The organism is Streptomyces sp. NPDC050704 (assembly GCF_040654355.1).
Classification (GTDB): Bacteria; Actinomycetota; Actinomycetes; order Streptomycetales; family Streptomycetaceae; genus Streptomyces.
Genome location: NZ_JBFAHW010000045.1, coordinates 1 through 55,510 on the forward strand (window position 1 = coordinate 1; position 55,510 = coordinate 55,510).

A 55,510-nucleotide genomic window follows, 5' to 3' on the forward strand; every position below is an offset into this window, starting at 1 on the left:
CAAGGGCAAGTAAGGCCAACGCCGCCCGCGTCACGGGACGGCACACGGCAGAGCAGTACGCGAATGGGGCGGCCACCCGATCATCCGGGTGGCCGGGCCACCACGGCCTGCCAGCCCGGCACGCTCAGGCAGCCCTCGAAGAACGCGACGCGGTCCGGGCCGACGGGCTCGTACGCCGGGTTGACCAGGACACGGAAGGGCTGCGGCACCCGGCCGCGTGCCTCGCGGATCTCGTCCGGCACCGGCGCCGGGTCCTCGATGACCGCGAGGCGCAGCGGTACGCCGACCTGGGGTGCGGCGAGCCCGACGCCCGGCGCCGCGTGCATCGTGTCGCGCAGGGCCACGACGAAGCGGGCCAGGAGCGCCGGGTCCAGCTGGCCGTCGAAGGGCTCGGCCGCGCGGCGCAGCACCGGGTCACCGGCGGCGACGATCGGCAACGGGCCGGCGTGGGACAGAAGTTCCTCCACCTGTTCGCTGAGAGACGCGGGATCACTGGGGGCTGCCATCTCGCCAGGATGCCAAGCGGGAGTGCGGTGTGCGAGGCGGCTCTCTGACGGGGCGTGCCCGTCTCTCCCGCCCTCCGGATGACCGGAGCCCTCGCATGACGACTCGCGATGTGACCTACGCCACCCATGCGTCCGGGAACTCATCGCCCCTGTCAGCCGACTTCTGGACCGCAACGGCCCCGCACGGCCCGTCCCCTGCCCCACCGGAGAAGCCAGCCGATGTCCACCGCTCCCTCGACCACGACGGACGAGTCCCCGCAGTCCGTCACCCCCTCCCCGAAACGTGGCCTCTGGTCGCCGCTGCGCCCGCTGGTACTGCGGCTGCACTTCTACGCCGGAGTGCTCGTCGCCCCGTTCCTGCTGATCGCCGCCACGACCGGTCTGCTGTACGCGGCGTCGTTCCAGGCCGAGAAGATCGTGTACGCCCATGAGCTGACCGTCCCCGTCGGCGAACGCAAGCTGCCCGTCTCGGAGCAGGTGGCCGCAGCGCGCAAGGTCCACCCGGAGGGCACGGTCTCCGTGGTGCGCCCCTCACCGGAGGACGACGCGACCACCAGGGTGCTGCTGTCCGGGGTCCCGGGTGTCGGCGCCGACCACACCCTCGCCGTCTTCGTCGACCCCTACACGGGGAAGGTGCGCGGAGCCCTTGAGCAGTACGGCTCCACCGGTGCGCTCCCGCTGCGGACCTGGATCGACGAGCTGCACCGCGATCTGCACCTCGGCGAGACCGGGCGGCTCTACAGCGAACTCGCCGCGAGCTGGCTGTGGGTGATCGCGGCCGGCGGTCTGACGCTGTGGTTCAGCCGCCGCCGTACGCAGCGCAAGGTACGCGGCACCAACGGGCGCCGCCGCACGCTCGGCCTGCACGGCACGATCGGCGCCTGGGCGGCGGCCGGGTTCCTGTTCCTTTCGGCGACCGGCCTGACCTGGTCCGCGTACGCCGGAGCGAACATCGACGAACTGCGCACCTCGCTCGGCCAGGCCACTCCCTCGGTCTCGGCGGCCGCGGGCGGCGAGCACTCCGGCCACGGATCCGCCGGGGCCGACGCGGAGGCGGACACCGACGCCGAGCACGGAGTCGGCCTCGACAAGGTGCTGGCGGCCGCGCGAGCGGCGGACCTGGGCGATCCGGTGGAGATCGTCGTGCCCGCCGACGCCTCGTCCGCGTACGTCGTGCGGCAGGTCCAGCGCAGTTGGCCCACCAAGCAGGACGCCGCCGCCGTGGACCCGGCGACCGCCGAGGTGACCGACACGGTGCGCTTCGCCGACTACCCGGTGCTGGCGAAGCTGACCCGCTGGGGCATCGACGCCCACACCGGAGTGCTGTTCGGCATCGTCAACCAGATCGCGCTGATGGGCCTCGCCCTCAGCCTGATCCTGCTGATCCTGTGGGGCTACCGCATGTGGTGGCAGCGCGGCCGCGCCACCGCCTTCGGTCGCCCCGTCCCGCGCGGCGCCTGGCAGCAGGTCCCCGCACCCGTCCTCGTCCCGCTGATGGCGACCGTCGCCGTCGTCGGCTACTTCGTCCCGCTCCTCGGCATCTCGCTGGCCGCCTTCATCGTCGTGGACGTGGCCCTGGGCGAGATCGCGTACCGCCGCGGCAGGCGAACGTACGAAGCGGCGAAGTGACGTACGGGGCTCTGCGTCCGGCGGCCGGTCACGCGCGAGCCAGCTCGGCGTTCGCCCGTTCGGTGACGAGGGTCAGTACGCGGCCCGTCGTCGCCAGGTCCTCGGCCGGGATGCCCGCGTAGATCCGGGCGGACGCCTCGTCGGTCTCGGTGGTGATCCGTGCGTAGCGTTCCCGGCCGGCGTCCGTGAGTCGCAGGCCGGGCTTCGCCGACGGAACCTCTTCGATCAGCTGCGCCGTGGTGAGTTCGTCGATGGTGTCCTGCACGACCGACTCCTCGATCTTCAGTGAACCGGTCACGGCGGCGGCCAGCCGGTCACGCTCGATGGCGCCGGCGTCGTCGACCGCGACGAGCCTGAGGGTCACCAACTGGTGGAAGGTGTTGCCGGTCCGGGCGAGTACACGCTCCAGAACGGCGCGGCCCGCGTAGTGGGCCAGGCCTATGACCCGGCCGTTGGTGGTGGGTGCGATGGGTGCGGTGGATGTGCTGGTGGTCATGACTGCTCCGTCTCGTTCTCTGTCGGTGGATCGAGAGGTACGTCGAGCAGGGTCGCCAACTCGCGGCTGAAAGCCTTCGTGCGCTGACCGTCCAGGCCCCCCAAAGGGGCGAGCAGCTGCTCCAGAAGCCCTCGCACGGTCTTGATCGCGCGGCGTGCGACCTCGCGCCCCTCCTCCGTGAGTGACAGCTGCATCGCGCGCGGATCGGCGGGGTCCCTGGTGCGCTCGACGAGCCCGGCGGTCTCCAGGGCTCGGGCGAGCTTCGACACGTACAGCGGTTCGAGTCCCGTGTGGTCGGCGAGCTGTCGCTGGCTCGGGCGGCGTCCGGCCCTGTGCATGCCGTACAACGACGCCACCAGCGAGTACTGCGCGTGGGTGAGGCCCAAGGGCGCCACCGCCCGGTCCACGGCGACCCGCCACTTCATCGACAGGCGCCAGACCAGGAAGCCGGGCGTCGCACCCTCGGGGTTCGTACTCATGCCGGATACCGTACATGGCTATTATGTACATGGCTAGTATCTGCCGCGCATGCGCCGGTGCTGAGCCAAGTGGCCGTCGACGGGCCGGTGGATGGCCTGACGGAGCGTCCTCGGCGGGTCTAGGTTGTGGGCCATGAGCAATCTTGATCGCGAGGCAGTTCCCGCGCTGTGCGGCGGCCGGGGTTTCGTGGCGGCGGAGCCGGTGCGCGAACTCCTCAGCCCCCGCCGGGTCAAGTTCGGCGAGTCCAGTGAAGTCCGCCGTCTGCTGCCCAACCTCGGCCGGCGCATGGTGGGCGCCTGGTGCTTCATCGATCACTACGGGCCCGACGACATCGCCGACGAGCCCGGTATGCAGGTCCCGCCGCATCCGCACATGGGGCTGCAGACCGTCAGCTGGCTGCACGAGGGCGAGGTGCTGCACCGCGATTCCACGGGCAGCCTCCAGGCGATCCGCCCGCGTGAGCTGGGTCTGATGACGTCCGGCCGGGCCATCAGCCACTCGGAGGAGAGCCCCAAGTCGCACGCCCGCTTCCTCCATGGTGCGCAGCTGTGGGTCGCGCTGCCCGACAGTCACCGCCACACCGACCCGCGCTTCGAGCACCACGGCGACCTGCCCGTCGTCACCGCTCCCGGGCTCCGGGCCACGCTCATCCTGGGCGGCGTCGACGGCGCGGCCTCACCCGGTACGACGTACACCCCGATCGTCGGCGCCGACCTGACTCTTGATCACGGAGCCGACGTTCGCCTCCCGTTGGAGCCTGACTTCGAGTACGCGGTGCTCTCCATGTCCGGTGAGGCCCACGTGGACGGTGTGCCGCTGCTGCCCGGTTCCATTCTCTACCTCGGCTGCGGCCGCACCGAACTGCCCCTGCGTGCCGAGTCGGACGCGGGTCTCATGCTCCTCGGCGGTGAGCCGTTCGAGGAGGAGCTGATCATGTGGTGGAACTTCATCGGGCGGTCGCAGGCGGACATCGAACAGGCTCGTTCGGACTGGATGGCGGGCTCCCGGTTCGGCGAGGTGGTGGGCTACGACGGCGCCCCGCTGGCTGCCCCCGAACTCCCGCCCGTCCCGCTCAAACCGCGTGGCCGGGTGCGTTGAGCGTTCCCGCCCGGTCGGCCTAAATCGCGTGACAATGCCCTGTTTGTGGGTGGAGAAAACCATGAATCTGAGATTTCGCTGAACATCCGGCGCGCGCATCCGTATCAGAGAGCGCTTCGCCCACACCGGAAGTCCTGCCGGTTCAGAGGATGTTCAGAGAGGCCTCATGAGACACAACACGCGGAAGAGATCGAAGACCACCGTCCGGGCGGTGGGCGCGGCGGTCGCTCTGGCCCTGGGAGCCGGTGGACTTGTGGCGGCCAACATCTACGCCTCGGCCGACGAAACCGGCGCGTCGAAGAGTTCTGGCCAGAACCAGGCGCTGGCGGCGGGGTCCTCCACGATCGACTGTCCCGACGTCGGCCAGCAGCTGAAGGCGGTTCCCGCCCAGGCCAGGTCCCAGGTCGACAAGGAACTGGCGCTGCTCGACAAGCAGGTGTCCGAGGCCTATCAGCGCCTTTCCACTTCCCAGCGGGCGATCCAGCAGGACGCCAACTTCGCGCAGAACGCGATCGTGGGTCCGCTGAAGGACAAGCGGAAGGCGACGATCGACCGGATCGTCATCGCCATCGGCCGGGTGGCCGCCAAGCCGCAGGGACTTGAGGCTCTGGCGCCCTGTACGTTGCGCGCCACCGGTGGCCAGCCCGCCGCCGGCCAGCCCTCGGGCCAGCCCGCTTCGGGCCAGCCCACCGCCGGTCAGGGCGGCGGCAACGGCGACGCCGGACAAGCCGGCAACGGGCCCGTCGCCGCCGACTTCGTGGACATCACCAAGGTCCGTGCCAACGTGAGCACACCGCGCAGGTCGGCGAAGGCTTCAAAGGGTGTCTTCGCCACCAAGTGCGGGGTAAACGCCAACAAGCTGTACAACTCCGACAACGTCATCGTGGCGCCCGGTGTCACCAACGGCGCACACCACATGCACGATTACGTCGGCAACCAGGACAACGACGCCTTCACCAGCGACCAGGACTTCGCCAACGCCAAGACCAGCTGCCAGAACCAGGGCGACAAGTCCTCGTACTACTGGCCTGTGCTGCGACTGCAGGACGGCACCAAGGAGTTCGACGCCGCACTGCAGGGCGGCGGCGCCGAGGGCAACACCGGCCGGATCCTCACGGCCAAGAAGGCCACCCTGGACTTCGTGGGCAGCCCGCGCGGCAAGGTGGTGGCGATGCCCAAGTTCCTCCGCATCATCACCGGTGACGCCAAGGCGCTCACCAACGGCACGGCCAACGCCAACGCCTCCTGGAGCTGCACCGGCTTCGAGAACAAGGTGCAGCTGAAGGACAAGTACCCGCTCTGTCCGTCGGGCAGCGACGTGGTGCGCACCTTCAAGTTCCAGAGCTGCTGGGACGGCAAGAACATCGACAGCGCCAACCACCGCACGCACGTGGCCTTCGCCGACGCCAACGGCAACTGCGCGGCCGGCTTCAAGGCCATTCCGCAGCTGGTCCAGCGCCTCGTGTACGACGTGGACGCGCCGAGCCTGAAGGACAACGGCAAGACCCGTCCGTTCTTCTCCCTGGACGGCTTCCCCGAGCAGGAGCACAAGCCGGTCACCGACCACGGTGACTTCATCAACGTCTTCGACGGGCGAGTGACGAACAAGATGGTCCAGTGCATCAACACCGGACGCCGGTGCAGCTGATTCCGAGTTCGTGAGTGATGCGGCTCGTTGACCGCATCGCTCACTAATGACACACCAGGGGTGGACGTCGTTCCGTACGACGTCCACCCCTGGCGTGTACCCGGGAAACAGAGGTTACGAATTCGTTGAACACAGGCCGTAGCGCTCTGCGTACTTCAAGGAAGACGAGAGCACCGGTTCAGCAAGGGATGGCAATGGGCAACGCAGATGCCGCCGCACATGAGTTGGTCGCCGGGAGGTATCGCCTCCACGAGGTCGTCCACCGCGAAGTGAGCAGCGTCTGCTGGTACGGCGAGGACATCGGGTGTGCGCGTCCGCGGCTGCTGATCCAGACGCAGCTTCCGCCTGACGCCGCGGGGACCTCCGCGCAGCGGACCATCGCGCGGATCATGGGCACGGCCGAGGTGATGCGGGTGCTGTGCCCCGACGGGGTGGCGACCGTCGTCGACGTGGTGGAGGAGTCCGGCACGCTGTGGACGGTCGTCGAGTGGATCGACGGCGTACCCCTGGGCGAACTCCTCGGCCAGCACGGCACGTTGAACCCCGTCCTGGCCGCCCGCATCGGGCTCGACCTCCTCGACGTGCTGGAGCCCGCGCACGGGGAGGGCATCATCCATGGTGAACTCAGCCTCGGCCAGGTGTTCGTGCGCGACCACGGCGGCGTGGTCGTCACCGGCTTCGGCCTGGCGGACGTGGCTCCGTCGGAGCGGCTCGGCGTACCGGCGTACGCCTCGCCGGAACAGGCACGCGGTGAGCCGTGCGAGCCGTCGGCGGACCTGTGGACCCTGGGCGCGCTGCTCTACACGATGACCGAGGGGCGCCCGCCCTTCCGTGACCGCGGCCGGCCCGAGGCCACCCTCAAGGCGGTGGACCGGCTGCCGCCGCGCACCCCGCGGCGCGCCGGCCCGCTCGCCGGGACCGTGGAAGGGCTGCTCCGTAAGGACCCCCGGGAACGGCTCACCGGTCGGGTCGTCCGCGACGCCCTCATCCGCATCGTCGACGAGGACCCCGCGGCGGCACAGCAGGCGCTTCCGCAGTCGCGTGTGTCGGTTCGCCGCCTCGCGGGCCGGGGCCGGGGCGGACGGCACCTCGGCCGCGCCACGCTCATCGGCGTCGCGGTCGCCGCCGTCGCCGTGACGGTCACCGCCCTCGCCGCGACCGGCCAAGGCTCGGGGGACGATTCCTCCGCGTCCGGCGCGACGGCCTCCCGCGCCGCCCCGACCACGCCTACCTCTGCTCCCACTCCTACGGGCGAGGAGGGCGAGGGGGGCGAAAAGACCAAGGACCCGCCCCGCACCGCCGGCCCCACCGCGTCCCCGTCTGCCTCCGCCACACCGTCGTCCCCGGCCACCGCCACCGCGTCGCCCTCGGACCCCGCCCCCGGTGGCCTGCCGGCCGGTTTCCGCGTCTACACGGCGAAGGAAGGCTTCACCGTCGCCCTCCCCAAGGGCTGGAAGCGCCTCGGCACCGACGGCGACGACCTCTCCTACCGGGTCGTCTTCGGCGCCGACGGCGATCCACGGACCCTGGCGGTCACCTTCAGCGAGCGGGTCGGCTCGGACCCGGTCGCCGTGTGGCGGGACGTCGTCGAGCCCCCGCTGAAACGGCTGGACGGATACGACAGGCTGGGCGACATCCGGGCGACGACCTATCAAGGTCACAAGGCCGCCGACATGGAGTGGCTCGCCGAGTTCGACGGCACGCGTGTACGCACTTTCGGCCGGGGTTTCGTCATCGGAGACGGCCAGGGTTTCTCGCTCCGCTGGACGACCCCGGCCGCCGACTGGGACAGGCCGGGCAACCAGCAGGCGCTGAGGACCGTCCTGAAGACGTTCCACGAGTCGTCGGACTGATCAGGGGCCGGTAGCAGGTCTTACGAGAACCTGACGTGGTGGCCGAATCGCTACTGCCACACCAGCCCCACAGGTCATTCTGGTTCGGACGGCCCTCCTTCGCCGAGTCCGGCGGGGAGGGCGTCACCGCGGTGTAAGAAAGCGGCCACCGCGGCGCCGGCGCCCCGGACCATCCTCGTCCGGGGCGCCACACCCGGTCCGTATGCCCATGTCCATGCCGTGCCCAGGCGGATGCCGTACACCGGGATTCAGGCCTGCACGGCTGTGGTCTCCAGGAGTTCGGTGGCCATCCGGCGGGCGGCGGCCTCCGTCCGTTCCGCGATGCGGTGGAAGGTCGCCTGGGCCGGCCGGGCCGGCCAGTCGGAGGGCAGGTGCCGGGCGGGCAGCCGTGGGTCCGTACGGATGATGTCGAGCCATTCGCTGGTCATGCGCAGCCGGGTGCCCAGCGGGTCTCCGGAACCCGTGCCGAGCCACCCGGACCAGCGCTCGTCGAAGTCGGCGTAGCGGGCGCCGACGCCGTCCAGGTCCCAGGTGTCACGGATCATCAGACTGATGTCGGTGGCTTCGCCGGCCGTGGCGTGGAAGGTCTTGACGTGGGCCGCGAGGCCGAGTTCGGCGACGAGTCCGGAGACGTCGATGTCACCGGGGGCGATCCACAGTCCGCTGTACAGGGCGCCGAAGCCCGACCAGGTGAGCCGGGAGCGCAGATCGTGCCGCTGGCGCTGCCAGGACTCGGGCAGCGAGAAGCCGAGCAGTGTCCAGGTGCCGTCCCAGTCGTCGTTGACGGCACCGGTCTCCCAGAGGCGTTTCTTTCCGTCCCAGAGGATCTGTGTCGCCTGGGCGGTCAGGCCGAAGTACATCCTGCGTCCCTGGCGCTGACGCCGCAGCAGACCTCGGTTGACCATGCGCGTGAAGGTGGACCGGACGGCGTGCTCCCCGACTCCGGCACGGGCGAGGACATCGATGATGCTGCCCGAGTACACGTATCCGGGCCCCTCCTCCAGAACGTAACCGCCGAAGAGGGCGAACATCAGCGACTGCGGGCGCGTTTGAGGTCCCGAGTCGGTCCCGGTCCCGGTCGGAGGGATGGGCGAGGTCACAGACGGAACTCCCTCTCGGCGGGCCGTGGGCTTGCGGCGGGTGGACCGAAGCCGTCTGTCGGAGCCTCTCTTGTGCGGACTACTGACAGCGCGAAGATAGGTGTGTACATTGCGGCCGTCAAGAAAATGCACAACATTAGTTGCTTCCATCAGGAGGGGCCCATGCAAAGGCGCATTCTCGGGCTAGCCGCAGTAGTGATCACGGTCGTCGGCGCGGCCGGATGCGGGTCGTCGGACCCGGCGGAGAGTGGTTCGTCGCCCTCGGGCGGAAGCAAGACCACTCAGGTCAAGGTCGGCATCATTCCGATCGTCGATGTGGCCCCGCTCTACCTGGGCGAGAAGAAGGGGTTCTTCAGCAGCCGCGGCCTCGACCTGGAGATGGTGAGCGCCCAGGGCGGCGCGGCGATCATCCCCGGAGTGGTGTCCGATCAGTTCCAGTTCGGCTTCAGCAACACCACGTCGCTGATGATCGCCCAGGTCAAGGGTGTGCCGATCAAGTCCGTGGTCAACGGCGCGGCCTCCAACGGCAAGGCCGGGGCCGACGTCACCGGTGTGGCGGTCAAGAAGGACAGCCCGATCAAGTCGGCCAAGGACCTCGCCGGGCGCAAGGTGGCGGTGAACCTTCTGCAGAACATCGGGGACACCACGGTCCGTGAGTCGGTGCGCCAGGCCGGCGGCGACCCGTCCGAGGTCAAGTTCGTGGAGATACCGTTCGACCAGATGCCGGCCGCGGTGGCCGACGGCCGGGTGGACGCCGCCTGGATGGGCGAACCCGCGATGACGATCGCCAAGTCGCAGGGCGCCCGCGTCGTGGCTTGGCCGTTCGTCGAGACCGACCCCAAGCTCACCCTGGCGACGTACTTCACCTCGACCAAGCTCGCGCAGCAGAACCCCGAGCTGGTGAAGAAGTTCAGCGAGGCCATGACCGAGTCGCTGCAGTACGCCTCCGAGCACCCGGACGAGGCACGCCAGGTCCTCACCTCGTACACGAAGATCAGCGGTGATGTCCTGGAGAAGCTCACGCTGCCCGGCTGGCCGGCGGAGGTCGACATGGCCTCCCTGGAGAAGCTGGCCTCCCTCGGAGAGCAGGACGGCATCTTCGGCGACAAGAAGCCCGACCTGGACGCGCTGTTCTCATGACCCGAACCGTCCCCACCCCCGTGCCGGCGAAGACCGCCGGGACCGACACCGGTCCCGGCGGTCCCCCCGCCGCCCCCGCCGGTGTACGGCGCCTCCCGGACCGGGCCGTCACGCCACTGCGCGGCCTGGCCGGGCTCGCCGGACTCGTCGCAGTGCTCGAAGTGCTGCCGCACACCGGCCTGGTATCGGCCGACTACCTGCCGCCGGCCTCGGAGACCGTCCGCGCCCTGTGGCACCTGCTCGCCGAGCAGACGTTCTGGACCGCGCTCGGCGACACCCTCACCGGATGGGGCCTGGGCCTGGCCCTCTCCGTCGTGGCGGGCGTGCTGGCCGGACTGGTCATCGGCTCCGTACCCGCGCTGCGCGCGGTGACCGCCTCCACCATCGAGTTCCTGCGCCCCATCCCGTCCGTCGCCCTGATCCCCGTCGCGGTCCTGCTGTACGGCACCGACCTCCGGTCGAAGCTGCTCCTCGTGGTGTACGCCTCCTTCTGGCAGGTGCTCGTCCAGGTCCTGGCCGGCATCCAGGACGTCGACCCGGTCGCGGACGACACCGCCCGCAGCTATCTGCTCGGCACCTGGGGACGGCTGCGCCACGTCATGTGGCCCACCGCGCTGCCGTACGTGATGACGGGCGTACGGCTGGCCGCCACCGTGGCACTGATCCTCGCGGTCACCGCCGAACTCGTCATCGGCGCACCCGGACTCGGCCACGAGATCGCCGTCGCGCAGACGTCCGGAGCCGTACCGCAGGTCTACGCCCTGGTCCTGGTAACCGGACTGCTCGGCGTCGCCGTCAACCTGGTGACACGGGCCGTCGAGCGACGGGCGCTGCACTGGCACCAGTCCGTACGCGTGGAGGTGACCGCATGACGGTCCGCACCGTCCTCGGACGCGGCCTGCTCGTTCTGGGCCTGCCCGCGGTCCTCTTCGCCGTGTGGTGGTACACCACCGCCGACAGCACCGACTTCTACTTCCCGCCGCTGGCCACCATCCTGGAGAGCTTCGGGAACGTCTGGACGGCGGAGCGGCTCCTGTCCGACGTCGTGCCGAGCCTGCTGCGCCTCACGGCCGGCTACCTCCTCGCCGTGGTCGTCGGCGTGGGACTCGGCCTCCTCGTCGGCATGCGGCGGGCCGTACGCGACGTCCTGGAACCCGTCCTCGAACTCTTCCGGGCCATCCCGCCGCCCGTGCTCGTGCCGGTGATCATGCTGTTCGCGGGCATCGGCGACACCATGAAGGTGCTCGTCATCGTCAGCGGCTGCATGTGGCCGATCCTGCTCAACACCGTCGAGGGCGTCCGCGCCGTGGACGGTGTGCTCAGCGACACCTGCCGGTCCTACGGCATCACCGGCACCGCGCGTCTGCGGCATCTGGTGCTGCGTGCGGCGAGCCCGCAGATCGTCACGGGCATGCGCCAGGCCCTGTCGATCGGGATCATCCTCATGGTCATCAGCGAGATGTTCGCCGCCAGCAACGGCCTGGGCTTCACCATCGTGCAGTTCCAGCGTTCCTTCGCCATCCCCGAGATGTGGAGCGGCGTCCTGCTGCTCGGCATCCTCGGCTTCCTCCTGTCCCTGCTCTTCCGGTTCGCCGAGAACCGCGCCCTGGCCTGGTACCACGGCCTGCGCCGCGCCCAGCGCAACCCCTGACAGGCCGTTCCACCGGACCCGTGCACCAAGGAGGCGTCGATGCTCGACGTACGAGACCTGCAGAAGATCTACACCGGCCGGCACCGCAACGTGGAGGCGTTGCGGAGTCTGGACTTCCACATCGACGCCGGTGAACTGGTGTGCCTGGTCGGGCCGTCGGGCTGCGGCAAGACCACCCTGCTGAAGTGCATGGCCGGGCTGCTCGCTCCCACCCGCGGTGAGGTGCGCCTGGACGGACGGCCGGTCGCCGGGCCCCCGCCCGGTATGGCGGTCGTCTTCCAGGAGTACGGCCGCTCCCTGTTCGCCTGGATGAACGTCCGGGACAACGTCGCCCTGCCGCTGCGCCGCAAGAAGCTCGGCAAGGCACGGACACGGGAACTCGTGGACCACGCCCTGGAGGTGGTCGGCCTCGCCGACGCCCACCAGGCCTACCCCTGGCAGCTGTCCGGAGGTATGCAGCAGCGCGTCGCCATCGCCCGCGCCGTCGCGTACGAACCGAAGGTCCTGCTCATGGACGAGCCCTTCGCGGCCGTCGACGCGCAGACCCGCGCCGAACTCGAAGACCTCATCCGGCGCCTGTGGCACGAACTCGGCGTCACCGTCCTGTTCGTCACCCACGACATCGACGAGGCGGTCTACCTCAGTCAGCGCACGGTCATCCTGTCCAAGTCGCCCACCGTCGTCCTGGAGGACCTCACCATCGACCTCCCCGACGAACGCGACCAGCTGCACACCCGCTCCAGCGCCCGCTTCGCCGAACTGCGTGCCCATGTCTACGAGCAGATTCAGCGGGCCAAGCACCACAACGGCGACACCGACGGCCAAGTCATGGACCGGACACCCGAACCGGCTCTGCAGAAGACGGAACGCTGAGCCCGGGCGCTTCTACTGCCGGTCGTCGAAGGTGACGACCACCTTCTCGGCGGCGCCGGGGGTCAGGGCCAGTTCGAAGGCGTGCTGGACATCGGTGAAGGGCACGCGGTGGCTGATGAGCTTCGCGAAGCGCTCGTGGTGTTCGGCGATGTCGGGGGTGACTTCGAAGATCTCGGTGGGGTAGCCCTGGGAGGCGATGAGGGTGAGCTCGCTGCGGAGCATGCCGCCGAGGTCGATGGAGTCGGACTTCTTCTGGACGGCGACCATGACCATTTTGGCGCCCCATTTGGCGGCGGCGATGGTGGCGTCGAAGACGGCGGGGGCGCCGGCGGCGTCGATGTAGATGTCGGTGCCGGCGCGGGGCTGGCCCAGCGCGTTGGCGGCCGGGCCGTGCAGGTCGGTCAGCCGGGCGGTGATGTCCTCGGTGGCGGAGTTGATGACCGCGTCGGCACCGACGGCGAGGGCGGTGTCGAGGCGCTCGGGGATGACGTCGGCGACGGTGACGTGCTGTACGCCGCGCAGTTTGAGCCAGATGGTGACGCCCAGGCCGATGGGTCCGGCGCCGAAGACGACGACCTTGTCGGTGGGGTCCGCCTCGGAGCGGTTGACGCAGTGGCGGGCGACGGCCATGGGCTCGTTGAGGGCGGCGACGGCGTAGGGCACGGTGTCGGGGAGGACGGCGACGCTCCTGCCGACGACGGCGTCCTCGATGACGAGGTATTCGCTCATGCCGCCGTGGGCGCCGCCGCAGCCGATGATGCCGGAGGGCGCGCTCTGGGGGTTGACGACGACGCGGTCGCCGACCTTCAGGCCGGTGACGTCGGAGCCGAGTTCGATGATCTCGCCGGCGGGTTCGTGGCCCAGGGGCAGGGAGATCATGGAGCCGCCGGGGCCGAAGGGGATGCCGCCCAGGTGGAGGAAGTGGGTGTCGGTACCGCAGATGCCGCACGCACGGATGCGCATGAGGGCGTCCTTGGGGCCGGGGACGGGACGCTCGACATCGACGACATCGATCTTGCCTACGGCGCCGGTCCGGACGGACTTCATGGTGGCCGTGGAGAGCAGCGACTTCATGGGGCGTTTCCTTCTGGACGGGGGGCTGTGAACCTCTGTGATCAACAATGGCCCAGCCCGCTCGCCGTCACGAGGGAGTGCTCTCCCGAACGGATGGTGTAGCCCGCTACACCATCCGTTCGGGGCACGCTCTACCGCGTGTGTCGGCGGTTACGTGATCTTCAGGCGTCGCGCGGCTCGTACCGCCGCGAACCGCACGGCTCGTACCGCCAGGGTCACGGTCGTCATCGGCGCCGCCGCAGGGTGAACGCGGCGCCCGCCGTGATCAGGAGCCCGGCCGCACCGCCCGCGATGAGGGGCAGGGCCAGGGCCTGGCTGCCGTCGTCGGAGCTGGGGGAGGAGACCGCCTGGCCGGGTGCGCTGGTCACGTCGTCCGACGGTCGCACCGGCGTGCCGGTGACCTCGGCCGGGGATTCCGCGGGCGTGGGAGTGCCCGGGACCTCCGCCGGCGCGGGCTTCGTCGGTGACTCCGCGGGCTTCTGTGCCGGGGAATCTGCGGCCTCGTCCTCCGCACCGCCACCGCCACCGCCGCCGTCGCCGCTTTCGTCCGAACCCCCGCCGCTCTCCTCGGCCCCGGCGAAGACGACGTCCGAGCACGAGTAGTACGTGTCCGGCGTACTCGAGTTCTGCCAGATCGTGTAGATCAGCTGGCGCCCCGTCCGGTCGGCGGGCAGCTTCGCGTCGATCTGGTAGGCGCCGTTCACGAGCGAGGGGTCGGTGGCCGTAGCGAAGGGCTGGGACGGCAGATCGGACCAGGTGAGCGGCTTGGTCGGGTCGTAGCCGCTCTTGGTCAGATACAGCTTGAACGTGCCGGTGTGCGGAATCGTCGACCGGTACGTGAGCGTCAGGTCCGCCCCGGCCGTCAGCCGTGTCGCGGGCCAGTCGGCGCGGGCCAGGTCGAGGCCCCGGTAGGCGTCGAGGCCGCCGCTGCACAACTCGCCGTCCGGGACGACCTGCCGGTCCCGGCCGCCGACGCCCGCGAGGCGCAGGTTGTCGAAGGCGGCGACTCCGGAGGCGACGGCCGCCCGGCAGGCATCCGACTCCGCCTGCTGCCCTCCGCTGGGGGAGCAGGCCACCACCCGGCTGACCGGATCCGTCGGCGCCCCGTGCGCGGCGGCGGGTCCGGCGGCCCACATCGTGAGCAGGAGCGGGGTCATCGCGACGAGGGCGGCGGTGCGGGGTGCGGTCATGCGGCGGGTCTCCTCCTCGGCACGGCAGGCGGGGCGCTCCCGTTGTTCCGGTCCGACCCGCTGGCCCTGAAGTACGGGGGACACGCGAAGTCCGTTCAACGCCCGCCGTTCAGGGCCGGCTGTGCGGAAGTGACGGGTCCGTGACGTCGGTGACCGTATTGGTGCGGTGGGGTGCCTTCCCGGCGGGGAGCGGCGTCGGTACACGTGGTTCATGACGGACAACGGGGGAATCCGCCATGAGTCGTGGCGGCGATTACGTGAAACGGTCGAGGGAGCGGACACCGAGCTGAGCCCCGAGGGCCTGGTGGACATCGTGCCCGCCGGTTTCGAGAACGCCTATCTGCAGTTCGGCGACCTCTATCCCGAACAGCAGCTCCAGTTGCAGTTGCTCTACGGGGCCGCCCAGCGCGCTTTCGAGGACAGGACCAGGGTGGCGGCGCGGGTCACCGTGGTGCGGGTACTCCGCAACGCGCTGACCGATCCGAGACTCAGCGACCCGAAGCCCAACGAGCATCTCGTCGAGTATCTGGACCAGGAGATCGCCGACTTGAGAGGGCGGCTCGCGCAGGACAGCGCGACGGCCGTCAGCGGGGGCCTCAACTTCGGTCTGGGCCTCGGCTCCGCCACCAGTCTGGTGCTTCTCGCCGTGCCACTGCTCTGGGGTGTCGCTCTGCTCGGCGCGCTGGGCGTGACATTGAACTGCACCAACCGCTGGAGCCTGATGGGCGCCTTCGTCTGCGGAGGTGTCGGGGCGTTCGGGGCGGTGCTCAGTGTCCTCGTACGGCTGCGGGGCAGCGCCGACCAGCTGGCGCGAAGGCAGACCAACGGGCGTGAGGGCGTTGTCGTGCCCGGCCAGATGGCCCGCAGCATGCGCCACGAAGGCCTCTACCGGGTCTTCGTCGGCTGGGTGCTCGCGCTGGCGGTCTACTTCCTGCTCAGCGGCGGCATGGTGCCGGTCCTCGCCGTACCCGCCACCGCGGCCGACGTCTGCCAGGGGGCAGGACAGGCGGGATCCTCGGCCAAGGGCACCGAGTTCTGGGGCTTCTGGTGCGCTGTGGGCTTCATCGCGGGTTTCAACGAACGCTGGGCCTTCGGGCTGCTGCGCCGACAGCCGAGCACGAAGACCAGCCGCTAGGCATCACCGCTCACCAGCACCACCTCCAGGGTGCGCGGACCGTGCACCCCCTCGACCCGGTCCAGCTCGATGTCACTGGTCGCCGAAGGACCGGAGATCCAGGTCAGCGGGCGGGCCGGGTCGAGGCGTTCCATGGCCTGGGGTACCGAGGAGACGACCTGTTCCGGCACGCGTACGACACAGATGTGGTGGTCGGGAACCAGGGTGATCCGGCGTCTGCCCTGGTCCGGGCTGCCGTCAAGGACGATCGTGCCGGTCTCCGCGATCGCGAGCGCGCAACCCGTGACCACACTCTCGACCTTGTCCAGGTCGTGGGCCGTGCTCACGGCACGGTCGTGGATCCGGGTGGGATCGGCGGCCGACATCCACTCGGGCGGGAGCCCCGGGGGCACGAGCACGTACTGGGGCCCGCGTGCGGCGAGCAGCCGCATGATCAGATACGGCAGCTCGGCCGGGTCCGTGCGGTGCACGATCGCCCGATAGTCCGCCAGGTTCTCGGCCAGCAACTCGACCGTCTCCGCGACACTCCGGTCCCCGTGCTCGCGCAGATACCCGCGCTCGAACGCCTGGTCGTACGGCGTGTCGTCCCGTGGCACGTCGGCGAGCGCGCGCCGCACCCGGGCCAGGATCAGCTCCCTGCTGCTCACTTCTCGTCCTTCCCGCCGTGCGTGCGCTGCCACCAGTCGCGGAACGGTTCCGCGGGTACCTGCGGCAGATCACGGGTGCCGCTCCACGCCTTGCCGGGTCCGGGCAGCGTCCGCGGATGGAAGCGGCGCGTCCGGGACGCCAGCCGCTGGCCGGTGCGCAGCGCGCACGGGTGGCTGAAGGCCCACCGGGCCGCGCGCATCGCCGCCCGCTCGGCGGCGTGGCCCTTCGCGGGCTTCAGTACGACCTTGGCACCGTCCCGGGTCGCGGGCCCGCCCTCGACGACCCGTTCCCGCAGGTGCACCAGCACTTCCGGGATGTCGATGGCGACCGGGCACACGTCGTAGCAGGCTCCGCACAGCGACGACGCGTACGGGAGAGAGGCGTCGATCTCGCTTGCGGTGCCCCGGAGTTGGGGACTGAGGATGGCGCCGATCGGGCCCGGGTAGACCGAGCCGTACGCGTGGCCGCCGGCCCGCTCGTACACCGGGCAGACGTTGAGACACGCCGAGCAGCGGATGCAGCGCAGGGCCTGGCGGCCGACCTCGTCGGCCAGCGTGTCGGTGCGGCCGTTGTCGATCAGGACCAGGTGGAAGGTCTGCGGGCCGTCCTCGTCGGTCGTGCCCGTCCACGTGGAGGTGTACGGGTTCATGCGCTCGGCCGTCGAGGAGCGGGGGAGTGTCTGGAAGAAGACCTCCAGGTCCTGCCAGCTGGGCACGATCTTCTCGATGCCGACGACCGAGATCAGCGTCTCGGGGAGGGTGAGGCACATCCGGCCGTTGCCCTCGGACTCGACGACGACCATGGTGCCGGTCTCGGCGACCATGAAGTTGGCGCCGGAGACACCGACCTTGGCGCGCAGGAACTTCTCGCGCAGGTGCAGGCGTGCGGCTTCGGCCAGTTCCGCGGGAGTGTCGGTCAGGCCCTCGGGGGCCGGGCGGCCCCACTCGCTCATCTCGCGCGCGAAGATGTCCCGGATCTCGCCGCGGTTGCGGTGGATGGCCGGGACGAGGATGTGCGAGGGGCGGTCCTTGCCCAACTGCACGATGAGTTCGGCGAGATCGGTCTCGTAGGCGTTGATGCCCTCGGCTTCGAGCGCCTCGTTGAGGCCGATCTCCTGCGTGGCCATCGACTTGACCTTGACGACCTCCGTCTCACCGGTCGCCTTGACGAGATACGTGACGATCCGGTTGGCCTCGTCCGCGTCGGCGGCCCAGTGGACGGTGCCGCCGGCCGCCGTGACCGACTCCTCCAACTGCACCAGATACCGGTCCAGATGACGGAGTGTGTGCTCCTTGATCTGCTTGCCCGCCTCGCGCAGCTCGGCCCAGTCGGACACCTCCGCGACCGCGGCGGCCCGCTTGGCCCGGATGGTGTGCGTGGCGTGGCGGAGGTTGCCGCGCAGGGTCTGGTTGTGGACGGCTTCCCGCGCGGCCTTCGGGAAGGCCGGCATACCGACGAAAGTCCCACCGCTCATGCGCTCGGCTCCTCTCCGCTTCCGCTGTTCCCGCTCATACCAGCGGCTCCTCTTCCGTGCTCGCCAGGATCTCCGCGATGTGCACCGGGCGCAGGTCCGTCCTGAGACGGGTCATGGTGCCGCCGATGTGCATGAGGCAGGAGTTGTCGGCGGCGCACAGCACCTCGGCGCCGGTCGACTCCGCGTTGCGCACCTTGTCGGCGCCCATCGCCGCCGATACATCGGAGTTCTTGACGGCGAACGTGCCGCCGAAGCCGCAGCACTCGTCGGCGCGGGGCAGTTCCCTGAGCTCAAGTCCCTTGACGGACTGGAGAAGTCGGCGCGGCCGGTCGCCCAGGCCCAGACTGCGCAGGCCGTGGCAGGTGGGGTGGTAGGTGACGGTGTGCGGGTAGTACGCGCCCACGTCCGTCACGCCGAGCACGTCCACCAGGAACTCGGTGAGCTCGTACGTCTTCGGCACGACCGGTGCCAGCGTGGCCGCGAGGGTGTCCCCGCGGCCCTCGGCGCGGGCCCGCTCGCCCATCCGCGGATACAGCTCCCGGACCATCGCGCCGCACGACCCGGACGGGGTCACGATCGCTTCGTACTCACCGAATACATCGGAGAAATGCCGGGCCAGTGGCTCGGCCTCATGCCGGTACCCGGTGTTGTAGTGCGCCTGCCCGCAGCACGTCTGCGCCATCGGGAAGTCGACGTCTACGCCCAGCCTGGTCAGCAGTTTCACCACTGCGCGGCCGGTATCCGGATACAGCGTGTCGTTGACACAGGTCAGGAACAGAGCGACACGCATCGCAGCTCCTTGGGATCGATCATCGGATGAGTGCACATTACGCGGCGCTGGCTCAGCTGGAAATGCTGTTCGACATCTGCGGGCCGGCTGTGGCTGGTCGCGCAGTTCCCCGCGCCCCTTTGGGGCGCTGGTGTGCGGGCGGATTTTAGTGTCACCGGCCTGTGAGCCGGGCCTCGGCCGCCTGCCAAGCCGCGACAGTGCCCCGTGGCTCGTACCGCTCCAACGGCTGCGTGCGAACCAGCAGTTCGCGCATCGATGTGCGGTCGCCGACCAGGCCGTGGGTGCGGGCCTGGACGAGGACGTTGCCCAGGGCCGCCGCCTCCGCCGGGCCCGCCACGACCGGCAGGCCGCAGGCGTCGGCGGTGAGCTGGCACAGCAGGGCGTTGCGGGTGCCGCCGCCGACGATGTGCACGACATCTACCGGATGGTCGGCGAGTGACTCCGCCTCGCGGATCGCCCGGCGATGGGCGAGCGCGAGCGAGTCGAGGATGCAGCGCGTGATCTCGGCGGGGGACTCGGGCACGGGCTGCCCCGACTCCCGGCAGGCGTCGGCGATCCGGGACGGCATCCGGCCGGGGGCGAGGAACGCCGCGTCGCCCGCGTCCACCACGGACCGCAGCGGCGGCACCCCGGCGGCGGCGAGCAGCAGCTCGCCCAGATCCGGGTGCCCCCATTCCCGTACGCACTCCTGGAGCAGCCACAGTCCCATGATGTTCCGGAGATAGCGGACTGTCCCGTCCAGGCCCAGCTCGTTGGTGAAGTTGGCCGCGCGGCTGGCCTCGGTGAGGACGGGCGCCTCCAGCTCCAGGCCCGCGAGGGACCAGGTGCCGGTGCAGATGTAGGCGAAGCGTTCGTTGCCCACGGCCGGCACGGCAGCCACCGCGGAGGCGGTGTCGTGGGAGCCGACGGTCGTCACCGGGACCGGGCCGGTCAGCCCGGTCTCGTCGAGCACCCGGTGCTGGAGGAGCCCCGCCGGATCGCCGGGCCGCCGCAGGGGCGCGAACAGCTCCAGGTCGATGCCGAGGCGCGCCGCGACGTCGTACGACCAGTCGCGGGTTCGCGGGTCGATCAGCTGGGTGGTGGAGGCGTTGGTGAGCTCTGTGCCGACCTCGCCCGTGAGCCAGTACGTCAGCAGGTCGGGAATGAGCAACAGGCGGCTCGCATAAGACAGTTGGGCCGACGAGCGGGCCGCCACCAGCTGGTACAGCGTGTTGAAGGGCGCGTACTGGAGTCCGGTCGCCGCGTACAGCTCGGCGGCGGGCACGGTGGCCCACACCTTCTCCGCGACGCCCTGGGTGCGGGTGTCCCGGTAGTGCACCGGGTTGCCGAGCAGCGCCCCGTCCGCGTCGAGCAGGCCGTAGTCCACGGCCCAGCTGTCGATGCCGACCGAGTCGAGCCGTCCACCGCAGTGGGCACCGGCCGCCCGCAGCCCGTCGAGGACGCCCCCGTACAGAGAGAGGATGTCCCAGCGCAGGCCCTCGGGGACCCGGACCGGCCGGTTCGGGAAGCGGTGCGCCTCGGTCAGGTCCAGCGACTCGGGGCCCACGCGGCCGACCATGACGCGCCCGCTGGACGCGCCGAGGTCGACCGCGGCGTACGACTTCACAGCGGTCACCCGCGTCACCGGAGGAACGCGGCGGCGACGCCGGCGTCGACCGGGACGTGCAGACCGGTGGTGTGCGTCAGGTCGCCGCCCGTCAGGGCGAAGACGGCGTTGGCGACATGCTCCGGCAGCACCTCGCGCTTGAGGATGGTCCGCTGGGCGTAGAACTCGCCGAGCTTCTCCTCCTCGATGCCGTAGGTGGCCGCGCGCTGCGCGCCCCAGCCGCCCGCGAAGATCCCGGAGCCACGGACGACTCCGTCGGGGTTGACGCCGTTGACCCGGATACCGTGCTCGCCCAGTTCGGCGGCGAGCAGGCGGACCTGGTGGGCCTGGTCGGCCTTGGTCGCGGAGTACGCGATGTTGTTCGGACCAGCGAAGACGGCGTTCTTGGACGCGATGTAGATGACATCCCCGCCAAGACCCTGCTCGATCATCACCCGGGCCGCCTCGCGTGAGACGAGGAAGGAGCCGCGGGCCATGATGTCGTGCTGGAGGTCCCAGTCCTTGGCGGTGGTCTCCAGGAGCGGCTTGGAGATGGAGATGCCGGCGTTGTTCACGACGAGGTCGACGCCGCCGAAGGCGAGCAGCGCCGTCTTGAAGGCCTCGGTGATCTGCTCCTCGGAGGTCACGTCGACGGTGACGGCGACGGCCTTGTCGGGGCCGCCGAGCGACGTGGCGACGTCGGCCGCGTTCTCCCCGTTCAGGTCCGCGATCACGACACACGCGCCCTCGGCCACCAGCCGCTCGGCGATCGCCTTGCCGATACCGCTGCCCGCACCCGTCACCAGCGCCACCCGCGTGGCGAGCGGCTTGGGCTTCGGCATCCGCTGGAGCTTGGCCTCCTCAAGGGCCCAGTACTCGATGCGGAACTTCTCGGACTCCTCGATCGGCGCGTACGTGGAGACCGCCTCGGCCCCGCGCATCACGTTGATCGCGTTGACGTAGAACTCGCCGGCCACGCGCGCGGTCTGCTTGTCCTTGCCGAAGCTGAACATGCCGACACCGGGGATCAGCACGATCGCCGGGTCCGCGCCGCGCATCGCGGGGGAGTCCGCGTCGGCATGCCGCTGGTAGTAGGCCGCGTACTCCTCGCGGTACTCGGCGTGCAGCTCCTTGAGCCGGGCGATCGCCTCGTCGAGGGCGGCCGTCGGCGGCAGGTCGAGGACGAGCGGCCTGACCTTCGTACGGAGGAAGTGGTCCGGACAGGAGGTGCCGAGGGCGGCGAGGCGCGGGTGCTCGGCGCTCGCGAGGAAGTCGAGGACGACCCCGGAGTCGGTGAAGTGGCCGACCTGCGGGCGGTCCTGGGAGGCCAGCGACCGGATCAGGGGCGCGAGAGCGGCGGCCCGCTCCCGGCGCTCGGCGGCGCCGAGCGCCGCGTAGCCCTCGATCACCGGACCGAACGGCTCGGGCTTGCCGTGCTCGGCGAGGAAGGCCTCGGCGGTGCGGATGATGTGCAGCGAGTTGCGCTCGCACTCCTCCGACGTGTCGCCCCACGCCGTGATGCCGTGGCCGCCGAGGACGCAGCCGATCGCCTGCGGGTTGGCCGTCTTGACCGCCGCGATGTCCAGACCGAGCTGGAAACCGGGCCGGCGCCACGGCACCCACACCACGCTGTCGCCGAAGCACTCGGCCGTCAGCTTCTCCCCGTCGGCCGCGCAGGCCAGCGCGATACCGGAGTCGGGGTGCAGGTGATCGACATGGGCGGCGTCCACCAGACCGTGCATCGCCGTGTCGATCGACGGGGCCGCGCCACCCTTGCCGTGCAGGCAGTAGTCGAACGCGGCGACCATCTCGTCCTCGCGCTCCACCCCCGGGTACACGTCCGTCATCGCCCGCAGCCGGTCCAGCCGCAGCGCGGCCAGCCCCGACTCGGTCAGGGTGCCGAGATCCCCGCCCGACCCCTTGACCCACATCAACTCGACGTCCCCGCCGGTCACAGGATCGGTGTCGGTCCCCTTCGCGGACGTGTTGCCGCCCGCGTAGTTGGTGTTACGCGGATCAGTGCCAAGCCGGTGCGAGCGACCCAGCAGAGCAGCGGCTTCGGGATGGGGTGCCATGTTCCTAGTCCTTAACAAGAGTGTGTGTACGTGTTGGTCACGGGGCGACGGAGGGTGCGCCCCGATAGGGGCGCGGGGAACTGCGCGACCAGCCCAACTCAACCCGCAGACTGCTACCGGCCGGGCCAGGCAGACGAAACGCAGCTATCACGCACCCCAGCCCGCCTGCTGCCCACCAACCCGCTCCGCAGCGATCTTCTCCTGCCACCCGGAACGGCGATACGCCGCGATCGGGTCGCCATCCAGCCCCAGCTCCCCACGAACCTCCGCCACCAACGGCCGCACATCCGTGTTGTACGCGTCCATCACCACGGCGTTCGCCCCGAGCACGTCACCGGACCGCTGCGCGACGGTCAGCGCCTCCCGGTCGACGAGGAGAGCCTTCGCGGTGGCCTCCTGGACGTTCATCACGGAACGGATGATCGCCGGGATCTTCGCCTCGATGTTGTGGCACTGGTCCAGCATGAACGCGACGTCCGGCGTGAACCCACCCCCGCGAATCACCTCGTACATGATCCGGAACAGCTGGAAGGGGTCGGCGGAACCGACCATCAGGTCGTCGTCCGCGTAGAAGCGGGAGTTGAAGTCGAACGCCCCGAGCTTCCCCTCGCGCAGCAGCGTGGCCACGATGAACTCGATGTTGGTGCCCGGCGCGTGGTGCCCGGTGTCGACGACGACCTGCGCCTTGGGGCCGAGCTTGAGGCAGTGCGCGTACGCCGTGCCCCAGTCCGGCACATCGGTCGCGTAGAAGGCGGGCTCGAAGAACTTGTACTCCAGCAGCATCCGCTGGTCGTCCCCGAGCCGCTCGTAGACCCGCGCCAGACCCTCGGCGAGCCGGTCCTGGCGCTCACGGAGGTCGTCCTGACCGGGATAGTTCGTGCCGTCCGCGAACCACAGCTTCAGGTCCTGCGAACCCGTCGCGTCCATGATGTCGACGCACTCGAGCAGATGGTCGAGAGCCTTGCGGCGCACCGTGGCATCCGGGTGGCAGATGCTGCCGAGCTTGTAGTCGTCGTCCTGGAAGGTGTTGGAGTTGATCGCGCCCAGCTTCAGGCCGCGCTCCTCGGCGTACTTGGCCAGGGCCGCATAGTCGTCGACCTTGTCCCACGGGATGTGCAGCGCCACGGTCGGCGCCGCCCCGGTGTACTCGTGCACCTTCGCGGCGTCATCCAGCTTTTCGAAAGGATTGCGCGGGACTCCCGGCTGCGCGAACACCTTGAAGCGGGTGCCCGAGTTCCCGTACGCCCATGACGGCGTCTCGATTGCCTGGGTCTTGAGGGCGGACTTCACCGCGGCAAGCTCGGTCACTTCAGGGCTCCTGTGACTTCGGTGGTGGCATCGGGTCTGAACGACTTCAGTATGACTGCACTCTGAAACGATTCAGAAGGCTGAAGCTATGAGCAGCCCGAGGGGCTGTCAACCCCTCGGGCGAAGACCGTCGCCCGTGATTCGGTTGTGACCTTTGGCTATCGAAAATTTCGGTCTGTACCCATTGACGTGACCTGCGTGACCTGCCTAACGTCCCGGCAACCTAGTTGAAACCTTTCACGACGTCGTGAGGCCTCTGCCCGCGTCGTTGAGGAGCTCCCCATGACCCACCGGTCCGACGCGGGTCCGGCCCCCGTGCTGGCACTCAAGGACATCTCGAAGTCCTTCGGTGCAGTACGCGCCCTGCGGGACGTGTCCCTTGAACTGTTCCCCGGCGAAGTGCACGCACTCGCCGGTGAGAACGGCGCGGGCAAGTCGACCCTCATCAAGACGCTCGCCGGCGTGCACCGACCGGACGCCGGTCAGGTGCTGCTGGACGGCGAACCCACCGTCTTCCACGGTCCCGCCGATGCCCGGGACGCGGGCATCGCGGTGATCTACCAGGAGCCCACGCTCTTCCCCGACCTCTCGATCGCCGAGAACATCTTCATGGGGCGCCAGCCCCATCGCGCACTCGGCCGGATCGACCACAAGGCCACGTACGCGGCGACCCTGGCCCTGATGAAGCGCCTCGGCGTCGAACTCGACCCCGATCGCCCGGCGCGCGGCCTGTCCATCGCCGACCAGCAGATCGTCGAGATCGCCAAGGCGCTCTCCTTCGACGCCCGCGTCCTGATCATGGACGAGCCGACCGCCGCCCTCACCGGCAGCGAGGTGGCCCGCCTCTTCGGCGTCGTCCGCACCCTGCGTGAGCAGGGCTCGGCCGTGCTGTTCATCTCGCACCGGCTGGAGGAGATCTTCCAGATCAGCCAGCGCGTCACCACCCTGCGCGACGGCGCCCTGATCTCCAGCGAACCGCTGGACGGTATGACCGAGGACGACCTCGTACGCCGCATGGTCGGCCGCGATCTCGACGAGCTCTATCCCAAGCAGGACGTAGAGGCGGGTGACGTCGCCCTGAGTGTGCGGCGGCTGACCCGCGAGGGTGTCTTCACCGATGTCTCCTTCGACGTCCGGCGCGGTGAGATCGTCGGTCTCGCCGGGCTCGTCGGCGCCGGGCGCACGGAGGTCGCCCGGGCCGTCTTCGGTGTCGACCGCTGGGACGCCGGTGAGGTGGAGATCGACGGACGGGCGCTGACGAACGGCGCGCCCTCCACCGCGATGGCCGCCGGGCTCGCCCTCGTCCCCGAGGACCGGCGTGCCCAGGGCCTGGTGATGGACATGTCCATCGAGCGCAACATCGGCCTGACCGGACTCCGTAAGACGGTCAGGGCGGGCTTCATGGACCGCGGCGCCGAGCGCAGCCGTTCACTCGACTGGGCGGTCAAGCTCCAGGTGAAGTACGCGCGGATCGCCGACACCGTGTCGACGCTCTCCGGCGGCAACCAGCAGAAGGTCGTCCTCGCCAAGTGGCTGGCCACAGGACCGAAGGTGCTGATCGTCGACGAGCCGACCCGGGGCATCGACGTCGGTACGAAGGCCGAGGTGCACCGGCTGCTCAGCCAGCTGGCCGCCGACGGCGTGGCCGTCCTGATGATCTCCTCAGACCTGCCCGAGATCCTCGGCATGGCCGACCGGGTCCTCGTCATGCACGAGGGCCGGCTCACCGCCGAGATCCCACGCTCCGAAGCCACCGAGGAAACCGTGATGGCCGCAGCCACCGGGAGGACAGCCGCATGACGGTGACCGCCCCCAACCCCGCCCCCGCCGCCGAGGTGCCCAAGTCCAGCGGCACCCGGCTGGTGGACCGCGTCTTCAAGATGCGTGAACTCGCCATCCTGCTGGTCTTCCTGGTGATGATCGCCATCACCCAGATGGGCAACAGCGAGTTCCTGTCCGAGCAGGGCATCAAGGACCTGCTGCTGAACGCGACGATCCTCGTGCTGGTCGCCACCGGCCAGGCACTGGTCGTGATCACCCGGAACGTCGACCTGTCGGTCGGCTCCACGCTCGGCATCAGCGCCTTCGCGGCCGGCACGTATCTGCAGGGCGGCGGAAACCCCGTCGTCGCGGTGGTCCTCGCGGTCCTGATGGGGATCGGCTGGGGACTGGTGAACGGGCTGCTCGTCAGCCTCGGCCAGGTGCCCGCCCTCGTCGTCACCCTCGGCACGCTCTACATCATCCGCGGCATCGACTCCATCTGGGTCGGCTCCCGGCAGATCACCGCGGCGGGCCTCCCGGACGGGTTCATCGACTTCGGCTCCGGCGGCATCTCGGCCGTGCCGTGGCTGGCGATGATCGCGCTGGCGGTGCTGATCGCGACGGCGTACTACCTCAAGCACTTCGGCAGTGGGCGCGAGCTGTACGCACTCGGCTCCAACCCGGAGGCCGCCCGCCTCGCCGGTATCCCGGTACGCAAGCGGATCCTCGCCGCCTACACCTTCTGCGGAGCCCTCGCGGGACTCGCGGGCGCCCTGTACCTCGCCCGGTTCGGCAACGTCGACTCGGGCACGGGCAACGGCTACGAACTCACCGTCGTCAGCGCGGTCGTGGTCGGCGGCGTCGTCTTCACCGGCGGCTCAGGCAGCGTCTACGGCGCCGCTCTCGGCGCGCTGCTCCTCACCTCCATCAACAGCGTGCTGCCCGCCCTCGGCGTCAGCTCCGTGTGGGTGCTCGCCATCAACGGCATCCTGCTCATCCTCGCCATCGCGGTCGACCGGGTCGTCGCCCTGCGGGTGGCGTCCGCCCTGAAGAAGAGGAACGCCCGCCATGGCTGACTCCGCTCTCGCGCGCGCCGTCCGCTGGGACACGGTTGTCGGCGCTCTCCTCATCGTCGTTCTGCTGCTGTCCTTCGGGACCGTGGACGGCTTCGGCAACGCCCTCAACCTGTCCTTCCTGCTCGGCAACACGCTGCCCATCGCGCTGATCGCGCTGCCGATGACCCTGCTCGTGGTGTCCGGCGAGATCGACCTGTCGGTCGCTTCCACGGCCGGTCTGTCCGGCGCGGTGATGGGCGCGCTGTGGAACCAGGGCCTGACGATCGAGGTGATCATCCCGATCTGCCTGCTCCTCGGAGTGGTGTGCGGGCTGATCAACGGCCTGCTGGTGACGCGGCTCGGACTGCCGTCCCTCGCCGTCACCATCGGCACGCTCGCCGCCTACCGGGGCATCGCGCAGATCGTGCTCGGCTCCGACGCGGTGACCGACTTCCCCACCCAGTACCTGGACTTCGCGGCCGGACGCATCGGCGACACCTTCATCCCGTACGCGTTCCTGCCCTTCCTCGCGCTGCTGGCGATCGCCGTGGTCGTGCTGCACGCCACGCCGTTCGGGCGCTCCCTGTTTGCGGTGGGCGCCAACGAGGAGGCCGCGCGGTTCGCCGGCATCCGCGTCAAGCGGCAGAAGCTGATCCTGTTCACCATGACCGGGCTCATGGCGTCGCTCACCGGCATCTTCTGGGCGCTGCACTACGCCAGCGCCCGCTTCGACAACGCCACGGGACTCGAACTCTCCGTCGTGGCGGCCGTACTGCTCGGCGGCATCGACTTCGACGGCGGCAAGGGCACGCTCGGCGGCGCGATCGCGGGAGTCTTCCTGCTCGGCGCGCTGCAGAACGTGATGAGCCTCCAGGATGTCTCCGCCCAGTCGCAGATCGTCGTCACCGGCGTTCTGCTCGTTCTCTCCGTGCTCGGCCCGCGGGTCGCACGGCAGATCTCCATCGCGAGGGCCGGACGCAAAGCCGCCTCGACTCCGACCTCGTAACCGCTCACCCTCGTAAGGAGCTCCACCATGCGCAAGTCATCCATCCGCCGGGCCTGTGTGGCCCTGGCCGCCGTCACCTCCCTCTCGCTGGCCGCGACCGCCTGTGGCGGCACCTCCAAGGACGACGTCAAGGACGAGGGCGGCTCGAACGCCTCGGCCGGCAAGGCCGACCCGAACGCGGCCACCAAGAAGGGCCTGACCGTCGGCTTCCTGCCCAAGCAGGTCAACAACCCGTACTTCACCACCGCCGACAAGGGCGGCGAGAAGGCCCTCAAGGAGCTGGGCTCCAGCTACAAGGAGACCGGCCCCAGCAGCGCCACGGACACCTCCGGCCAGGTGAGCTACGTCAACACGCTCACCCAGCAGCAGGTCGACGCGATGGCCGTGTCCGCGCAGGACCCGGGCGCCCTGTGCACCGCGCTCAAGCAGGCCATGAAGAACGGCATCAAGGTCGTCACGTACGACTCCGACACCAAGGCCGACTGCCGCAACGTCTTCGTCTCGCAGGCCAGCGCCGAGGCCCTCGGCCGCACCGAGGTCCAGCTCCTCGCCGAACAGCTCGACTACAAGGGTGAGATCGCGATCCTGTCCGCCGCGCAGACCGCGACGAACCAGAACACGTGGATCGACTTCATGAAGGACGAGCTGAAGGACCCCAAGTACAAGGACATGAAGCTGGTCAAGGTCGCGTACGGCAACGACGACGCCCAGCAGTCCTTCCAGCAGACCCAGGGCCTCCTCCAGGAGTACCCGAAGCTGGCCGGCATCATCTCCCCGACCACCGTCGGCATCAAGGCGGCCGCCCAGTACCTGTCGGGTTCGAAGTACAAGGGCAAGGTCAAGCTGACCGGCCTGGGCACCCCGAACGACATGCGCAAGTACGTCAAGAACGGCACCGTCGACGCCTTCGAGCTGTGGGACCCGGCGAAGCTCGGCGAGCTGGCCGCGCGTACCGCCGTCGCCCTGTCGTCCGGCCAGATCACCGGCGCGGAGGGCGAGACCTTCAAGGCCGGTGACATGGGCACCTTCACCATCGGCAAGGACGGCGTGATCGACCTCGGCAAGCCGACCGTGTTCGACGCGAAGAACATCGACCAGTTCAACTTCTGATCACCAACTCACGTCAGAGGAGCGGTACTTCATGCAGCGCGTCTGTTTCCTGCTCAAGGTCCGTCAGGACAGGATCGCCGAGTACCGCGAACGCCACGCAGCCGTGTGGCCGGAGATGCTCGATGCACTCTCGGCCACCGGCTGGCACAACTACTCACTCTTCCTGCGCGACGACGGCCTGCTCGTCGGCTACCTGGAGACCGAGGACTTCGAGGCCGCCAAGGCAGGCATGGAGGCCACCGAGGTCAACGCCCGCTGGCAGGCCGAGATGGGCCCCTTCTTCGAATCCCTCGACGGGACCCGCCCCGACGAGGCCATGAAACCGCTCACCGAGGTGTTCCACCTCGCCTGACACCCCTTGCCCGAAACCCTCTGCCCGCCCCCCCTTCCGCCCCCGCACGACAACGGAGTCCCCTGCGATGAGAAGACGTACGCTCCTGACCGGCGCAGTACTGAGCGCCATAGTGACCCCGGCCCTCGGCGCCGGCACCGCACGCGCCGCCGATCCCGGCCCCTCGGTCACCCAGACCGGCAACACCACACTCGACAGCCAGGCGATCTTCTTCGTCTCGTACGACGGCCTGGTCAACAACAACTCGTTCCAGAAGAACGGGCTGCTGACCTACAAGGGCTACCAGTACGCCGTCTGGTACACCGCCGACCGCAACGCCGTCGTGGGCCGTCGCGTGCTCGGCGGCAGCACCTGGTCGACCGTGAAGGTCGGGCACACCCTCCGGTACAACGACTCGCACAACGTCATCTCCATGGGCGTCTCCAAGGTCGACGGCCGCCTCCACCTCAACATGGACTCCCACAGCGACGGATTCACCTACGTGAAGTCGGTGGCAGGGCTCATGGACAACCCGGCCGGGCTGAGCTGGACCACCAGCCGCTTCGGCGCCCCGCAGTCCACCCTCGACGGGCTCGCGCTCACCTCGCAGTTCACGTACCCGCAGTTCGTCTCGATGCCCGACGGCAAGCTGCAGCTCAGCTACCGGGTGGGGATCTCCGGCAACGGCCGCAACGCCATCGCCGAGTACAACGGCACGTCCTGGACCAACCTCGGCGAGTGGACCAGCTCCACCGGCACGTACACCAGCGAGCACGGCTCCAGCACCGTCCGCAACATGTACCTGCACGGCATCGACTACGACAGGAACGGGCGGCTGCACTCCTTCTTCACCTGGCGCGAGCAGAACGGCGCCGTGATGTGCAACGGCGGCGGCATCACCAACCACGACACGGGCTACGTCTACTCCGACGACCGCGGCCGCACCTGGCGCAACAACGCGGGCGCCGTGGTCGGCACCACCGGAGGCTCCGACAGGGTCGCCGTCACCGACAGCGGTTTGGTCGTCGACGCCCTCAACCCCGACCACTCCCTGATGAACCAGGAGAGCCAGGCCACCGACTCCGCGGGCCGTCCGCACGCGATCATCAGCTATGTGCCGGGCCGCTTCGGGCAGTGCACGACCAACTACGTCACCAACCGGACGGCCAACGGACGCGCCTTCCACGTCCGCAAGACCTCCGCCGGCACGTGGAGCAAGACCGAGATACCGGTTCCCCTGAACTCCAGCCAGCGCACCAGGCTGATCCTCGACAAGTACGACAACGCCTACGCGATCATGCCGTTCGGAAGGATCGTCGCCGCCTCCGCCGCCTCCGGTCACACGGACTGGGCGACCCTGTTCGACGCCAGCGGGCTGAACGCCTTCGGCGAGGTCGTCGTCGACGAGACCCGGATCGCGCAGGACGGCGTGCTGTCCATCCTGTACCAGGTGAAGTCCAGCGGTACGACGCCCTCGGCGCTCCGTGTCGTCGACTTCAGGCTGCCTGCGTGACGGTGTCCGTTCCGTGTGGGCACGCGGGTAATCTGACTGCGTGCCCACCACTCCCCGTTCTACCGGAGGTAACCGCCTGATGGCCCAGTCGGTGGGTATAAAGGACGTCGCCCGCGTCGCCGGAGTCTCGGTGGGCACGGTCTCGAACGTCATCAACCGCCCGGACACGGTCGCCTCCGAGACACGGGCCCGTGTCCTGTCCGCCATCGACCGGCTCGGCTACGTCCGCAGCGAGTCGGCGCGGCAGCTGCGCGCCGGACGCAGCCGGATCATGGGCCTGCTCGTGCTGGACATGGGCAACCCCTTCTTCGTGGACGTCGCGCGCGGCGCCGAGCGGGCCGCGCGGGAGGCCGGGGTCGGGGTGATGGTCTGCAACAGCGGCCAGAGCCCGAGCGAGGAGGCGGACTACCTGTCGCTCTTCGCCGAGCAGCGCGTACGGGGCGTCCTGCTGACGCCCGCCGACGCGACCGGGCGCAACATAGCGACGTTCCGCCGCCACGGCATCCCCTTCGTACTCGTCGACCGGGTCGCCGAGGGCACCACCGAGTGCTCGGTGTCGGTCGACGACGTGGCGGGCGGCGCACTCGCCGTACGGCACCTCATCGACGCCGGCCACCGCTCCATCGCGTACGTCAGCGGGCCGCCCGGGCTGAACCAGGTCAGGGACCGCCGCACCGGCGCCCTGAACGCGCTGGACGAGGCGGGACTCGGCCCGGAATCCCTGCGGGAGCTGCCCACCGAGCGGCTCGACGTGGCCGCGGGCCGCGACGCCGGCGCCCGTCTCCTGGGCCTAGCCGACCGCCCGACCGCCGTCTTCTGCGCCAACGACCTGCTCGCCCTCGGCGTCCTGCAGGCCATGTTCGCGGCAGGCGTGAGCGTCCCGGACGACCTCGCGATCGTCGGCTACGACGACATCGAGTTCGCCGCCGCCGCGGCCGTCCCGCTGACCTCCGTACGGCAGCCCGCCGTCACCATGGGCGCGCTCGCCGCCGAGCTCCTGCTGGAGGAGACCGAGGCCGAGACGGCACCCGTCCCGCACGAGCACCGGCGTGTGGTGCTCCAGCCGGAACTGGTGGTGCGGCGCTCCAGCCTCCCGCCGCGCTGAGCGGCCGTTCAGTACGCGATCCGCTCCCGGTCCGGGTGGCCGGCCGTACGGATTTTCTTGATCCAGGGCTCGGCTCGCCGGAGAACTTGTGCTGAACTGGGTTGCATCCTGCAATCCGTTCGTCTCGGGAGACCCCCTTGAGCGCCAGCTACCGTCAGCCCGGTGTCGTTCTCAGCGACCGCCACTTCACCGTGCCCCTCGATCACGACGACCCGTCGGGAGAGACGATCGAGCTGTACGCCCGTGAAGTGGTCGCGAGCGACAGGACGAGTCAGGACCAGCCCTGGCTGGTGTACCTCCAGGGCGGGCCCGGCTTCGGCGCCAACCGCTTCGTCGGCAAGCAGGCCTGGCTCGGCCGGGCCCTCAAGGACTACCGCGTCCTGCTCCTCGACCAGCGCGGCACCGGCAGCTCCACGCCCGCCAACCGCCAGACCCTCCCGCTGCGCGGCGGACCCCGCGAACAGGCCGACTACCTCGCGCTGTTCCGCGCCGACTCCATCGTCCGCGACTGCGAGGCGATCCGCCCGGCCGTCACCGGCGGCGCCCCCTGGACCGTCCTGGGCCAGAGCTTCGGCGGATTCTGCGCGACCCACTACCTGTCCACCGCACCGCAAGGCCTGAGCGCCGCCCTGATCACCGGCGGTCTGCCGACCCTCGACGGGCACGCGGACGACGTCTACCGGGCGGCGTACCCGCGCATCGAGCGCAAGGTCACCGCCCACTACGAGCGCTATCCCCAGGACGTCGAGCGGGCCCGGCGGATCGCCGAGTACCTGCTGCGGCACGAGCCCGTCCTGAACGGCGGCTACCGCCTCACCGTCGAGGCCTTCCAGTCCCTCGGCATCCTGCTCGGCGGCGGCGAGGGCAGCCACCGGTTGCACTACCTCCTGGAGAACGCCTTCGTCCGCACCGCCCAGGGCCCGGCCCTCTCCGACGCCTTCCAGGAGGAGGTCCTGTCCGTCCTCTCCTTCGCGGGCCACCCGCTGTACGCGCTGGTCCACGAGGCCTGCTACGCCCAGGGCGACCGCCCCACCGCCTGGTCCGCCGAGCGGGTCCGCGGCGAGTTCCCGCAGTTCGACGCGGCCAAGACCCTCGCGGGCGACGGTCCTGTCCTGTTCACCGGCGAGTCCGTGCACCCGTGGACCTTCGACTGCGACCCGGCCCTGCGCCCGCTGCGCGAGACCGCCGACCTCCTCGCCGAACGCACCGACTGGCCCTCGCTGTACGACCCGGCCCGCCTCGCGGCCAACGAGGTCCCCGTCGCCGCGGCGATCTACCACGACGACATGTACGTCGACACCGAGCACGCCCTGCACACGGCCCGGACGATCCGCGGCCTGCGGACGTACGTCACCGACGAGTTCGAGCACGACGGGGTGCGGGCGGGCGGCCCGCGCGTCCTGGACCGGCTGATCGCGCTGGCACGGGACGAGGCCTGACCGCGAAGACACCTAGGCGGGCACGGGCTCCGGGCGGCGCGCCGGTGTCGTGCGCAGGGGGTTCACGATCCGTCCGTCCGGCAGGAGTTCGCCGGTGTCGTCGAAGACGACCGTCCCGTTGCACAGCAGGTTCCAGCCCTGTTCCGGATGGGCGGACATGATCGCGGCGGCTTGGTGATCGGGACTGTCAGCGGTGGGGCAGGTGGGCCAGTGGGTGCACATGACGTCTCTCCGGGGTCTGCGAAGAAGCTCGTTCCTCTGTGGTAGCGGAGTTTGTTTTCAGTTGTATTAGGGACCTCTCCGGAACCGAAAACTCATCGGTGAGTTCGTTCTCCGCAAGGGAGTTGGATGGGTCGGACCCCGCCCCGGACCGGACGGCGACGGCAGTCGCCGGTGATCGGTGCGGGCACCCGCTGCGTACGCTGGGTGGCATGCAAGACGAACCCGGCACCGCAGCGCCCGCCCGTACCGAACTCCGGCTCCAGGCGGACTGTGCCCAGTGCTTCGGGCTGTGCTGCGTCGCGTTGCCTTTCTCCCGCTCGGCGGACTTCGCGATCGACAAGGCCGCCGGAACCCCGTGCTCGAACCTCCGGACGGACTCCCGCTGCGGCATCCATACGGAGCTGCGGCAGCGCGGCTTCAACGGCTGCACCGTCTACGACTGCTTCGGTGCGGGCCAGCAGGTCTCGCAGCTCACCTTCGGCGGCGCGGACTGGCGCTCGGGCCCACCGGCGCGGGCCCGGCTGTTGTTCGAGGTGTTCCCGGTCGTGCGACAGCTCCACGAACTGCTCTGGTACCTCACCTCGGCGCTGGACGTCCCGGCGGCCCGACCGATCCACGCCGAACTGCGCCGTGAGCTGGACAGGACCGAGGCACTCACCCGCAAAGCCCCGGAGGAACTGGCCGAGTTGGACGTGCCGGCCGTCCGCCAGGACGTCAACGTCCTGCTGCTGCGCACCAGCGAACTGGCCCGGGCCGGTCTCGGCCGGGGCAAGAAGAAGGAGCGCCGGGGCGCCGACCTCATGGGCGCCAGGCTCAAGGGCGCCGATCTGCGGGGCGCCAACCTCCGCGGCGCGTATCTCATCGCCGCCGACCTGACCGGCGCGGACCTGCGGGACGCGGACCTGATCGGCGCCGACCTGCGCGACACCGACCTCACGGACGCCGACCTGACCGGCGCCCTCTTCCTCACCCAGCCGCAGGTCAACGCCGCCAAGGGCGGTCCCGGCACCAGGCTGCCGGCGTCACTCACCCGCCCCGGTCACTGGACAGGATGAGGCCGACGGGGCCCGGGACTCCTCCGGTCCCTCCGACGCCGCTGACCCTTCCGACGCCTCTGCCACCTCCGACACTTCTGGTTTTGCCGGCTTCGTGGGCGGCGCGGGGGAGCGGCGGTCGAGGTGCAGCGTCAGTCCTGCCGGCATCAGCGTGAGTCGCTCGGCCACCCGCAGCCGGTAGGCGGGGTCCGGCCGCAGCTCGTACCGGCGCAGCAGCAGCCCCAGCACGAGCGTCGCCTCGTGCAGCGCGAACTGCCGCCCGATGCAGGCCCGCGCGCCGGTGCCGAACGGCTTGAAGGTGTGGCCGGGCCGGGATCGTACGGCCCGCGGCTCGAAGCGGTCGGGATCGAACCTCTCCGCGTCGGGACCCCAGACCTCGGGATCGCGGTGCAGCAGCGGGGTCAGGACCAGCGTCCACGCGCCCCGGCGCATCGGATGCACGCCGCCCAGGACCGTGTCCTGCCGGGCCTCGCGGGCGAAGGCGGGCGCCGTGGGCCACAGGCGCAGCGACTCGTCGAGTACGCGCCGCACGTACCGGAGTCTGGCGACCTGGTCGTAGGCCGGTTCCGGGGTGTCGCCCCAGACGTGGTCCACCTCGGCCCGGGCGCGCGCGGCCACCTCGGGATGCCGGGCGAGGTAGTGCAGGGCGAAGGAGAGCGCACCGGATGTCGTCTCGTGGCCCGCGATCAGGAAGGTGATGACCTGGCGGCGGATGTTCTCGGGTGTGAGCCGCTCACCCGTCTCCGGATGGGCGGTCCCCAGCATCCGGTCCAGCAGGTCGCCTTCCCCCGCCGGGCCGTCGAGGCGGGCCCGCACCACCTCGTCGACCGTGCGGTTGAGATACGCGACGTCTGACTCGTTGCGGCGGGTGGCGGTGCGCAGCAGCACCGGAGCGAGCGGTGCGGGGACGGCGTTGAGGCGCTGTGCGTACGTCAGGGCGCCCACCATGGCCGTGACGAAGGGATGCGGCCGGGTGCGCTCGAAGGAGCCGAAGTCATGGCCGAAACCGGTGCGGGCGATCGTCTCCAGCGTCAGCTTGGTCATGTCACCGGGCACGTCGACGGCCCGGCCCGCCGCCCGCTCCCCGTCCCAGCGGTCGGTCAGCCGACGCGTCACCGCCAGCATCATCGAGTGATAGCCCTCCATGGCCTCGCGGCTGAAACCGGGCGCCAAAACGTCGTGTGCCAGCTGCCAGTTGGGCTCGTGGTTGTACGCCGTGAAGAGGCCGTCCCCGGCGACCGGCCTGAGGTTGGCGACGCCGAGGCCCACGTGCTTGGCGAACCGCGACTCGTCCGCCAGTTCCCCCGCGAGCCGGGCACCCCATACGAAGACGATCTCCTTGCTGAACGCCTTGCGCCGGAAGATCGGCCCGAGCTCTCGCCCGATCCGCATCGAATCCTGCAACGGCGTGCGGAGATCGACCCCGACGGCGTCACCGATCAAGGGCACGCGATGGGGCGGACGCGGAATGCGGTCCAGCTCGGGCCAGCCGAGCTCCGCGCTGCGGAACCCCTTCGGCAGCGTGCTCCGCTTCGTCTCCGCCATGACGCCATCTCCCTTGTGCGGGCCGTCGGTTGGGCTTGTTGTACGCGGATTCAATAGCCGCTCGCCAGTGTGATCCCGCTGTTGAACCGGCGTCAAGTAAGGTGCGGGCATGGCCGCCAACCAGGGGGAGCGCACCCGCCGCCGGCTCGGCACCGAGGAGCGCCGGGAGCAGTTGCTCTCCGTCGGGGCGCGGCTGTTCTCGGAGAGTCCGTACGACGACGTCTGGATAGAGCAGGTCGCCGAACTCGCGGGCGTCTCACGCGGGTTGTTGTACCACTATTTCCCGACCAAGCGGGACTTCTTCGCGGCCGTCGTGGAGCGCGAGAGCAAACGGATGCTGCAGGTGACGGCCGCCGTGCCCGGAGTGCCGGTGCGCGCCCAGCTCGACGCCGGACTCGACACCTTCCTCGAGTACGTCCAGGCGCACGGGCACGGCTTCCGGGCCTTCCACCGTGCCGAGGCGGCGGGTGACCAGGCCGTCCGCAAGGTGTACCGGGAGGCACTGGCCGCGCAGCAGCGGCAGATCCTGGACGCGCTCGCGGCGGACCCGGAGACCGCCTGGGCGGAGGAGGACCTGCCGATGCTGCGGATCGCCGTCCGGGGCTGGCTGGCCTTCATGGCGGCCGCCTGTCTGGAGTGGCTCAGGGAGCCCGACATCTCCAGGGACCAGGTGCGAGACCTGTGCGCGCGGGCGCTGTTGGGAGCCATCGCTCCGTAAATTCGCGATCACAAAGGTGGCGCGGCGGGCGTCGCATGGTTGGCGTACGCCCGGATCTTCGATAGGTTAGGCAAGGCTTACCTAAGGGAGGTTTGGGATGGGTGACCGTCACAGCTGGACGGCCGCGCCGGCCACGGCGCAGCGTGCCCGCTCGGTGCTCGCCGCGGCATGGTCCTGCGCGGTGACCGCGGAAGGCGGTCGCGAGGAGTTCATCGGCGTCCACACCGTCGCCGAGGACGGCCGGGTGCTGCTGCACCTGCCCGACGACAGCACACTCGCCGCGGCCGCGATCTGCGCGCCCCGCGGAGCGCCGTCCGCCGTTCTGGAGTTCGCGGACGTCGCGCCCGTCCCCGTACGGAACCGTATCCGCGCCCGGCTCTGGATGGCCGGCTGGTTCGCGCCCGAGGACGGACACCTCGCGTTCCGCACGACACGCGCCGTGCTGCGCGAGGCCGGCGGAGCGGTGGTGGTCGACCTCGACGAGTTCGCCGTCGCCGAACCCGATCCGCTGGCCACGGCGGAGGCGCAGCTGCTGACGCATCTCGCCGACGCCCACCCGGACGCGGTCGAGCGACTCACCCGCCTCGTCGAACCGGACAGCCTGCACGGCGCCGTCCGCGTCCAGCCGCTCGCCGTCGACCGGCACGGACTGACGCTGCGCATCGAGCGGGCCAGCAGCCACGGCGACGTACGGCTGCCCTTCCACCGGCCCGCCGACGACCTCGGACAGCTGACCGAGCGCATGCACATCCTGCTCACGCAGGCGAGCGCCGCGCGCCGCCCACGCGCGCTGCAGCGGCTGCGCACGGAAGGAGACGTGTGACGCGACCGCTCCGGCCACCGGCCGGACCGGTCCCGTCACGGGCCGGAGCCACCTGACCTGCGGCGAGGGTGCATGCCGGGCGTCGGGGCGCGGGCGGGGGGTTCAGAAACAGGCGCTCACCAGTCCCCGTCGCCGACCGGCTTTCCCGGCGCGTCCCCCAGCGGCTTCACCTGCTGGGGTGACGGCGGCTGCCACGGTGTGTGGTCGTCGCCGAGCCAGTCGCCGACCGGCTTGACTGCGCCGAGCGCGTCCGTGGGGTCGAGGTCGTCCGCGTCCTGGTCGTAGTAGTCGAACCACGGCAGTCCCGCCCGGGTGTAGGCGGCGCGGTCGACGGGCGACGGCGGGGGCGCCTCGCCGGTGATGCGGCGCCACTCGGGCGGCGTCACGAGGTGCACGAAGACGCGGCCGGACGCCGTGGTGGCCCAGTCCGAGAGCGGGCGGTCGTCCTGGTAGACCTCCTGGCGCATCGAACCGCCGACGCCGAGGCCCATCGCCGCCGCGGCCCGCCGCGGAGCGGCCGCCGGGGCCGGCATCGCACCCGCCTGAGGCGCGGCAGCGGCCATGGGCATCGCCGCTCCGTAGCCGCCCGTCGCCTGGGCGCTCCGCTGACGCGCGGTCGCCCGCGCCTCCGCCAGACGCCGCTGCTCCGCACGCCACGCGTCCAGCGCCGTGTCCTTCAGCGGGAACGACTGAAGCTGTACGCCGCCCCACACCTCCTCGCCGGTGACCTGGCCCTCGACCGTGGCGCCAAGGCCGAGCGGGACCGCCACGAACTGACGGACCGTGCCCTTCCCGGAGTTGATGCCGTCGAGCCACGGCTGCCGGGGCAGCACCACATAGTTCTGCGGCTTCCGCTTCAGCCGGGCCTTCCACGGTTTGCCGGAGATCGCGCACACCTTGCCGACACCCACCTGCAGGGCGGCCGGTTCCGAGGTCCCGCCGAAGCTCAGCCACATCGCCTCGCGCAGATACACCGGCAGCATGACCCCGCCGCGCGCCAGCCACTCGGCGGGCACCGTGTCCGGGTAGTCCTCCACACGCCGAAGCGGGAACTCGCCCAGCCCCGGAGGCAGCGGATGCGTCCCCGTCTCGGGCAGCCGCAGGGTACGGACGAACCGGACCCGCACACCGCCCGGCAGCCGCAGTGAGTTCCCGTCGATCCGCACGGTGCCGTCGCCCATCCCGAACTCCCCTTGGTGTTTCGTCGTCGCCATGCCAGTACGTCACACGGCGGTCAGTACGTCCATACGCCCAGGCGCTACGTCCAAGTCGCCACGTCCCACACGTCACGTAGCACGACCCGAGGGGGCAGGGCGGTTCCGTCGTACGGGGCGCACCCGTTCGCGGAAGCGGTTCAGGCGGGGCATGCGGTCGCGCTCCTCGCGCGTGTACCGGTCCAGCTCCTCCAGGAGCCGCTGCGAGCGGTGCTCCATGTCGAGTTCGTCCAGGATGCGGGTGACCTCGGTCAGTACCGCGCCGTGCAGCTGCCAGCGGCGGGCGTCCCGCTGGACCCCCTCCAGGAGGAGCTGGCTCAGCTTGTCGCGGGTGGCGGTCGCGGCGGTGATTTCGGAGGCGAGCCGGGACTCCGCCGACTCCGCGCTCTGGCTGACGTCGGTCGTGACGAGGACGGCGAAACTGACCACGGCGTCACCGAGCTCGGCCAGGAGCCGCTCCAGGGTCCTCCCGATCTCCGGCTCGAACAACGGATCGGGGACGCGCTCCTTGGCCAGGTCGGTGAGGCTGCGCGCGAGGACCCGCAGGACCACCGTGCAGATCTCCAGCGTGTCGAGGCCGGTGCGCAGGACGACCCGGTGCAGCAGCCCTTCCCGTACGCGCGGATTGAGCCGCATGCTGTCCTCGGCCTGTTCGAGGGCCGCGTCCACCTCCACGATGTCGTGGTCGAGCCGCCGTGCCTCGTGGAGCCGCTCGGCCGCGAGGTTCACCGGCGTACGGCTGGCGGCCTCCTCGCCGATGAGCAGCATCAGCTGCCGCATCCGGCGCGCCAGATCCTCGATGGACTCGCCGGCCGCGCCGACCCACACCGGGGGAGAGAAGAGCAGGTTGCAGCCCAGGCCGACCAGGGCACCGATCACCGTCTCCAGGATCCGCGCCCACGCCGTGTCGCCGACTCTGGTGACGCCGAGGACCAGCATGGCGCTGATCGCCACCTCGGGCACGAACTCGCTGACCCGCACCAGGTGCCCGACGGCCAGCGAGGCGAGTATCAGCAGGCCCAGACTCCACCACGTCAGCCCCACGAGGACGCTGAAGCCGATGGCGACGAGGACACCGGCCACCACGGAGTTGACCCGGCGAATGCCGGTGGTGAGCGTGGAGTAGAGCGTGACCTGTACGACGAGGAGTGCGGTCAGCGGAGCGGTGAGCGGCGCGGCCTCGGGGCTGAACCGCAGCGCGACCACGTAGGCGACCGTCGCGGCCGCCGCCGAGCGGACCGTCTGGACGATCACGGGGTCCTGGCGCCACTTGGCGGCCCGGACGGCACCGGCGGCCCACGCCTCACGTACATCTCGCATCCTTCTGGACTTCCCGTTTCCCGGGCGCCCCGAACGCGTCCGGACGGCGTGGCTCACCCGGGACCAGCGGTTGGGCTCACTGTTCCCGATCCGCACCGCACGGCCGTCACGAGGGAAGTTCCATGGACGCCGGGGGTCCGTCGAGGAGTTGCGGGGCGTCGCTAGTCGTCGTCGCCGTCCATGCCTGGGTCCGCGTCCGTGTCCGACAGGCGGAGCGCGAGCGTGCGCAGGAGTTCGGTGCTCTTGATGTCGGTCCGGCCGGTGTCGTGCACCTCGGCGAGTTCCGAGAAGAGGAAGGCGAAGGCGCCCACCAGCGAGATCGCGGCGGGCATGAGCGCGTCGATGACGGCCTGGCCCGCCTCGGCGGGAGTCGCGTCGCCGGGCACCTCGACCGACGGGAACACCTCCGTCACCAGCCGGCCGAGTTGGGCCTCGCCCGCGTCTATGTCGACCTCGGCCTCCTCGTTGAGCCTGCGCACCATTTCCTGAGTCTCGGTCAGGACACCGATCGCCCGCAGGATGATCTCGCTCTGTTCCATGCGCGTGAGCCTAAGCGCTCCGCTTGGTTGGCGGGTGGGGTGCGGGTCGGCTTGGGGTGATTGCGCAGTTCCTCGCGCCCCTGAGGGGGTGGGGATCGGTTGGGTTTGTGGGTGCGGGTTGGTTGGGGCTTGGCGCGCAGTTCCCCGCGCCCCTTACGGGGCCCGTCGGTGTGTGCGATGCCTTTCGTACGCTGTACCGGAGACCGGAGCCGAGAGACCGCAGTGAGGAAACGGGGTGGGACGCGGTATGTCCGAGGAGCGGGCCCGACGGGTTCTGGAGGCGGCCGGGCTCCGGTCCGACCGCCTCGCCGAGTGCCGTCGGCTGAGCGGTGGCACGTACAACACCGTCGAGGAGCTCCTCCTCACCGACGGCAGCCGGTACGTACTGAAGATCCCGCCTCCGTCGAGCGTCCCCGGCATGGCGCACGAGCGTGAACTCCTCTCCGCGGAGGCGGAGTTCTATCGCGGGGCCGCCACGGTCGACGTGCCCGCACCGCGTGTCGTGGCCGTCTGCCTCGACGCGTCCGCACCCACAGGCTGTTATCTCCTGATGACGGCCTGTCCCGGTGACATGTGGGACGACACCTTCCAGGACGGCGAACAAGCCGTACTGCGAAGGGAGTTGGGCACTCAGGTGGCCCGCCTCCACCGGGTGACCGGCCCCGCCTTCGGTTACCCGTCCGGCGCGCTCGGGCCGCTGGCCGCCGACTGGCGCACGGCCTTCACCGTGATCTACGACGCCGTCCTGGACGACGCCCGCCGGTACGAGGCCTGGCTGCCGCGTCCGGTGGACGAGGTGGCCCGCGCGGCCAAGTCGGCGTACGACGCCCTGGACGAGGTCACCGTCCCGCGCCTGGTCCACTTCGACCTGTGGCCGGGGAACATTCTGGTCGAACGCCCGGAAGACGGCGGCCGACCGAGGATCGGCGGACTGATCGACGGCGAGCGCATGTTCTGGGGAGATCCCCTGGCGGACTTCGTCTCCCTGGCGCTGCTCGGCGACATCAAGAAGGACCAGGACTTCCTGACGGGCTATCAGGACGAGGGCGGGCACGCCGAGTTCACCCCGACGGCACGACTGCGCCTCGCCCTCTACCGCAGCTACCTCTACCTGATCATGCTGACGGAGACGGTCCCGCGCGCGTCCGGGCCCGAGCAGGTCTCCTGGGTCCGGGAACGCGTCACTCCGGAACTCACCGCGGCCCTGGACGAACTCGGCCAGTGAGCCCCAGGGCTGGCTCCCCGCGTGGTGCGCGGCGCTGGAGGAGAGGGTTCCGTATCGAGGTCCTCCAGGGTTTCGGCGGTCGCGCGGTCAGGTACTCGCACCGTGGCCGACTTGGAGTTTCGCCCGACGAGGAGGTGAGCACGCCGTGACCGATCACCCGAAGGAGAAGCCGGGGGAGGGTGGTGGCCCCGTACCGCGGGACCTGCCGGACCAGCAGGCCCAGGAAGGCAAGGACCACTGGGACGTCACACCCGCCGATCCCGGGCAGAGCGAGGGCACCGACGAGGACGCGACGGATCCGGACACCGAGATCCCCGACACCGACGAGGCGGGCACGGGCCGTCAGGGCGCCCCGCGCTCGGGCACGGTGCACCCCGAACATCCCGGGCCGGAGGAGTCTCCCGCCTGAGCCGGCCGGCCCGCAGGACGCCAGGAGACGGGAAAGGGCCCCGACCGGACGGGGGAATCACGGTCGGGGCCGTCTGTGGGTGGCCACGGATGGCGGTCGCCTCTCGGCGGGTTGCTCCACAGGGCTTCAGCCGAACGATCGTCCCTGTGGGCGGAAGGTGAGGCCCGGGGACACTGTCCCATCCGCACCCACGTCTGATTTAACGGGAAACTACTGGCGAGTGTTCCCAGGTCCGTACGACTGCCCAGTGATGTACGTCACGCTGTGTCACGACCGAGGAGCCGGGCCGCCCGCACCGGACGGTGTCTCGTGGTGCCGTGCCCAGGCCAGCAGCGCGTCCGCCGGCCAGGTGGTGACCACCCGCTCCGGCGGCACCCCGCACTCCTCGGCCCGTGCGCACCCGTACGCCTGCCAGTCGAGCTGTCCGGGCGCGTGGGCGTCGGTGTCCACGGAGAACAGGACGCCCGCCTCGACCGCCCGGCGCAGCAGCCGCCGCGGTGGGTCGAGCCGTTCGGGACGGCTGTTGATCTCCACCGCCGTCCCCGTTTCGGCACAGGCGGCGAAGACCGCGTCCGCGTCGAACTCGGACTCGGGCCGCCCGCGCCCGGTGACCAGTCGGCCCGTGCAGTGCCCCAGTACGTCGGACAGTGGGTTGCGCACGGCGGCGGCCATCCGGCGGGTCATCGCGGCCGCGTCCATCCGGAGCTTGGAGTGCACGGACACCACCACGACATCGAGCTGTTCCAGCAGTTCCGGCTCCTGGTCCAGTGAGCCGTCGTCGAGAATGTCGCACTCGATGCCGGTGAGTAGCCGAAAGGGAGCCCAGCGGGTGTTGAGTTCCGCCACGACGCCGAGCTGCTCCCTGAGCCGCTCGGGGGAGAGCCCGCGGGCCACCGTCAGACGCGGCGAGTGATCGGTGAGCACCGCCCACTCGTGACCGAGACGCGCCGCCGCCCGGCCCATCTCCTCGATGGGGCTGCCGCCGTCCGACCAGTCCGAGTGCAGATGGCAGTCACCGCGCAGCAGCGCCCGCAACTCCTCGCCGCCCTGGGCGAGGGGGCCCGGGGCCTCCCGCTCAAGCTTTTCCAGATAACCCGGCACCTGCCCGGCCAGCGCCTCGCGCACCACCTGCGCGGTCCTGGGCCCGATGCCCTTCAGCGACTCCAGCGTCCCTTCGGCCGCCCGCCGCGCCACCTCGTCGGCGGGCAGCGCCGCGACCACGCCAGCCGCCGTGCGGAACGCCCGTACGCGGTATGTGGGGGCCAGGGAGCGCTCCAACAGGAAGGCGATCCGATCCAGGGCCTCGACGGCGTCCATGGCGGCGTCCATGCCTCCAGCGTGGCGCAGCCCGCACCCGTCCGCACGGCCGCCGTCCGAGTCTTCCTGTGCCACGATGTAGTGCGAAGCTCGTTCGGACGCCGGCCTCGTCGGCGCCCGCGAGCGCCACGAGGACCGGCCTCGCCGCCCGGGCACGCTTACCGGCGGCACGTGTGTGGAACCGGTGGGATCATGACCGAGAGCGCAGGACTTCACATTTCGCACCCGCGGATCACCGTGCTGGGCGTCCAGCCGGGCGATCCGCCCTTCCGCATCGTGGAGATCGACGGTGACGTCGTCGGCGAGGCGAGGAGCTTCACGGACGTCCTGACGGCCGCCGCCGCATACGGCATCAGGGTGCATGACGCCGATGATCCGGAAGTGGTCCGTTGGGTTGGCGGCGACAAACTCACCTGGCATCGGCGCTGAGCGCTCCGCGGGTTGGGCCGTATTGATTCTGCGGGTCGTCAGTGGCTGGTCGCGCCGTTCCCCGCGCCCCGAACCGCGCCGCAAACGGCGGCGCGTCTGGGTGATTGGCTGAGGGGGCGCGTTGACCTGGGGCTTCTGCGCCGTGGTGAGCCGTCGCGGATGACGCGGTGTCGTGCTTCGGCGGGTACCGCGAGGCGAGCTCGGCTGTGCATGGGCCCGCTCCCACGAGGGCACTTTGATCTTGTCGGCCGCCGGTGATCAAGAACCGGTCGGTGTCCTCCCTCCCGGTACGACAGGAGTCGTCATGTTCCGTCGCCTCGCCCTGCCCGCGGCCGTACTCGCCGCCGCCGTCGCCGTCCTCGGTGCCGTGCCCGCCACGGCCGCGCCCGCCGCGGGGGCCGTGTGCTTCTGGACCGGCGCCGGACAGCACGGCACGTCCTGGTGCTACACACCACCCGGTTATACGGACGTACCGGAATCCCTCCACGACAGGGCGGCCTCCTTCCGCTCGGACGCGGACACCGCCGTGTACGCCATCGACTGGGCCCGCGACACCTGCTACCACCGGCTGATCCGAGCGCACGACCTGGCCGACAACTGGCCCTGGGGCGCCCGTCTCGACGGGGTGTCCGACACCACGATGGGCTGTCAGGTCGGCTGAGCCGTGCGACTGCTGCGTACGCTCTGCGCCGCCGCACTGGTGGTGCTGGCGCTGGCCGGATGCGCCACGGCCACCGGCGGTACGACCACCGGCGCCGGACGCGCCGGTCCGGCCCTGCCCAGGACCGAGCGGGACCGGGACGACCTCATCAGGGCCGCCCAGCGGCTGCTCGTGGAACGGTGCCTGACCGGGCGGGGGTTGTCGCTGCGAGGAAATCCCGGAGTGCCGGGAACTCCCGGAGTGCGAGGAGCTCCCGGAGGGCGGCGGGACAGAGGATCCGCGGCGGACCGCCGGCTCCAAGGCGCTCTCTTCGGGCGCGGCCGCCCCGAGTTGTCCATCACCCTCGCCACCGGCTACACCGTGCGGGCGCACACCGACGGCTGCCTGGCCGCCGCGCAGCGCGACCTGTACGGGGACGAGCGGCGCTGGTTCCGCACGCAGGTCGTCGTGAACAACCTGCGCCCGGAGGCCGCGCTGCGCATGAAGCGCGACCCCGACTACCGCGCGGCGCACGCCCGTTGGGTCCGATGCGCCGCACCGGCGGAGGGGGCTAGACCCGAACACCCCGCCCGGACCGCCGCCGCGCGCTGCGCACGCGAGAGCGGTCTCGCCGAGGTGCGCGCCCGACTGGAACCGGCCCTGCTCACCCAGGTCCGCACCGAGCGGCGCGACCAGTTGACCACCTACCGGCAGCTGCGCACCCGCGCACTGCACCGCGCGGCGGCCCTGTACGCCGCGCGAACCGTCAGAGAAGACCGACAGAAAGGCAGTACCTCTTCGTGAACATCAAGCGTCTCGCCACCGCCACGGCGGCGGCTCTCCTCGCCCTGACCGGCGGCCTGGCCCTGGCCGCGCCCGCCGGCGCCGCCAGCTGCCCCAGCGGCGAGTTCTGTGCCTGGGAGAACGCGAACTTCGCCGGTCAGCGCGCCAACTGGTCCGGCGACGACGGCTGGTGGGAGAGCTGGATCGCCGACACCGACTCCTCCTGGGCCAACCACGGCATCTCCGGGCCCGGCATCAAGGACCACGTCCGGGTGTACGCGAGCGCCCACCAGGGCGGCCCCATGACGATCTGCCTCACACCTGGGCAGGAGGTCGGCTACAACGGCGTCGCCAACGACCGGGGTGACTCGCACACCTGGGCCATGAACTGCTGACAGCGGAGGGCCGCGCGTTCGGCGGGTGACCGGAGGAGGGGAGTGGCACGCCCGTGCGAACGGGCGTGCCACGTGACGAATGTGCCGGGATCGTCGCGGAACGGGAACGTCCACCGAGGGAGGTACAACGCCGCGCGGGGATGGCGGGTCTCCCCCTGCGACCGGCCCAACTGACGGGCACAGCACGGAAGACCGCACGAAAAAACGCATGGAAAACGGGGTATCTCAATGTTTCGCACCAGCACGCACCCGACCAGGCGCGCCGCTCTCGCCGTGAGCTGCGCGGCCGTCCTCGGCCTCGGACTCGCCGCCACCGCGCCGGCCTCCGCCGCGACGGACACCACGACGACGGCAACCGTCACGGCGGGCTCCGCGGCCACGGCCGTCGACGCGAACGACCGCTACACGGCCGAGGAGATCCGCACCTTCCTGAAGGACTTCTACGGCGACCACGGTCCCGGCGACTTCGCCCGCAAGTACGGCATCTCCGAGCACCTGAAGGAGAAGGTCGCCGCGAGCGAGGGCTTCGACGTCCTGCTGTGCGCGCAGAACGAGCCGTGGTCCATCGACATCGGCCCGGTCGCCACGGCCCAGTCCGCGGGCGTCGGCTACGCGACGGTGACCACGCACTGGGGCGAGAACGGCGAACCCACGGCCACTTTCACGGCGTACGTCGGCCTGGACGCCACGCGGCCGATCCAGCTCCAGGACACGGACTGCGAGGCGACCGGCTGACCCGGAGTGGGGAGTCCGGAGTCGGGAGTCGGGAGCCCTGAGATCCGAGCCCGGAATGAGCCGAGCCCGGCCGGAACGAATCCGGCCGGGCTCGGCGCGAGCCACGAGGCGAGGCGCGTCACGCTTTGCGGCGGCGCTTCCGTGGATGCACCGCACGGTTGAGCCGGCGCCCCAGAAGCAGGTAACCGACCAGCGCTCCCGTGGTGTTGAGGATGACGTCGTCGATGTCGAAGGCGCGCCCGGTGATGAGCGCCCCCTGCACCAGCTCGACCATCATCATCACCGCGGCAGTCAGCAGGAGCACGCGCAGAATCCCGCGGGCCATGGGGACGAGCACGGGCAGCAGCACTCCGAAGGGGATGCCGAGGAGGAGATTGCCGCCGATCTGCTTGAACGCGTCCCGCAGTTCGGGCTGGTCCAGATAGGCGCGCAGGGAGCGGCCCGGATGCAGGTTGCTGTGGGTCAGCGCCTCCGAGGCCGGCGACGGCTGCAGCGTGATCCGGGCCAGCGCGGCGGCGAACGCCACCATGGCCGCGAAGGCGCAGAGCATCACCAGCAGCCGTACGAGAAGGGGCAGTGGCCGTCTCTCACGAGGAGGAGACGTCGAGGGGCCGCGGCCGGATTTCCCGGGGCGGGAGCCGGACTTCGCGGAGCGGGAGCCCGGTTTCGCGGACCGAGTACGGGGCTTCTCGGACCGGGAGCGCGAGGTGGAGAAGGAGCGTAGTGCGGTACGGGGACGTAACACTGCGCGGGCCATTCAACCCTCCAGTTTTCAACTGACGTCCAGCTAAGGGTGGTTACCCCCAAAGAGGCCGGCGATGCCGCGCAGGCCCCGGTTTCTGTCCGCGGTGCCGGGGCACTCCGGGCAGAAACCTGTCGCGCGCCGCCGCCGGACGGCCCCGAGCGATGGTGGATGATGTCCCGGACTTATCGGCCGAAAAGGAGCAGAGGTGACGTATGGCGGCGCACGCGACGACGCTCCTCCGCGCCCTGCTCGAAGTCCTGGGCTGGTGGGCCGCGCTGGCCGCCCTCTGGCTGATGTTCATCAGCACGGTGGACACCCTGGAGCTGGTGGTCGGCGCGGCCGCCTCCCTCGTCGGGGCGGTCGCGGCGAGTGCCGCCCGACGGGCGGTGGGCGCGCGATGAACGGCTGGACCGCCACGGCGACGGTCGCGCTCGCCGGCGGAGGCGCGGCCGCGGTGTGGGGCGTGGCCACGGGACCGCTGCGGCGACGGGTCGTGGCGCAGAACCTGTCCACCGCGCTGCTCTGTCCCAGCCTGCTGCTGCTCGCCCAGGGGTACGGCAGGCCCTCGTACGTGGACGTCGCGCTGGTCCTCGCCCTCCTTGGCCCGGTCGGCACCCTCGTCTTCGCCCGGCTGCTGGCCGAGGACCTGGCGGGGGACCCGCCGCGCGCCAAGGCCCTCACCTGGGTGGCCGCGGCCTTCGGCGCCGCGGTCGTCCTGGCCGTGTGCGTCGCCACCGGACCCGGGCGGGCCATGGCGAAACTCCTCGTCATCGGAGCGCTGCTGATCTGCGGCAACCTCGTGGCGTCCCGGGCCCTCTCCCGCGGCATGCCGACGGGCGGGGAGGAGCGCCATGGATGACACGCTCATCGCCGTCGCCCTGCTGCTGGTCGCAGTCACCGCGACCGCGGCAGTGGTGACCCGCGATCCCGTGCACCAGGCCCTCGTCCTCGCCGTCCTGGGCGTCGCGCTGGCCCTGCTGTTCACCGTGCTCCAGGCCCCCGACGTGGCCCTGTCGCAGCTCGCGGTCGGCTCCGCCTTGACCCCGCTGTTGCTGCTGCTCTCCGTACGCAAGGTGCGCCGAGCACGGCAACAGCAGCGGAAGGGGCGTACGGAGTGAGCAGGCGCGTGCGGCTGTGGATCCTGGGCGTGGGCGGTACGGGCCTCGCGGTGCTCCTCGTGGCCGCCTGTCTGGCGATGCCCGGTTTCGGCGGCGACCGGCATCCGTACGGGGACCGGGCCGTGCGCGAGTCGCTGGCCCACCGCACCGCCAACACCGTGGCATCCGTCAACTTCGACCAGCGCGCCTTCGACACGATGGGCGAGATGACCATCCTCTTCGCGGCGGTCCTGGGCACCGTCGTGCTGCTCCGCGAGACCCGCGACGAACACCGCGCGCAACCCGCCCCCGCCCACGTCGCCCTGTCCGTACGCCGCTACGCGCTCCTCGCCCTCCCCGTCGCCCTCCTCACCGGCCTGTACGTCGTCGCCCACGGGCAGCTCAGCCCCGGCGGCGGCTTCCAGGGCGGCGTGGTCGCCGCGACCGCCCTGCACCTGCTCTACCTCGGCGCCGACCTGCGCGCCCTGGAACGCATCCGGCCGGTCGGCCTGTACGAGGTCGGTGACGCGCTCGCCGTCTCCGCGTACCTCGTGCTGGGACTCGCGGGGGTGCTGGCCGGGACGGCGTTCCTCGCCAACACGCTGCTGCCGTACGGCACGTTCAACACGCTGTCGTCCGGCGGCGCCGTCCCGCTGCTGAACGCGGCCATCGGCATGGAGGTCGCCTGCGCGGCCGTCGTGCTGCTCGCCCGCTTCCTGGACCAGGCCGTCGAGATCGAGGAGGACGGGACGTGAGCCGACCGTGATGTCCGTACTGCCGTACCTGGTCTCGGTGTGGATCTTCCTCGTCGGCTGCTACGGCCTCGCCACCAGCCGGAACCTCATCCACGCCGTGGGCTGCCTCACCGTCTGCCAGGCGGCCACCTACGTCCTGCTGCTCGCCGTGGGCTACCGCGACGGCGCCACCGCGCCCGTCTACTCCGACATCGAGCCCGGCTCCCGGCCCGTCGTGGACCCGGTCGTCCAGGCGCTGGCCCTGACCGACGTGGTGGTGGGCGCCACCGTCACCGCGCTGCTGCTCGCGCTCGTCCTGCAGATCTCCAAACGCCACGGCACGCTCGACCCGGACGAACTCTCCGAGCTGCGTGGCTGATGGACCACCCGAACCATCTCCTGCCGCTGCTCGTCGTCGTCCCGCTGCTCGGCGCCGCCCTGCTGGTCGCGGGAGGCCGCCGGCTGCCGCGACCGGTGGCCGAGACGGCCGGCTGCGCCGTCTCGGCGGCCACGGCGGGCCTCGCCGTGTTCCTCGCACTGCAGTCCTCGCCGCCCATGGTCGAGTGGGTCGGCGGCTGGGCACCCCGCGACGGCGCGAGTGTGGGGATCCTGCTGGTCGGGGACGGGCCGGGGCTCGGCATGGCCGCCCTCGCCTCCCTGCTGACGCTCGCGGCACTCGCGTACTCCTGGCGGTACTTCGACGAACCGCCACGCCGGCACGCGGGCTCCTTCCCGGCCCTGATGCTGCTCTTCCAGGCAGGCATGTGCGGCTTCGCGATCGCGGGGGACCTCTTCAACGCGTTCGTCTTCTTCGAGCTGATGAGTGTCGTGGCCTACGCGCTGACCGGACACCGGGTCGAGGAGGCCAAGGCCGTGCAGGGCGCGCTGACGTTCGGTGTCGTCAACTCCCTGGGCGCGTACGCGATGTTGATGGGCATCGGGCTGCTGTACGCGCGCACCGGCGAACTCGCCATGTCACAGATCGGGCGGCGGCTGGACGAGGGTGGCCCACCGGACGCGCTGGTTCTCGCGGCCTTCGTGCTCGTCCTGACCGGGCTGCTCGTCAAGGCCGCCGCCGTGCCCTTCCACTTCTGGCTGCCGGACGCGCACGCGGTCGCACCGACACCGGTGTGCATGCTGCTGTCCGGAGTGATGGTCGAACTCGGCGTGTACGGGATCTGGCGCGTGTACGGAGAGGTCTTCGCCGGGCCTGGCGGCATCCCGGCGGCGGACCTGGAGCGCACGCTGGTGGTGCTCGGGGCGCTGACCGGCGTGGTCGGGGCCGTGCTGTGCTGGTGTCAGCGGCACATCAAACGGCTGCTGGCGTACTCGACGGTCGCTCACATGGGTCTGTTCCTCGTCGGAATCGGCGTGCTGGAGCCGGCGGGCGACGGCGGCGTCGCGCTCTACATCCTCGGCCACGCCGGAGTGAAGGCCGCCCTCTTCGCCTGCACGGGCATCCTCCTCGACCGGTACGGCAGCGTCGACGAGCACGCGCTGCACGGGCGCGCCCGGCAACTGCGCGGAGTGGCGGTGCTCTTCGGCGTCGGCGCGCTGGGCCTCGCCGGGCTGCCGCCGTTCGGGACCGCGCTCGGCAAGGCGCTCACCGAGGAAGCCGCGGGACCAGCTCTGACCGTGCTGTTCATGGCCGTGTCGACGGTGACGGCGGGCGCGGTGCTCAGGGTCGCCGCACGTGTGTTCCTCGGCCTGGGGCCGAAGCCGGAGGAGGCCTCCTCGGCGGAGCCCTACGAGACGACCGGTGCCGGTGAACGGCCTGAGACCCGACGGCGGCTGAAGCGCGTACCGGACACCATGGCGGCCGTTCCGGCGGTGCTGCTCGCCGCCGCACTCGCCGTCGGCGCGGCGCCCGGCTTCGCCGCCGTGGTGGACCACTCCGTGAGCGAGGCAGGATCCGGCGGGGCGTTCACCTCGCCCCACTGGACCCCGGCCGGCGTACTCCTCGGCCTCACCTCGACACTCCTGGCCGTGGGCCTCGCCGCGCTGGCCGTCACCCGTACGCCCACGAGCCGTACGAAGGGTCTGCCCGGCGAGGCCTGGGCCGGACCGCTGCGGCGGCTGCAGTCCGGGCACATCGGCGACTATGTGGCGTGGCTGCTCGCGGGCGCCGCCCTGCTCGGAGCGCTGGCCCTCCCCGGCGTCATCACCGGGTGAGGCTCAGGTCCGGGCGAGAGCTCAGGCGCCGTACGTGACGCGTACCTCCTTGAAGCCCAGGGAGCCCAGTAGGCCCTTGAGCATGCCGGTGGTGTTCTCCTCGGCGCGGGCGGTCAGTTCGCTCTTCTTCGCGGCGTCGCCGATGTGCCGCGCGGCGAGCCGCTGGACGGCCCGTTCGTCGTTCGGGTTGTCCGAGAAGACGTCCCCGAGGCGGTCGAGGAGACCGCGCTGCTTGGAGACGGCGTACGACTGGTCGGGGTCGAGGGCGGGCTTGCCCAGGGCGGCGTGGGGGAGCTTGAGCGTGGCCGACGTGCGGTCCTCGTTGACCGTCACGTCCTTCTCGCCGATCTTTCCGAGGTCGACATAGGCGTCCACGGTGCCGGCGCCCACGTACAGGGTGCGGGTGCCGCGGACCGCGTCCGGCAGGAACCGGGTGTCCTTCTCCAGGTCCACCACCACCTGGAAGTTGCCCGAGGCGGCGTCGTAACGGCTGATGTTCTGGATGGACTTGAGGAGGGTGGGGCCGGACCGGTCGTTGGTGTCCTCGCGGAACACGTCGCCGAGCCCGGGCAGCAGACTCAGGCGGAGCGCGGCGAGGAGCACCACCAGAACCAGCGCGGCCGCGCTCAGGATCTTGGCCCATCCGGGCATGCGCTTCAGGGACGTCGTCATGGAGACCGTCCTCCTTCCTCCTTTGTGGTTCCCCTCAAATCCCTTGCCAGACCGCTTTGTTGACCGATTGATGGCCCATGTCGACCCCTTGGCCCCACGCGTCACAGGAGAATCGGCGGTACCTGCCAGGGCTACCGCGGAGCCCGAAGCGGACGGTCACCCGAAGGGCGCGACCACCACACGCCCTCCCCGTGCGTCAGCCCCGGCAGCCGCAGTTCGACGTCGCGCACCTGCCGGGCCGGCAGCTCGCCGGTGACAAGCCAGGAGGTGTGCCCGCCCGTTGTGTCCGTGAACTCCGCTCCGCATGCGGCGAGTTGGGTGGTGACCGTGGCCAGCGCGTCGAGCGGGAGCTCCGCTTCGAAGGAGTGGTACGGCTCGTACACCCGAGTCCCCGCCCGCTCCAGGGCCTGGCGCAGTACCACCGGCGTGAGCCCGCGAAAGTCGCCGGCCGTGCTGACGGGCGCGCTGAAGCCGGAGCGGATCAGGGTGACGCGGCAGTCCGTCACCGGCAGGCCATGGAGGCCGCCGGTGAGCAGCGTGCTGTGGACCGTGTCCTCGATGGCCTGGTGGAAGGCCCGGGGCAGGGCGCCGAGTTCGGTCTCGTACGTGAAGACGGCGCCGGAGTCGCGCGGGCCCGGCTCGACGCGGAGTCCGATGGTCGCCCAGAACCCGGTGTGTCCGTGCCGCCCGATCTCCTCGTACGCCTCACCGGTGCCGGCCGGGCGCTCCAGGCAGCGGACCCGGCTCGGCTCGAACTCGGCCTCGATGCCGAAGTCCTGCACGAGCGTCGCCGCGAGGACCTCCTTCTGCACCTCGCCGTACAGGAGCAGCGCGGTAGTGCCGGAGGGTCCGGGCCGCGCGTGGATCAGCGGGTCCTGGTCGGCCAGGGTGAGCAGGGCGGAGCGCAGCGGTGCCGACTGGCCGGGCCGCCGGGCGCGGACCAGGGTCTCCAGGGTCGGGGCGGCGAACTGCGGGGCGTGGTAGGGACCCTGACCGAGGCGGTCGCCGACGCGGATGCCGTGCAGGCCGGTGACCGCGGCGATGTTGCCCGGGGTGAGCGGTCCTCCCGGCCGGCCGACCACGTCGAGCCCGAGGGCCCGGCCGGACACCTCCGTGGTGCGGCCGTCCGTCTCGCGCCGCAGGAACGTGAGCCGCTGACGCCGCGTCACTTCACCCTCGTACAGGCGCAGATAGGCCGTCCGCTCGCCGCCGGGGCCGGTCCGCACGGCGAAGACCGTGCCGCGCGGCCCTACCGGCTCCGCGGCCTCCGTAGTCTCCGTGGCCGCCGCGGCCGCTGTGGTCTCGCTGGTCTTCTTGCTCACCGCCGCCGGTGATGCCGGGATCAGCCGGGGCAGGGCCTCGACGAGTTCCGCGATGCCCTGGCCGCCCAGCGCGGACCCGAAGAGGACCGGGTGGAGCGAGCCGTCGGCGGTTCGCGCGGCGAGTGCGGCGCGTACCTGCTCCGGAGTCGGTGGCGGGCCGTCCACGAGCGCCGCGAGGATACCGGGGTCGACTTCGGCCAGCGTCTCCACCGTACGGGTCTCATCCACCGGCCGCGCCACCACGCGGGCGTGCGCGGTGCCGATGTCGCGTACGCCCGTGAGCGGGACGATGTGCGGGGTCAGCCTGCGCCGGATGTCGTCGAGCAGGTCCTCGCTCCGCGCACCCGCACGGTCGATCTTGTTGACGAAGACGAGCGTGGGCAGCCGAAGGCGCCGGAGGGTCTTCATCAACACCCGGGTCTGCGCCTGCACGCCCTCCACGGCGGACAGCAGCAGCACCGCGCCGTCGAGGACCTCCAGGGCCCGCTCGACCTCGGCGATGAAGTCCGAGTGCCCGGGGGTGTCGATGAGGTTGATCTGGACGTCCCCGGCGGTGAAGGCGGCGACGGCCGAACGGATCGTGATCCCGCGCTGCCGCTCGATCGCGCCGTCGTCCGTGCGGGTGTCACCGCTGTCGACGCTGCCGAGCCGCTCGATGACGCCGGAGTCGAAGAGCAGCCGCTCGGTGAGGCTGGTCTTACCGGCGTCGACGTGCGCCAGGATGCCGATGTTCAGGGTGTGCGGGGTGTTCGAACTGCGCAGCGTGCGCGCGGTGTTCAGAGAATGCATGGGTGGTCGAGTCCTCGAGAACTGTCGTCCGGTGGGGGCGAAGGGTTCCGAGGAATCGGCGCATTCCGTGCTCCTGAAGTCGGGGAGGGGGGTACGCGCCCATCATGGGCTGCCCACGGGGGTCGGCCGCAACCGAATTTCGCCGCCGTGGCGCAGCCCCGATTTCCCGGCCGTGGACACGGCGGGCGAACGGCAGTACCGAATAGACCAAGCGAGACGAAGCGAACGGCAACCAGCGACACGACCAAGCAGAGCACGCTCATGTCACCCCCGTGATCAGGAGGGCTTGCAGTGGCCAAGGCGAAGTTCGAGCGGACCAAGCCGCATGTCAACATCGGCACCATCGGTCACATCGACCACGGCAAGACGACTCTCACGGCGGCCGTGACGAAGGTCTTGCACGACCGGTTCCCCGACCTCAACCCGTTCACGCCGTTCGAGCAGATCGACAAGGCGCCCGAGGAGCGGCAGCGCGGCATCACCATCTCGATCGCCCATGTCGAGTACCAGACGGAACGGCGGCACTACGCGCACGTCGACTGCCCGGGGCACGCGGACTACATCAAGAACATGATCACCGGCGCCGCGCAGATGGACGGCGCCATCCTGGTGGTCGCCGCGACCGACGGCCCGATGCCGCAGACCAAGGAGCACGTCCTGCTCGCCCGCCAGGTCGGCGTCCCGTACATCGTCGTCGCCCTGAACAAGACGGACATGGTCGACGACGAGGAGATCCTCGAACTCGTCGAACTCGAAGTGCGCGAGCTGCTCACCGAGTACGAGTTCCCGGGCGACGACGTCCCGGTGGTCAGGGTCTCGGCACTGAAAGCTCTTGAGGGCGATGAGAAGTGGACGGCTTCCGTCCTCGAACTCCTCGCCGCCGTCGACGAGTTCGTACCCGAGCCCGTACGCGACGTCGACCACCCGTTCCTGATGCCGGTCGAGGACGTCTTCACCATCACGGGCCGCGGCACGGTTGTCACCGGCCGCATCGAGCGCGGCGTCCTGAAGGTCAACCAGGAGGTCGAGATCATCGGCATCCACGACAGGACGAAGACGACGGTCACGGGCATCGAGATGTTCCGCAAGCTGCTCGACGAGGGCCGGGCCGGGGAGAACGTCGGGCTGCTGCTGCGCGGGGTGAAGCGCGAGGACGTGCAGCGTGGCCAGGTCGTCATCAGGCCGGGTTCGGTGACCCCGCACACCGAGTTCGAGGCGAGGGCGTACATCCTGTCGAAGGACGAGGGCGGCCGGCACACGCCCTTCTTCCACAACTATCGCCCGCAGTTCTATTTCCGCACCACGGACGTCACGGGAGTCGTGACGCTGCCCAAGGGCACCGAGATGGTCATGCCGGGCGACAACACGACCATGCACGTGCAGCTGATCCAGCCGATCGCGATGGAGGAGGGGCTGAAGTTCGCGATCCGGGAGGGCGGCAGGACGGTCGGCGCCGGTCAGGTCACCAAGATCCTGAATTAGCCGGAGCGAGATCATCACAGGCCCCTGAGGTCCCCGCGGTCTCCTGGGCCCCTGA

At 70.5% G+C, this 55,510-nt stretch carries 54 protein-coding genes and 1 pseudogene; 34 read left to right on the forward strand and 21 right to left on the reverse strand.

Translation table 11 applies throughout. The features are described from left to right. Window positions 1–92: 92 nt before the first annotated feature. Window positions 93–506: pseudogene (locus AB0I18_RS25575) on the reverse strand (peptide deformylase); the annotation flags it as partial. Window positions 507–725: 219 nt separating this feature from the next. Here AB0I18_RS25575 and AB0I18_RS25580 point away from each other — a divergent pair. Next, entirely contained in the window at window positions 726–2,135 is a 1,410-nt protein-coding gene (locus tag AB0I18_RS25580; RefSeq protein ID WP_363107893.1) for a PepSY domain-containing protein, read from the forward strand. Between the two features lie 28 nt (window positions 2,136–2,163). Here the strand turns inward: AB0I18_RS25580 and AB0I18_RS25585 are convergent, their stop codons facing one another. Together AB0I18_RS25585 and AB0I18_RS25590 are read right to left on the reverse strand one after the other, a co-directional pair. Then, a complete protein-coding gene (locus AB0I18_RS25585) occupies window positions 2,164–2,631 on the reverse strand; it encodes a MarR family transcriptional regulator (RefSeq protein ID WP_363107894.1) in 468 nt (155 codons plus the stop codon). Then, the gene (locus tag AB0I18_RS25590; protein WP_363107895.1) at window positions 2,628–3,110 is read right to left on the reverse strand and encodes a MarR family transcriptional regulator; all 483 of its coding nucleotides are present in this window, start codon (window positions 3,108–3,110) and stop codon (window positions 2,628–2,630) included. The genes AB0I18_RS25585 and AB0I18_RS25590 overlap by 4 nt, the downstream gene beginning before the upstream one ends. Before the next feature lie 133 nt (window positions 3,111–3,243). Here AB0I18_RS25590 and AB0I18_RS25595 point away from each other — a divergent pair, with 133 nt between their 5' ends. From AB0I18_RS25595 to AB0I18_RS25605, 3 genes are all read left to right on the forward strand, one after another. Further along, complete coding sequence (locus AB0I18_RS25595) at window positions 3,244–4,209, forward strand: pirin family protein (RefSeq protein ID WP_363107896.1); 966 nt, start codon at window positions 3,244–3,246, stop codon at window positions 4,207–4,209. 166 nt (window positions 4,210–4,375) lie between these two features. Further along, a complete protein-coding gene (locus AB0I18_RS25600; protein WP_363107897.1) occupies window positions 4,376–5,857 on the forward strand; it encodes a DUF1996 domain-containing protein in 1,482 nt (493 codons plus the stop codon). Window positions 5,858–6,051: 194 nt separating this feature from the next. Further along, the gene (locus tag AB0I18_RS25605; RefSeq protein ID WP_363107898.1) at window positions 6,052–7,710 is read left to right on the forward strand and encodes a serine/threonine-protein kinase; all 1,659 of its coding nucleotides are present in this window, start codon (window positions 6,052–6,054) and stop codon (window positions 7,708–7,710) included. A 248-nt stretch (window positions 7,711–7,958) separates the two neighbouring features. Here the strand turns inward: AB0I18_RS25605 and AB0I18_RS25610 are convergent, their stop codons facing one another. After that, window positions 7,959–8,810, reverse strand: coding sequence for a PaaX family transcriptional regulator C-terminal domain-containing protein (locus AB0I18_RS25610; protein ID WP_363107899.1), 852 nt, complete (start codon window positions 8,808–8,810; stop codon window positions 7,959–7,961). A 162-nt stretch (window positions 8,811–8,972) separates the two neighbouring features. Here AB0I18_RS25610 and AB0I18_RS25615 point away from each other — a divergent pair, with 162 nt between their 5' ends. Genes AB0I18_RS25615 through AB0I18_RS25630 form a run of 4 tightly spaced genes read left to right on the forward strand, consistent with a single transcriptional unit; the run spans window position 8,973 to window position 12,474 of the window. Continuing rightward, on the forward strand, window positions 8,973–9,950 hold the full coding sequence (locus AB0I18_RS25615; protein ID WP_363107900.1) for an ABC transporter substrate-binding protein: 978 nt from the start codon (window positions 8,973–8,975) through the stop codon (window positions 9,948–9,950). Further along, window positions 9,947–10,822 (forward strand): ABC transporter permease, encoded by an 876-nt coding sequence (locus AB0I18_RS25620; protein WP_363107901.1) that lies wholly within the window; start codon window positions 9,947–9,949, stop codon window positions 10,820–10,822. The genes AB0I18_RS25615 and AB0I18_RS25620 overlap by 4 nt, the downstream gene beginning before the upstream one ends. After that, complete coding sequence (locus AB0I18_RS25625) at window positions 10,819–11,601, forward strand: ABC transporter permease subunit (protein ID WP_363107902.1); 783 nt, start codon at window positions 10,819–10,821, stop codon at window positions 11,599–11,601. The genes AB0I18_RS25620 and AB0I18_RS25625 overlap by 4 nt, the downstream gene beginning before the upstream one ends. Window positions 11,602–11,640: 39 nt before the next feature. Beyond that, entirely contained in the window at window positions 11,641–12,474 is an 834-nt protein-coding gene (locus AB0I18_RS25630) for an ABC transporter ATP-binding protein (protein ID WP_363107903.1), read from the forward strand. 12 nt (window positions 12,475–12,486) lie between these two features. Here AB0I18_RS25630 and AB0I18_RS25635 read toward each other — a convergent pair whose 3' ends face one another. Together AB0I18_RS25635 and AB0I18_RS25640 are read right to left on the reverse strand one after the other, a co-directional pair. After that, a complete protein-coding gene (locus AB0I18_RS25635) occupies window positions 12,487–13,548 on the reverse strand; it encodes a zinc-binding dehydrogenase (RefSeq protein WP_363107904.1) in 1,062 nt (353 codons plus the stop codon). 224 nt (window positions 13,549–13,772) lie between these two features. Further along, complete coding sequence (locus AB0I18_RS25640; RefSeq protein WP_363107905.1) at window positions 13,773–14,738, reverse strand: lytic polysaccharide monooxygenase; 966 nt, start codon at window positions 14,736–14,738, stop codon at window positions 13,773–13,775. A gap of 211 nt (window positions 14,739–14,949) precedes the next feature. Between AB0I18_RS25640 and AB0I18_RS25645 the strand changes: the two genes are divergently transcribed. Beyond that, window positions 14,950–15,873: a hypothetical protein gene (locus tag AB0I18_RS25645; protein ID WP_363107906.1), complete on the forward strand. Its 924-nt coding sequence runs from the start codon at window positions 14,950–14,952 to the stop codon at window positions 15,871–15,873. On the opposite strand, the gene AB0I18_RS25650 is transcribed toward AB0I18_RS25645, so the two are convergent. From AB0I18_RS25650 to rhaI, 6 genes are all read right to left on the reverse strand, one after another. Further along, a complete protein-coding gene (locus AB0I18_RS25650) occupies window positions 15,870–16,520 on the reverse strand; it encodes a lactate utilization protein C (RefSeq protein ID WP_363107907.1) in 651 nt (216 codons plus the stop codon). The genes AB0I18_RS25645 and AB0I18_RS25650 overlap by 4 nt on opposite strands. Continuing rightward, entirely contained in the window at window positions 16,517–17,995 is a 1,479-nt protein-coding gene (locus AB0I18_RS25655) for a LutB/LldF family L-lactate oxidation iron-sulfur protein (RefSeq protein WP_363107908.1), read from the reverse strand. Before AB0I18_RS25655 ends, AB0I18_RS25650 begins: the two co-directional genes overlap by 4 nt. A 34-nt stretch (window positions 17,996–18,029) precedes the next feature. Then, the gene (locus AB0I18_RS25660; protein ID WP_363107909.1) at window positions 18,030–18,785 is read right to left on the reverse strand and encodes a (Fe-S)-binding protein; all 756 of its coding nucleotides are present in this window, start codon (window positions 18,783–18,785) and stop codon (window positions 18,030–18,032) included. 151 nt (window positions 18,786–18,936) lie between these two features. Continuing rightward, window positions 18,937–20,391, reverse strand: coding sequence for a rhamnulokinase family protein (locus tag AB0I18_RS25665; protein ID WP_363107963.1), 1,455 nt, complete (start codon window positions 20,389–20,391; stop codon window positions 18,937–18,939). 14 nt (window positions 20,392–20,405) lie between these two features. Then, entirely contained in the window at window positions 20,406–22,445 is a 2,040-nt protein-coding gene (locus AB0I18_RS25670) for a bifunctional aldolase/short-chain dehydrogenase (protein ID WP_363107910.1), read from the reverse strand. 147 nt (window positions 22,446–22,592) lie between these two features. Beyond that, window positions 22,593–23,753, reverse strand: coding sequence for an L-rhamnose isomerase (rhaI, locus tag AB0I18_RS25675; RefSeq protein ID WP_363107911.1), 1,161 nt, complete (start codon window positions 23,751–23,753; stop codon window positions 22,593–22,595). A 282-nt stretch (window positions 23,754–24,035) separates the two neighbouring features. Here rhaI and AB0I18_RS25680 point away from each other — a divergent pair, with 282 nt between their 5' ends. The 8 genes from AB0I18_RS25680 to AB0I18_RS25715 all read left to right on the forward strand — a co-directional run bounded on the left by AB0I18_RS25680 (window position 24,036) and on the right by AB0I18_RS25715 (window position 33,073). Then, window positions 24,036–25,553 carry a sugar ABC transporter ATP-binding protein gene (locus AB0I18_RS25680; RefSeq protein ID WP_363107912.1) on the forward strand — a complete coding sequence of 506 codons (1,518 nt, stop codon included), beginning with the start codon at window positions 24,036–24,038 and terminating at the stop codon, window positions 25,551–25,553. Next, window positions 25,550–26,590 carry an ABC transporter permease gene (locus AB0I18_RS25685; protein ID WP_363107913.1) on the forward strand — a complete coding sequence of 347 codons (1,041 nt, stop codon included), beginning with the start codon at window positions 25,550–25,552 and terminating at the stop codon, window positions 26,588–26,590. The genes AB0I18_RS25680 and AB0I18_RS25685 overlap by 4 nt, the downstream gene beginning before the upstream one ends. Then, entirely contained in the window at window positions 26,583–27,575 is a 993-nt protein-coding gene (locus AB0I18_RS25690) for an ABC transporter permease (protein ID WP_363107914.1), read from the forward strand. Before AB0I18_RS25685 ends, AB0I18_RS25690 begins: the two co-directional genes overlap by 8 nt. Window positions 27,576–27,602: 27 nt before the next feature. Next, on the forward strand, window positions 27,603–28,685 hold the full coding sequence (gene rhaS / locus AB0I18_RS25695; RefSeq protein WP_363107915.1) for a rhamnose ABC transporter substrate-binding protein: 1,083 nt from the start codon (window positions 27,603–27,605) through the stop codon (window positions 28,683–28,685). A gap of 31 nt (window positions 28,686–28,716) precedes the next feature. Continuing rightward, window positions 28,717–29,037, forward strand: coding sequence for an L-rhamnose mutarotase (locus AB0I18_RS25700; RefSeq protein WP_363107916.1), 321 nt, complete (start codon window positions 28,717–28,719; stop codon window positions 29,035–29,037). Window positions 29,038–29,104: 67 nt separating this feature from the next. Beyond that, window positions 29,105–30,529, forward strand: coding sequence for a BNR repeat-containing protein (locus tag AB0I18_RS25705; RefSeq protein WP_363107917.1), 1,425 nt, complete (start codon window positions 29,105–29,107; stop codon window positions 30,527–30,529). A gap of 79 nt (window positions 30,530–30,608) precedes the next feature. After that, window positions 30,609–31,634 (forward strand): LacI family DNA-binding transcriptional regulator, encoded by a 1,026-nt coding sequence (locus AB0I18_RS25710; RefSeq protein ID WP_363107918.1) that lies wholly within the window; start codon window positions 30,609–30,611, stop codon window positions 31,632–31,634. A gap of 137 nt (window positions 31,635–31,771) precedes the next feature. Beyond that, window positions 31,772–33,073, forward strand: a complete 1,302-nt coding sequence (locus AB0I18_RS25715; protein ID WP_363107919.1) for an alpha/beta fold hydrolase — start codon at window positions 31,772–31,774, stop codon at window positions 33,071–33,073. A 12-nt stretch (window positions 33,074–33,085) separates the two neighbouring features. Here the strand turns inward: AB0I18_RS25715 and AB0I18_RS25720 are convergent, their stop codons facing one another. Further along, entirely contained in the window at window positions 33,086–33,295 is a 210-nt protein-coding gene (locus AB0I18_RS25720; protein ID WP_363107920.1) for a DUF5999 family protein, read from the reverse strand. 209 nt (window positions 33,296–33,504) lie between these two features. Here AB0I18_RS25720 and AB0I18_RS25725 point away from each other — a divergent pair, with 209 nt between their 5' ends. Then, entirely contained in the window at window positions 33,505–34,350 is an 846-nt protein-coding gene (locus AB0I18_RS25725; protein ID WP_363107921.1) for a pentapeptide repeat-containing protein, read from the forward strand. Here AB0I18_RS25725 and AB0I18_RS25730 read toward each other — a convergent pair. After that, window positions 34,318–35,895 (reverse strand): cytochrome P450, encoded by a 1,578-nt coding sequence (locus tag AB0I18_RS25730; RefSeq protein WP_363107922.1) that lies wholly within the window; start codon window positions 35,893–35,895, stop codon window positions 34,318–34,320. The genes AB0I18_RS25725 and AB0I18_RS25730 overlap by 33 nt on opposite strands. A gap of 109 nt (window positions 35,896–36,004) precedes the next feature. Between AB0I18_RS25730 and AB0I18_RS25735 the strand changes: the two genes are divergently transcribed. After that, window positions 36,005–36,613 (forward strand): TetR/AcrR family transcriptional regulator, encoded by a 609-nt coding sequence (locus AB0I18_RS25735; protein ID WP_363107923.1) that lies wholly within the window; start codon window positions 36,005–36,007, stop codon window positions 36,611–36,613. A 97-nt stretch (window positions 36,614–36,710) separates the two neighbouring features. Next, on the forward strand, window positions 36,711–37,436 hold the full coding sequence (locus AB0I18_RS25740) for a DUF2470 domain-containing protein (protein ID WP_363107924.1): 726 nt from the start codon (window positions 36,711–36,713) through the stop codon (window positions 37,434–37,436). Between the two features lie 116 nt (window positions 37,437–37,552). Here the strand turns inward: AB0I18_RS25740 and AB0I18_RS25745 are convergent, their stop codons facing one another. From AB0I18_RS25745 to AB0I18_RS25755, 3 genes are all read right to left on the reverse strand, one after another. Then, a complete protein-coding gene (locus AB0I18_RS25745; RefSeq protein WP_363107964.1) occupies window positions 37,553–38,617 on the reverse strand; it encodes a hypothetical protein in 1,065 nt (354 codons plus the stop codon). A 105-nt stretch (window positions 38,618–38,722) separates the two neighbouring features. Continuing rightward, a complete protein-coding gene (locus tag AB0I18_RS25750) occupies window positions 38,723–39,970 on the reverse strand; it encodes an aromatic acid exporter family protein (RefSeq protein WP_363107925.1) in 1,248 nt (415 codons plus the stop codon). A gap of 161 nt (window positions 39,971–40,131) precedes the next feature. Further along, a complete protein-coding gene (locus AB0I18_RS25755) occupies window positions 40,132–40,509 on the reverse strand; it encodes a hypothetical protein (RefSeq protein ID WP_363107926.1) in 378 nt (125 codons plus the stop codon). Window positions 40,510–40,756: 247 nt separating this feature from the next. On the opposite strand from AB0I18_RS25755, the gene AB0I18_RS25760 reads away from it, so the two are divergent. Together AB0I18_RS25760 and AB0I18_RS25765 are read left to right on the forward strand one after the other, a co-directional pair. Further along, window positions 40,757–41,734, forward strand: coding sequence for a phosphotransferase (locus AB0I18_RS25760; RefSeq protein WP_363107965.1), 978 nt, complete (start codon window positions 40,757–40,759; stop codon window positions 41,732–41,734). A gap of 145 nt (window positions 41,735–41,879) precedes the next feature. Then, complete coding sequence (locus AB0I18_RS25765; protein WP_363107927.1) at window positions 41,880–42,143, forward strand: hypothetical protein; 264 nt, start codon at window positions 41,880–41,882, stop codon at window positions 42,141–42,143. Window positions 42,144–42,410: 267 nt separating this feature from the next. On the opposite strand, the gene AB0I18_RS25770 is transcribed toward AB0I18_RS25765, so the two are convergent. Then, the gene (locus tag AB0I18_RS25770) at window positions 42,411–43,460 is read right to left on the reverse strand and encodes a PHP domain-containing protein (RefSeq protein WP_363107966.1); all 1,050 of its coding nucleotides are present in this window, start codon (window positions 43,458–43,460) and stop codon (window positions 42,411–42,413) included. 192 nt (window positions 43,461–43,652) lie between these two features. On the opposite strand from AB0I18_RS25770, the gene AB0I18_RS25775 reads away from it, so the two are divergent. The 5 genes from AB0I18_RS25775 to AB0I18_RS25795 all read left to right on the forward strand — a co-directional run bounded on the left by AB0I18_RS25775 (window position 43,653) and on the right by AB0I18_RS25795 (window position 46,442). Continuing rightward, window positions 43,653–43,889, forward strand: a complete 237-nt coding sequence (locus AB0I18_RS25775) for a hypothetical protein (protein ID WP_363107928.1) — start codon at window positions 43,653–43,655, stop codon at window positions 43,887–43,889. A gap of 304 nt (window positions 43,890–44,193) precedes the next feature. Then, on the forward strand, window positions 44,194–44,550 hold the full coding sequence (locus tag AB0I18_RS25780; RefSeq protein WP_363107929.1) for a hypothetical protein: 357 nt from the start codon (window positions 44,194–44,196) through the stop codon (window positions 44,548–44,550). 3 nt (window positions 44,551–44,553) lie between these two features. Beyond that, entirely contained in the window at window positions 44,554–45,333 is a 780-nt protein-coding gene (locus AB0I18_RS25785) for a hypothetical protein (RefSeq protein WP_363107930.1), read from the forward strand. Window positions 45,334–45,335: 2 nt separating this feature from the next. Continuing rightward, the gene (locus AB0I18_RS25790; protein ID WP_363107967.1) at window positions 45,336–45,707 is read left to right on the forward strand and encodes a peptidase inhibitor family I36 protein; all 372 of its coding nucleotides are present in this window, start codon (window positions 45,336–45,338) and stop codon (window positions 45,705–45,707) included. 228 nt (window positions 45,708–45,935) lie between these two features. Beyond that, complete coding sequence (locus tag AB0I18_RS25795; protein ID WP_363107931.1) at window positions 45,936–46,442, forward strand: hypothetical protein; 507 nt, start codon at window positions 45,936–45,938, stop codon at window positions 46,440–46,442. A gap of 118 nt (window positions 46,443–46,560) precedes the next feature. On the opposite strand, the gene AB0I18_RS25800 is transcribed toward AB0I18_RS25795, so the two are convergent. Then, a complete protein-coding gene (locus AB0I18_RS25800) occupies window positions 46,561–47,199 on the reverse strand; it encodes a VanZ family protein (protein ID WP_363107932.1) in 639 nt (212 codons plus the stop codon). Window positions 47,200–47,399: 200 nt separating this feature from the next. On the opposite strand from AB0I18_RS25800, the gene AB0I18_RS25805 reads away from it, so the two are divergent. The 6 genes from AB0I18_RS25805 to AB0I18_RS25830 are packed head-to-tail and all read left to right on the forward strand — an operon-like array spanning window position 47,400 to window position 51,190. Beyond that, entirely contained in the window at window positions 47,400–47,588 is a 189-nt protein-coding gene (locus tag AB0I18_RS25805; protein WP_363107933.1) for a hypothetical protein, read from the forward strand. Then, window positions 47,585–48,046, forward strand: coding sequence for an MrpF/PhaF family protein (locus AB0I18_RS25810; RefSeq protein WP_363107934.1), 462 nt, complete (start codon window positions 47,585–47,587; stop codon window positions 48,044–48,046). Before AB0I18_RS25805 ends, AB0I18_RS25810 begins: the two co-directional genes overlap by 4 nt. Beyond that, on the forward strand, window positions 48,039–48,305 hold the full coding sequence (locus AB0I18_RS25815) for a DUF4040 domain-containing protein (protein WP_363107935.1): 267 nt from the start codon (window positions 48,039–48,041) through the stop codon (window positions 48,303–48,305). The genes AB0I18_RS25810 and AB0I18_RS25815 overlap by 8 nt, the downstream gene beginning before the upstream one ends. After that, the gene (locus AB0I18_RS25820) at window positions 48,302–49,039 is read left to right on the forward strand and encodes an MnhB domain-containing protein (RefSeq protein WP_363107936.1); all 738 of its coding nucleotides are present in this window, start codon (window positions 48,302–48,304) and stop codon (window positions 49,037–49,039) included. The genes AB0I18_RS25815 and AB0I18_RS25820 overlap by 4 nt, the downstream gene beginning before the upstream one ends. A 10-nt stretch (window positions 49,040–49,049) precedes the next feature. Continuing rightward, the gene (locus AB0I18_RS25825) at window positions 49,050–49,397 is read left to right on the forward strand and encodes an NADH-quinone oxidoreductase subunit K (protein WP_363107937.1); all 348 of its coding nucleotides are present in this window, start codon (window positions 49,050–49,052) and stop codon (window positions 49,395–49,397) included. Beyond that, window positions 49,397–51,190, forward strand: a complete 1,794-nt coding sequence (locus AB0I18_RS25830) for a complex I subunit 5 family protein (protein ID WP_363107938.1) — start codon at window positions 49,397–49,399, stop codon at window positions 51,188–51,190. Before AB0I18_RS25825 ends, AB0I18_RS25830 begins: the two co-directional genes overlap by 1 nt. Window positions 51,191–51,211: 21 nt before the next feature. Here the strand turns inward: AB0I18_RS25830 and AB0I18_RS25835 are convergent, their stop codons facing one another. Next, on the reverse strand, window positions 51,212–51,862 hold the full coding sequence (locus tag AB0I18_RS25835) for a DUF4230 domain-containing protein (RefSeq protein WP_363107939.1): 651 nt from the start codon (window positions 51,860–51,862) through the stop codon (window positions 51,212–51,214). 131 nt (window positions 51,863–51,993) lie between these two features. Continuing rightward, window positions 51,994–53,973 (reverse strand): tetracycline resistance ribosomal protection protein Otr(A), encoded by a 1,980-nt coding sequence (gene otr(A), locus AB0I18_RS25840; RefSeq protein ID WP_363107940.1) that lies wholly within the window; start codon window positions 53,971–53,973, stop codon window positions 51,994–51,996. A gap of 291 nt (window positions 53,974–54,264) precedes the next feature. On the opposite strand from otr(A), the gene tuf reads away from it, so the two are divergent. Further along, complete coding sequence (tuf, locus tag AB0I18_RS25845) at window positions 54,265–55,455, forward strand: elongation factor Tu (protein ID WP_363107941.1); 1,191 nt, start codon at window positions 54,265–54,267, stop codon at window positions 55,453–55,455. The last annotated feature ends 55 nt before the right edge of the window (window positions 55,456–55,510 follow it).

Coding starts and splice junctions, on each gene's coding strand:
- AB0I18_RS25595 (WP_363107896.1), top strand. CDS start 3,244: ATGAGCAATCTTGATCGCGAGGCAGTTCCCGCGCTGTGCGGCGGCCGG.
- AB0I18_RS25690 (WP_363107914.1), top strand. CDS start 26,583: ATGGCTGACTCCGCTCTCGCGCGCGCCGTCCGCTGGGACACGGTTGTC.
- AB0I18_RS25685 (WP_363107913.1), top strand. CDS start 25,550: ATGACGGTGACCGCCCCCAACCCCGCCCCCGCCGCCGAGGTGCCCAAG.
- AB0I18_RS25625 (WP_363107902.1), top strand. CDS start 10,819: ATGACGGTCCGCACCGTCCTCGGACGCGGCCTGCTCGTTCTGGGCCTG.
- AB0I18_RS25760 (WP_363107965.1), top strand. CDS start 40,757: ATGTCCGAGGAGCGGGCCCGACGGGTTCTGGAGGCGGCCGGGCTCCGG.
- AB0I18_RS25800 (WP_363107932.1), bottom strand. CDS start 47,199: ATGGCCCGCGCAGTGTTACGTCCCCGTACCGCACTACGCTCCTTCTCC.
- AB0I18_RS25775 (WP_363107928.1), top strand. CDS start 43,653: ATGACCGAGAGCGCAGGACTTCACATTTCGCACCCGCGGATCACCGTG.
- AB0I18_RS25670 (WP_363107910.1), bottom strand. CDS start 22,445: ATGGCACCCCATCCCGAAGCCGCTGCTCTGCTGGGTCGCTCGCACCGG.
- AB0I18_RS25835 (WP_363107939.1), bottom strand. CDS start 51,862: ATGACGACGTCCCTGAAGCGCATGCCCGGATGGGCCAAGATCCTGAGC.
- AB0I18_RS25830 (WP_363107938.1), top strand. CDS start 49,397: ATGGACCACCCGAACCATCTCCTGCCGCTGCTCGTCGTCGTCCCGCTG.
- AB0I18_RS25750 (WP_363107925.1), bottom strand. CDS start 39,970: ATGCGAGATGTACGTGAGGCGTGGGCCGCCGGTGCCGTCCGGGCCGCC.
- AB0I18_RS25740 (WP_363107924.1), top strand. CDS start 36,711: ATGGGTGACCGTCACAGCTGGACGGCCGCGCCGGCCACGGCGCAGCGT.
- AB0I18_RS25700 (WP_363107916.1), top strand. CDS start 28,717: ATGCAGCGCGTCTGTTTCCTGCTCAAGGTCCGTCAGGACAGGATCGCC.
- AB0I18_RS25580 (WP_363107893.1), top strand. CDS start 726: ATGTCCACCGCTCCCTCGACCACGACGGACGAGTCCCCGCAGTCCGTC.
- AB0I18_RS25600 (WP_363107897.1), top strand. CDS start 4,376: ATGAGACACAACACGCGGAAGAGATCGAAGACCACCGTCCGGGCGGTG.
- AB0I18_RS25635 (WP_363107904.1), bottom strand. CDS start 13,548: ATGAAGTCGCTGCTCTCCACGGCCACCATGAAGTCCGTCCGGACCGGC.
- AB0I18_RS25720 (WP_363107920.1), bottom strand. CDS start 33,295: ATGTGCACCCACTGGCCCACCTGCCCCACCGCTGACAGTCCCGATCAC.
- AB0I18_RS25755 (WP_363107926.1), bottom strand. CDS start 40,509: ATGGAACAGAGCGAGATCATCCTGCGGGCGATCGGTGTCCTGACCGAG.
- AB0I18_RS25605 (WP_363107898.1), top strand. CDS start 6,052: ATGGGCAACGCAGATGCCGCCGCACATGAGTTGGTCGCCGGGAGGTAT.
- AB0I18_RS25585 (WP_363107894.1), bottom strand. CDS start 2,631: ATGACCACCAGCACATCCACCGCACCCATCGCACCCACCACCAACGGC.
- AB0I18_RS25795 (WP_363107931.1), top strand. CDS start 45,936: ATGTTTCGCACCAGCACGCACCCGACCAGGCGCGCCGCTCTCGCCGTG.
- AB0I18_RS25730 (WP_363107922.1), bottom strand. CDS start 35,895: ATGGCGGAGACGAAGCGGAGCACGCTGCCGAAGGGGTTCCGCAGCGCG.
- AB0I18_RS25620 (WP_363107901.1), top strand. CDS start 9,947: ATGACCCGAACCGTCCCCACCCCCGTGCCGGCGAAGACCGCCGGGACC.
- AB0I18_RS25660 (WP_363107909.1), bottom strand. CDS start 18,785: ATGCGTGTCGCTCTGTTCCTGACCTGTGTCAACGACACGCTGTATCCG.
- AB0I18_RS25615 (WP_363107900.1), top strand. CDS start 8,973: ATGCAAAGGCGCATTCTCGGGCTAGCCGCAGTAGTGATCACGGTCGTC.
- AB0I18_RS25680 (WP_363107912.1), top strand. CDS start 24,036: ATGACCCACCGGTCCGACGCGGGTCCGGCCCCCGTGCTGGCACTCAAG.
- AB0I18_RS25780 (WP_363107929.1), top strand. CDS start 44,194: ATGTTCCGTCGCCTCGCCCTGCCCGCGGCCGTACTCGCCGCCGCCGTC.
- AB0I18_RS25725 (WP_363107921.1), top strand. CDS start 33,505: ATGCAAGACGAACCCGGCACCGCAGCGCCCGCCCGTACCGAACTCCGG.
- AB0I18_RS25825 (WP_363107937.1), top strand. CDS start 49,050: ATGTCCGTACTGCCGTACCTGGTCTCGGTGTGGATCTTCCTCGTCGGC.
- AB0I18_RS25805 (WP_363107933.1), top strand. CDS start 47,400: ATGGCGGCGCACGCGACGACGCTCCTCCGCGCCCTGCTCGAAGTCCTG.
- AB0I18_RS25630 (WP_363107903.1), top strand. CDS start 11,641: ATGCTCGACGTACGAGACCTGCAGAAGATCTACACCGGCCGGCACCGC.
- AB0I18_RS25655 (WP_363107908.1), bottom strand. CDS start 17,995: ATGAGCGGTGGGACTTTCGTCGGTATGCCGGCCTTCCCGAAGGCCGCG.
- AB0I18_RS25710 (WP_363107918.1), top strand. CDS start 30,609: ATGGCCCAGTCGGTGGGTATAAAGGACGTCGCCCGCGTCGCCGGAGTC.
- AB0I18_RS25745 (WP_363107964.1), bottom strand. CDS start 38,617: ATGGGCGACGGCACCGTGCGGATCGACGGGAACTCACTGCGGCTGCCG.
- AB0I18_RS25770 (WP_363107966.1), bottom strand. CDS start 43,460: ATGGACGCCGTCGAGGCCCTGGATCGGATCGCCTTCCTGTTGGAGCGC.
- AB0I18_RS25590 (WP_363107895.1), bottom strand. CDS start 3,110: ATGAGTACGAACCCCGAGGGTGCGACGCCCGGCTTCCTGGTCTGGCGC.
- rhaS (WP_363107915.1), top strand. CDS start 27,603: ATGCGCAAGTCATCCATCCGCCGGGCCTGTGTGGCCCTGGCCGCCGTC.
- AB0I18_RS25815 (WP_363107935.1), top strand. CDS start 48,039: ATGGATGACACGCTCATCGCCGTCGCCCTGCTGCTGGTCGCAGTCACC.
- AB0I18_RS25640 (WP_363107905.1), bottom strand. CDS start 14,738: ATGACCGCACCCCGCACCGCCGCCCTCGTCGCGATGACCCCGCTCCTG.
- AB0I18_RS25735 (WP_363107923.1), top strand. CDS start 36,005: ATGGCCGCCAACCAGGGGGAGCGCACCCGCCGCCGGCTCGGCACCGAG.
- AB0I18_RS25705 (WP_363107917.1), top strand. CDS start 29,105: ATGAGAAGACGTACGCTCCTGACCGGCGCAGTACTGAGCGCCATAGTG.
- AB0I18_RS25810 (WP_363107934.1), top strand. CDS start 47,585: ATGAACGGCTGGACCGCCACGGCGACGGTCGCGCTCGCCGGCGGAGGC.
- AB0I18_RS25645 (WP_363107906.1), top strand. CDS start 14,950: ATGACGGACAACGGGGGAATCCGCCATGAGTCGTGGCGGCGATTACGT.